We start from the raw sequence: 56,304 nt of genomic DNA, 5'->3' as shown, positions 1-56,304 counted from the left end.
GTGACAAGACCCGGATGGCGCAGCTCTCCGCCGACCCGAACGCGTTCATCCGGCCGTCGCCGTCGGCAGGAACGCTGGGGGGCGTCGCGGCCGCGACCTCGCAGGCGATCAGCGTGCTGGAGGGCGCCGGCTACGACGTGGTGCTGGTGGAGACGGTGGGCGTCGGTCAGTCCGAGATCACGGTGGCCGGCATGGTCGACACCTTCCTCTTTCTCACCTTGGCGCGGACCGGGGATCAGTTGCAGGGGATCAAGAAGGGGATCTTGGAGATCGCCGACGTGATCGCCGTCAACAAGGCGGACTCCGAGTCCGGCGCCGGCGTCGACCGTGCCGTCGAGGCGCGGGCCGCGGCACGTGAACTGGCTGGTGCGATGCGGATGGTGCGCGGTCCGAAGGAGTGGGCGCCGCCGGTGATCACCTGTTCCGGCCTGACCGGGGTCGGCGTCGACGACGTCTGGGCCCGGATCACCGCGCACCGCGAGCACCTCGGCGAGCAAGGCCTGCTGGCCAAGCGCGCTCAGCAGCAGTTGGACTTCACCTGGTCGTTGGTCCGCGACGAACTGCTCGACCGGCTGCGCCGCTCGGAGTCGGTCGCCGCCGTCCGCGAGGAGATGAGTGCCCAGGTGCTGAGCGGCAAGCTCAGTGCTCCGGCGGCCGCCGACCTGATCCTGGCTGCGTACGACGAGTCCACCGACTGACCTCGATTCCCGGGTTCGCGGGCGCCCGCACGTGCCCTCCGGAAACGCCCAACAGGTGCGGTTGAGCGGTGTTAATGTCGCGGCCATGAAGCGAACAACCACTGGATTTGCAGCCCTATTCTCGGTACTGGCCACATCTTTGGTGGTGCTCTTCGCACCCCCGATGGCGAGCGCCGCACCCAACAAGATCGACTGTGGACAGACCCGGAGTAGCTCCTGGTGCAGCTACGTCACGCAGAACATCGAGGACTCGAAGACCATCGGCTACCGAGACAGCATCAGCAACGGTCGTCGGTATGCGATCTCGGGGCACTGCGAGGCGAGCACGCAGAAGACGTCGTCCTACTCGATCGGGTCGACGCTCGGGACCGAGATCAAGGCCGGCATCTTCGGCGGGGTCAAGGCCGAGATCAACTCCAACATCGAGAAGAGCATGACCTCCGGCTACGTCACCTCGGCGACCTTCAAGATCCCGGCCAACTCCACGGTCTACTGCGATCGGGGCATCGTGAACGAGCGCCTCAAGGGCTACACCAAGCTGCACGCCTGCGGCGGCGGTTGCAGCACCACCACGAAGAACTGGACCTTCCAGGCGCCGGCCCGCCTGCGGTGGTGGATCTACTGATCGCAGCGCGGCGCGCAGGCGTCGTCGTCGCGGTGCTTCTCGCGCTGGGCGGTTGTGGTGAGGTGTCCACCACCTCAAGCGCCGACCGCCCAGCGTTGGAGCCGGTGACACCGACCCCGTTGCGTCCCGATGAGTCTCCGATCGGCGAGGCCAGCGGCACCGGAACCAGTCCGGCCGCGATCACCGGGCGATCGCTCGACCTCGTGATCGTCTACGGCACCTGTGTCAGCGAGACGGAGGCGGAGCTCGCCCTTCGGACCACCCTCCCGCGCAGCGAGCCGCTCCCGGTTCCCTGCGACGGGATCGTCACCAGGACTCAGATCTTCACCGTCCCGGGCAAGCAGTTCCAGATCGATGTCGACGCTCCGGCCGGGGTGCGCTGGAACCTTGTCGTGACCGGACGCGACGAAGCGGCGGAGGCGCCAGATTAGAGTGGGCGGCGATGTCATCCTCAACGCCTAGCGCAGCGCTCGACCTGTTGCGCGCCACGATCCTGGACGCCGAGCCGGAGCTGTTGGAGTTCCGTCGCGACCTGCACGCGCACCCCGAGCTCTCCTGGCAGGAGGCCCGCACCACCGAGCGGGTCGCCGCTCGGTTGGAGAAGGCTGGGTTGCGGGTGCGCCGGTTGCCGCGCAGCGGCTTGATCGCCGAGGTGGGGGAGAGCGGTCCACTGGTCGCTCTGCGTGGCGACCTCGACGCGCTCCCGGTCGACGATCTGACCACCGACGCGTGGGCCAGCACGGTGCCGGGCGTCGCGCACGCCTGCGGGCACGACGTGCACACCACCGCGTTGATGGGCGCCGGCTACGCACTGGCTGCGCTGCACGAGGCGGGGAGGTTGCCGGGCCGCGTCCGGTTGCTCTTCCAGCCCGCCGAAGAGGTGATGCCGGGCGGTGCGCTCGATCTGATCGGTGTCGGCGCGCTGGACGACGTGGAGCGGATCTTCTGTCTGCACTGCGATCCGAGTCTCGACGTCGGCGAGGTGGGGCTGCGGGAAGGCCCGTTGACCGGTGCTGCCGACGCCCTGGGCGTGCAACTGCGCGGCAAGGGCGGTCACACCTCGCGGCCACACCTGACCGAGGACCTCACCTTCGCGCTGGGCAAGGTGATCACCGAACTGCCGGCGATCCTGTCCCGGCGTCTCGACCCGCGGGCCGGCGTCAGCGTGGTCTGGGGGATGGTCCAGGCCGGCTCCACCCACAACGTGATCCCCGCTCGGGGCAGCGTCGCCGGCACCGTACGGATGCTGGACGCCGTCGCCTGGGCCGACGCCGAGACTCTGGTCCGGGAGTTGGTCGCTCAGATCGTCGAGCCCTATGGCGTCGTCGCCGAGGTCGGCTACCAGCGCGGTGTGCCGCCGGTGGTCAACGACCACGTCTCGACGGGACTGTTGACCGGCTCCGTGCAGGCCGCTCTCGGCCCGACCGGACCCGTGCCGACCCAGCAGAGCCTGGGTGGGGAGGACTTCGGCTGGTACCTCGCCCGGGTTCCCGGCGCGATGGGTCGCCTCGGCACGCGGACCCCGGGCGGGCCCACCTACGACCTGCACCAGGGTGACCTCCGCGTCGACGAACGCAGCGTGGCGATCGGGGCCCGGGTCCTGGCCGGAGCGGCGCTGCACTCGCTGCAAGCGGTTGGCTGAGCAGGGATTTCCCGACTGATCCGTGGTTTTGATATGAAACTGCAACAGGTTGGCAACAGTCGTAGATGATTTGTTGTCATATGGTGCTCGGGGACCAGTTCCGGTTCTGAAAATCCCAAGAGGAGGCCGTCTTGCGTCGCTTGACCAAGATTGTTGCCGTCGCCGCCTGCGCTTCCGTTGTGCTGGTCGGCTGCGGAAAGAACGACGACAATTCCAATGACTCGAAGGGCAGCGGCAGCGACAACTCCGCCTCGGCGGGCACCGAAGACGTCTGCAAGACGGCTGATGGCGATGGCCCCAAGGTGGCCCTCGCCTACGACGTCGGTGGCCGTGGCGACCAGTCCTTCAACGACGCCGCCTACGCCGGTGTCGCCAAGGCTGTCGGCGAGTTCGACATCACCTGCTTCGAGGGCGAAGCGGCAACGGGCGAGGCCGAGTCGGTCCGCGAGGAGCGTCTGCGCGGCATGGCCGAGCAGGGCTACAGCCCGATCATCGGTGTGGGCTTCGCCTACTCGGAGTCGGTCAACGCCGTTGCGCCTGACTACCCCGAGACCGCGTTCGCCGTGGTCGACGGTTTCGACCCCGACGACAAGGTCAACGACAACGTCGCCTACCTCGGCTTCGCCGAGAACGAGGGCTCGTTCCTGGTCGGTGCCGCTGCGGCGATGAAGACCAAGAAGGACCACATCGGTTTCGTCGGTGGCGTCCACAACGACCTGATCAAGAAGTTCGAGGCCGGCTACGTGGCTGGTGCCAAGGCCGTGAACCCGAAGATCAAGATCGACGTGACCTACATCGAGGAGTCCGACGTCAAGGGCTTCGCCGACCCGGCCGGCGGTAAGGCTGCCGCGACCGCGATGTACGACAAGGGCGCGGACATCGTCTTCCACGCTGCCGGTGGCTCCGGTACCGGTGTCTTCGAGGCCGCGACCGCTGCCGGTGCCGGTAACTGGGCGATCGGTGTCGACTCGGACCAGTACCTGACGGCTCCGGCTGCTCAGCAGAAGCAGATCCTCACCTCGATGCTCAAGCGCGTCGACGTGGCCACGCTCGACATGATCCGCTCGGTCGCTGACGGCAAGCCGCTGGTCAGCTACCAGACCTACGACCTCAAGGTCGACGGCGTCGGTTACTCCACCTCCGGTGGCTTCATCGACGACATCACCGGCGACCTCGACGGATGGGCTCAGAAGATCAAGGGCGGCGAGATCACCGTCCCGACCGCTCCCTGATCCCAGGGCAGAACGGTTGAACCCGGGCCTGTGGCTGCCGCTGAGGTAGCCACAGGCCCGCACCCGTCCCGGCGGTACTGCCGGGCACCGTGCGTTTCTAGGAGGAGGGCCCTTGAGCAGCATGGCCGCAACCCCGGCGGGAGAGACGACCTCGAGTCGTCCCCTGGCGATCAAGGTGCGTGGCGTGACCAAACGCTTCCCCGGCGTGGTCGCCAATCACGACGTCGATCTCGATATCGCCGAGGGCACGGTGCATGCGCTCATCGGTGAGAACGGTGCCGGCAAGTCAACGCTGATGAAGATCCTCTACGGGGTCCAGAAGGCTGACGAGGGCACGATCGAGGTCAATGGGCAGGAGGTCTCCTTCTCCTCACCGACCGAGGCGATCAAGGCCGGGATCGGCATGGTCTTCCAGCACTTCATGCTCGCCGACAACCTCACCGTGCTGGAGAACGTGGTTCTCGGTGCCGAGAAGTTGCATGGCATCGGTAGCGCGGCGCGGGCCGAGATCCAGCGGATCTCGGATGCCTATGGCTTCGCTCTGGACCCTGACGAGTTGGTCGAGCGACTCGGTGTCGGCCAGCGGCAACGGGTCGAGATCCTCAAGGTGCTCTACCGCGGCGCCAAGATCGTGATCCTCGACGAACCGACCGCCGTCCTGGTGCCCCAGGAGGTCGACGCGCTCTTCGCCAACCTGCGGGAGCTGCGGGCCTCCGGCCACACCATGCTCTTCATCTCGCACAAGCTCGACGAGGTGCGGGCGATCGCCGACGACATCACCGTGCTGCGTCGCGGCACCACTGTCGGCACCGCCGACCCCAAGACGGCGACGAAGCGTGAGCTCGCCGAGCTGATGGTCGGCGCCCAGCTGCCGTCGCCGGAGACCGAAGAGTCCACCGTGACCACCGACGTCCAGCTGCAGATGGTCGACGTCAACCTCGTCGACGAGTTCGGCAGGCGCCTGCTCTCCGAGATCAACCTGACCATCCACCGCGGTGAGGTGGTGGGCCTCGCGGGCGTCGAGGGCAACGGTCAGGACGAGCTGTTGGAGACCCTGATCGGCATCCGCCGGGGGAGCGGCTCGATCACCGTCGGCTCGCGGGAGGTCTCCGGCCTCAGCACGCGCCGCCGTCGGGAGGCCGGGATCGGCTTCATCCCCGCCGACCGTCACCGGCACGGCCTGCTGCTGGACGCTCCACTGTGGGAGAACCGGATCCTCGGCCACCAGACGTCGTCACCGAGCGTCACCGGCCCGATGATCAACCGCCGCGGCGCGAAGGCCGACACCCAGCGGATCGTGGACCTCTACGACGTGCGGACGCCGTCGATCAACACGCCGGCCAAGGCGCTCTCCGGCGGTAATCAGCAGAAGCTGATCATCGGCCGGGAGATGTCCGGCGACCCGGTCCTGCTGATCGCCGCGCACCCGACCCGTGGTGTCGACGTCGGCGCTCAGGCAGCGATCTGGGGCCACATCAAGCGGGCCCGTCGCGAAGGTCTCGCGGTGCTCCTGGTCTCCGCCGACCTCGACGAACTGATCGGACTCTCCGACCGGATCAAGGTGATCCTGCGCGGCGAGATCGTCGGCGACTTCGACCCGCGCAACGTCACTCCGCAGGACCTCGGTCAAGCGATGACCGGTGGAAAGGGCGACTGAACATGCCTTTTGTGAAACGACTCCTGGCCGGGCTCCTCGCGCCGGTGATGGCGTTGGTGGCCGCGGTCCTGATCACCTCGGTGGTGATCTCGGTCTCGGGAACCTCGCCGGTGGACTTCTGGCAGGCGATGCTGGAGAAGCCCTCCAACCGCAGCCTGGTGAACATCGTCAACCAGTCCTCGATGATCTTCATGTCGGCGGTCGCAGCTGCGATCGGCTTCCGGATGAACCTGTTCAACATCGGTGTCGAGGGCCAGTACCGCGTGGCCTCCTACGTCGCCGCCGTCTTCGCCGGGGCGGCTTTCGTCAGCGGCTGGTTGAACGTCGTGCTCTCGCTGCTGCTGGCGATGCTCGCCGGCGCGGCCTGGGCGGCGCTGCCGGCCATCCTGCGGGTCACCCGTGGGGTGAGCGAGGTGATCTCGACGATCATGCTCAACTCGATCGCCGTCTTCGGAGTCGGTTGGCTGCTCTCCAACTACGGCGAGAAGGCAGGCGACGGGCGCCGGACCACCCCGATCTCCGAGGACTCCCTGCTGGCCGGCTGGCAGCCGTTCGAGCGGACCGACGGCAAGATCTGGAGCTTGACGGTGCTGGCCCTGCTGGTAGGTGTCACCTACTGGTTCGTGGTCAACCGGACCCGCTTCGGCTTCGACCTGCGGGCGACCGGCCAGAGCGAGACCGCGGCCGTCGCCTCCGGGATCAGCGTGAAGAAGATGATCGTCGTCTCGATGATGCTCTCGGGTGCGACGGCCGGCCTGATCTGGCTGCCGAGTCTCTTCGCCGAGACCGCCTCGGGACACTACTTCTCCAGCAGCACCTTCCAGGTGCAGTTGGGCTTCACCGGCATCGCGGTCGCCCTGTTGGGCCGCAACAAGGCGGTCGGCATGGTCTTCGGTGCCCTGCTCTTCGCCTTCCTCAGCGTGCAGGCCTCCGCGTTGGAGTTCGCCGGCCTGGACGTCTCCAAGAACGTGGTCATGGTGATCCAGGGTGTGGTCGTGCTGACGATCGTCATCTCCTACGAGGTGGTCGGCAGATGGCGCGCCGCCGCTGAACAACGCGCGGTCACCGCAGCACTTCAGAGCCCCAGCAAGCAGGAGGTCACCGCATGAGTGTCGCGACGACCGCTCAGGCCCCGGCGGCCCCGGTCCGTAAGAAGCGCCGTTCCCCAGCAGTCTGGTTGCTGATCGTGGCAGCGGTGATCGCCGTGATCTCGCTGGTCCGGATCGTCACCGGGACCCACGAACTCGACTCACCCGGCTCGCTGACCGCGGCTATCACCGCGACCTGCCCGATCCTGCTCGCCGCACTCGGCGGTCTGTGGGCCGAACGGGCCGGCGTGGTCAACATCGGTCTGGAAGGCCAGATGATCCTCGGTACCTGGGGTGCTGCGTACTTCACCTACTGGTACGACCCGTACACCGGGATCATCGGTGCGATCGCGCTCGGCGCAGTGGGTGGCCTGATCCATGCGATCGCCACCGTCAGCTTCGGCGTCAACCACATCGTCTCCGGTGTCGCGATCAACCTGATCGGACTCGGCCTGGCCAGCTTCCTGGCCGAGGCGTTCTTCGCCGACCTGAACTCCGAGCACGGGCGCGGCGGGCCGCGTCAGCTGACCGGTCTGGCCAAACCCGACACGATCACCATCCCCGGGTTCTCCGAGTGGATGGCGGACCTCGCCGCCAAGCACTGGTTCTTCATCTCCGACGTCGCCTCGTTGCTCGCGGCGCTGTCGACGAACCTCTCGGTGGTCACCATCCTGGTCTTCGTGTTGCTGATCGCGACGACCTGGATCCTGTGGCACACCTCGTTCGGTCTGCGGCTGCGCTCGTGTGGTGAGAACCCGCACGCTGCCGAGAGCCTGGGCATCAACGTCTACCGTTACAAGTACGCCGCCGTGATCGTCTCGGGTGCCTTCGCCGGTCTCGGCGGTGGCTTCCTGGCTCTCGTCTCCAGCTCCGGCTACAGCGAGGGCCAGACGAACGGACGCGGTTACATCGGCCTCGCGGCGATGATCTTCGGCAACTGGCGCCCCGGCGGCATCCTGCTGGGCTCGGGCATGTTCGGTTACACCGACAGCCTGCGCCTGCGGGACGCGACGACGGTGCACGCGTTGCTGCTCCTGGTCGCGATCGCGCTCGCGGTCTATGCCGTGGTGCAGTGGCGACAGGGCGCCCGGACCACCGCCGCAGTGGTGGCCGGTGGCGCGGCGTTCTTCCTGCTCTGGTTCGCGCTGACCGATGAGGTCCCGCGTGACTTCACCTCGATGACGCCCTACGTGCTGACCCTGCTCGTGCTGGCCTTCGCCTCGCAACGTCTACGGATGCCCAAGGCCGACGGGTTGATCTATCGCAAGGGGTCCGTGGGATGAGTGCTGAGCCGACGGTCGACTGGGCTGCGTTGCAGGCCCGGGCGACCGAGGCGATGCGCCATGCCTACGCCCCCTATTCGAACTACCCGGTGGGCGCTGCGGCGCTGGTCGACGACGGTCGCGTGGTGACCGGATGTAACGTCGAGAACGCCGGCTACGGCGTCGCCCTGTGCGCCGAGTGCGGCGTGGTTTCGCAGCTTCACATCACCGGTGGCGGCCGGCTCACCCACTTCGTCTGCGTCGATGGCGCAGGCGAGGTGCTGATGCCGTGCGGTCGCTGCCGACAGCTTCTGTACGAGAACGGCGGACCGGACCTGCTGCTGCTTACGGTCTCGGGAATCCGCACGATGAAGGAGGTCCTCCCCGATGCGTTCGGTCCCCACAACCTCGATCGATCTCTCTGACCCGGGATTCGTCGCCGACCCCTACCCGGTCTTCGCGCGCGAGCGTGCGTTGCACCCGGTCGCCTGGCACGAGGAGAGCCAACGCTGGTTGGTCTTCGGTCATGCCGAGGTGAGCGCGGCGCAGCGTGATCGGCGACTGGGCCGGATCTGGACCGACCACGAGCCGGCCGACTACCTCGAGCCGTTCAACCTGCTGCACCGTAACCAGATGATGGAGAACGAGCCGCCGGTCCACACCCGGCTCCGCCGTCCGGTGGCCAAGGCGTTCAGCCGCGGTCACGTGGAGCGGCTCCGTCCCCGTGTCCAGGAGCTCGCCAACGAGCTGTTGGACCGGGCCGGGGAGAAGTTCGACGTCGTCGGAGACTTCGCGGAACCGCTGCCGGTGCTGGTGATCTCCGAACTGCTCGGGGTCCCGGCCAGCCATGCCGACGACCTGCGTGACTGGTCGCAGGCGATCGTGAAGATGTACGAACCCGACCGCACCCCCGAGCGCGTCGACGCCGCGGTCCGGGCCGCTACCGACTTCGCCGACCTGGTGCGCGACTTCATCCGGGCCCGTCGGGCGAAGCCGGCCGACGACCTGATCAGCGACCTGGTCGCCACCGAGCTCAGCGAGGACGAGATGGTGGCCGCAGCGGTGCTGCTGCTCAACGCCGGCCACGAGGCCAGCGTCAACGTCTTCGGCAACGGGCTGGTCTCGATGTTCCGGGCCGGTGCGCGCCCGGGCGCCGACAAGGCGGCGTGTGTCGAGGAGATGCTCCGGTTCGACTCGGCTCTGCAGCTCTTCGAACGGACGGCCACCGAGCCGGTCACCGTCGGTGACATCGAGGTCGCCGAGGGCGAGAAGATCGCCGTCCTGCTCGGCTCCGCCAACCGGGACGCCGCAGCGTTCGAGGCTCCTGACGAGTTCCGCCCGGACCGCGCCGAGAACCCGCACGTCGCGTTCGGCGTCGGCGTCCACTTCTGCCTGGGCGCGCCGTTGGCGCGGATGGAGCTGACCGAGTCGTTGACCACCCTCTTCGAGCGGCACCCGGAGTTGGTGCTCGACGGCGAGCCCACCAGCCGCGGGACCTTCGTCCTGCGCGGCTACCACTCGGTGCCGGTCAGGAGCGCATGATGAGCCAGCACGACGCGATCGAAGTGATCACCGCCAAGCGGGACGGAGGCGTGCTCACCGATTCGCAGATCGACTGGGTGATCGACGCCTACACCCGCGGTGAGGTCGCCGACGAACAGATGTCGGCGTTGGCGATGGCGATCCTGCTCAACGGCATGGAGCGGCCGGAGATCGCACGGTGGACCGCCGCGATGATCGCCTCCGGCGAACGGATGGAGTTCTCCGCCCTGTCGCGCCCGACCGCCGACAAGCATTCGACCGGCGGTGTCGGCGACAAGATCACGCTGCCGTTGGCGCCTCTGGTCGCGGCCTGCGGTGTCGCGGTGCCGCAACTGTCTGGCCGCGGCCTCGGCCACACCGGAGGCACGCTGGACAAGCTGGAAGCGATCCCGGGCTGGCGCGCGGCGCTCAGCAACGAGGAGATGTTCGCGCAGCTCGAGTCGCTCGGTGCCGTGATCTGCGCGGCCGGCTCCGGTCTCGCGCCCGCCGACAAGAAGCTCTATGCGCTGCGTGACGTCACCGGCACCGTCGAGGCGATCCCACTGATCGCCTCGTCGATCATGAGCAAGAAGATCGCCGAGGGCACCGGTGCGCTGGTGCTCGACGTCAAGGTCGGCACCGGCGCCTTCATGAAGAGCCTGCCGAAGGCCCGCGAGCTGGCCGAGACCATGGTGGCGCTCGGTGTCGACGCCGGGGTCCGCACCGTTGCGCTGCTCACCGACATGTCCACCCCGCTCGGCTACACCGCCGGCAACGCGATCGAGGTCGCCGAGTCGGTCGAGGTACTGGCCGGTGGCGGCCCCGCCGACGTTGTGGAGCTGACCGTGGCACTGGCCCGGGAGATGCTGGCCGGCGCAGGTCGCGACGACGTCGACCCGGCGGAGGTGCTCGCCTCCGGCAAGGCGATGGACGTCTGGAAGGCGATGATCCGGGCTCAGGACGGCGACCCGGACGCGGCTCTGCCGACCGCGCGTGAATCCCACGTGGTGACGGCGCCGTGCAGCGGTGTCCTGACTCGGCTGGACGCGATGGACGTCGGGCTCGCGGCCTGGCGTCTCGGCGCCGGCCGGGCTCGCCAGGGTGAGCCCGTGCAGGCTGGAGCCGGTGTCATCTGGCATGCCCGTCCCGGTGACTCCGTGACCGCAGGTCAGCCCCTCTTCACCCTGCTCACCGACACCCCCGAGCGGTTCGAGCGCGCGCTCGCCTCGCTCGAGGGTGGCTACGACATCGCAGCCGAGGGCACCGGGTTCACGCCGTCCCCGTTGATCATCGACCGGATCGGCTGAGCGGCTCAGGGCAGGAGAAGTACCACCGACTCCGCGACACAGGCGGGCTTCTCCTGGCCGTCGATCTCCACCACGTGCTGGAAGGTCAACTGCTGGCCGGTGGGGAGTTCGGCGACCTCGCCCATGCTGACCGTCAGCCGGATCTTCGCGCCGACCAGGACCGGGGCGGGGAACCGGACCTTGTTGAGGCCGTAGTTGAGCTTGGCGCCCGGGGTGCGCAGGGTGAAGATCTGCGAGCCCAGCCACGGGATCAGCGCCAGGGTCAGATAGCCGTGGGCGATGGTGCCTCCGAACGGACCGGTCTTGGCGCGCTCCACATCGACGTGGATCCACTGGTGGTCGCCGGTGGCGTCGGCGAACTGGTCGACGCGGCGCTGGTCGATCGTGATCCAGTCCGAACTGCCCAACTCGGTGTTGGCTGCGGCGACGACTTCCTCGACGGTGGTGAAGACCTTCATGGGTGTCCTCCTTGACTGCCTTGCGGCTCAGGCGATCACCCCGCCCCGCCGCGTGGATTCACTGGAGACGAACCTACTCACGCAGAGGTGGTGTTGACTACCACCCATCGTCGATGATGGGGCCATGACGCTCGGAATCGACGTGGTGCGGGCTGCACCCAAGGTCCTGTTGCACGACCACCTGGACGGTGGACTCCGTCCTGAGACGGTCGCTGAACTCGCTGCCGAGATCGGCCATCCGCTGCCGGTCAGTGACCCCGGCAAGCTCGGCGTCTGGTTCGCCGAGGCGGCGGACTCCGGCTCCCTGGAGCGATACCTGGAGACCTTCCAACATACGGTTGCGGTGATGCAGACGCCGGAGGCGTTGACCCGGGTCGCCCGCGAGTGCGTCGAAGATCTGGCCGCGGACGGCGTCGTCTACGCCGAGGTGCGTTACGCGCCGGAACAGCACGTGTCACAAGGGCTCAGCCTCGATGACGTGGTCGGTGCCGTCCAGCGTGGCTTCGATGAAGGTGCCGCGGCGTCGGGACGGATCGTGGTGCGCCAGCTGTTGACCGCCATGCGCCATCAAGCGCGTTCGCGGGAGATCGCCGAGCTCGCCGTCGCCTGGCGTGACCGTGGCGTGGCGGGGTTCGACATCGCCGGTGCCGAAGCCGGGAACCCGCCGACCCGGCACCTGGACGCGTTCGAGTACCTGCAGCGGGAGAACGCGCACTTCACCATCCACGCCGGCGAGGCGTTCGGGTTGCCGTCGATCTGGCAGGCGTTGCAGTGGTGCGGCGCCGACCGGCTCGGGCACGGCGTCCGGATCGTCGACGACATCACCGTCCACCCGGACGGTTCCGTCGAGCTGGGCCGGCTGGCGGCCTACGTCCGGGACAAGCGCATCCCGTTGGAGCTGTGCCCGGCCTCCAACGTGCAGACCGGGGCCGCGAGCTCGATCGCGGAGCACCCGATCGGCCTGTTGACCCGGCTGGGGTTCCGGGTCACCGTCAACACCGACAACCGGCTGATGAGCAACACGTCGATGAGTTCGGAGATGGTTGCGCTGTGCGAGGCGTTCGACTACGGGCTGCCCGAATTGCGCTGGTTCACGATCAACGCGATGAAGTCGGCCTTCCTCCCGTTCGACCAGCGGCTCGCGTTGATCAACGACGTGATCAAGCCCGGATATGACAAGTTCTGACCTTTTCTCCCGATTGCGACCAGGCTCACCCGTGCCACGCATCCCTGTGGAGCGGGTTCATCGCTAGGCTGCGATCCAGATGAAGTTCATTGCCGTCAGGTCAGTTGGGGCCAGGGCGGAAATCGACAGGAGTGGAACATGACCAAGCTCATCGTGACTGGTGTCGACGACAGCGAGACCGCCGCTGCTGCAGCAGCCAAGGCTGCCGAGATCGCCGCTGCCTTCGGCGGACGACTCCACATCCTCTCCGCCTACGGCGACCTCGATGCCGAGACGATCAACATCGGCACCGACGAGATCCTGGTCAGCAACGAGCAGGAGGCCGAGCAGACCGTGCACCAGGTGCTGGCCACTCTGCGCGCCGCCCACCCCGACCTGGAGATCACCTCCGCCGCCGCCGAGGGCCGCCCCGGCGACGCACTGGTCAAGGCCGCTGAGGCGCTCAACGCCGACCTCATCGTGCTGGGCAACAAGCGGGTCCAGGGCATCGCCCGCGTGCTGGGCAGCATCGCCCGCGACGTCGCTGCGCACGCGCCGTGTGACGTCTACATCGCGCACACCCACCAGCGCTGAGCCGAGGCTTCAGGTCTGGCGCTGGCTGACGTCGTCGGGGCGAACCACGAACCACCCACGACGCCAGCCCGCCAGCCCGAGCCGGTGCCAACGCCACGGGCCGCGATGGACGGTGCGGAGCCGGCCGGCGCTCGGTTCATAGACCACCAGCGCATCGTCGGCCCGGCCGACGACCAGCACCACATGGCGCGGCAGCCAACGCGAGCCCACATAGAGCGCCACCGGGCTGTCGGGACCGACGGCCCGTAACGCCTCCTCGAACCCGCCGATGCCGCGGCGTAGGGCCAGTCGGGTCCGGTAACGCCGCCCGGTGAGGTGACGCAGATACCGGGCCAGGGCCCACGGCGGTGTGCCCAGGGCCCGCGGCCACGGCACCTGCGGACGTCCGTCCGGGCCGAGCATCGACGTCAGCTGTGCGTGTAGGCCCAGAGCCGCCCGGGCGAAAGCGTCCGCGGTCTCCACCTGGGCCGCGTAGTCGGCGTCCAGGAGTCGCCGGGCGGTGACCATCGCTGCGGCACCGCAGCTACGCGCGTCCGGCTGGGGGAACAACCGGAGCCCACTCACTGCGCGATCAGGCTCTCGATCGCCCGGTAGGCCTGGTCGGGGCGCGCCGGCAGGCAGCCCTTGGCGACGGCGTCGGAGACCACCCGGCGTTGAGCCCGCATCAGTGCCACGCCACGCCGGATCAGCACCAGCGGTGGCTTGCGGTGTTCCCGCAGGTCGCGCACCAGGCGGCGCCAGAAGGTGATCAGAGCCGGTTGCCGGACGCAGTAGGCGGCGGCGAGCAGTCCACGCTCACGGCAGGCAGCGACGATCTCCTGGGCGAAGATGCCCTCGGCCACGAAATAACGCGAGCCCGCCAAGGAGAGCTCCTGCCACCCGGTCCGCCCGTCGTTGCTGATCTCGTAGACGGGGACCTTCGCGACGCCGTCGCGGCACAGCTGCTCGAGGACGCTCAGGGCGTCGTCGGGCAGCCAGGAACGCGGGTCGTCCCAGTCCACGATCCCGGCGTTCGCTCCGCTGACGAGCCGGGGGAGGGTCGGGTCGGAGCCGTCCTTGTAGAAATCGTCGAGACGGAGCACCGGGAGGCCGGTCCGCTCGGCGAGCTGGGATTTCCCGGCCCCCGACGGACCGGCCAGAACGATCACCTGCGCCTGAGCCACTACAGGCCGATCGGGTGCCAGACCGTCTTGGTCTCCAGCAGCCAGGTCATCGGCGCGGTCCCCGGGTCGAGCGCCCAGTCGGGCTCGGCGGCGGGGGCCCGGCGGACCCGCTTGAGGTTGTCGGCGGCGGCGATCTCGAGGTTCCGAGCCAGGTCGTCCTGGCCCGCGATCCCGGTCAGATCGATCGCGTTGACATCCATGTGCGACGCGAGCCAGGGGCCGATCGTCTCAGCGGAGCCGGTCAACACGTTGACCACGCCGGCGGGGACGTCCGAGGTGGCCAGTACCTCGGCGAAGGTGACCGCAGGCAGCGGGCGCTCATACGAGCTGACCACCACGACGGTGTTGCCCAGGGTGATCGCCGGTGCCACCACGCTGATCAGACCGAGCAGGCTGGAATCCTGGGGTGCCAGCACGGCGACCACTCCGGTCGGCTCGGGCGTGGAGAGGTTGAAGAACGGTCCGGCCACCGGGTTCGCGCCGCCGACCACCTGGGTGATCTTGTCGGCCCAACCGGCGTACCAGACCAATCGGTCGATGGTCTCGTCGACGACCTTGTTGGCGCGGGCGGCCGAGCCACCCTCGGAGCGGAGCACGGCGTCCACGAACTGGGGACGGCGGTCCTCCATCACCTCGGCGATCCGGTAAAGGATCTGGGCGCGGTTGTACGCGGTCCGCGCGGACCAGCCGTCGAAGGCCTTGCGGGCGGCGACGACGGCGTCGCGGCCGTCCTTGCGGGAAGCCAGGGAGGCGTTCGCCATGAACTGTCCCTTCGCGTCGTTGACTACATACGAGTACCCGGACTCCGATCGCGGGAACGCGCCCCCGATGAAGAGCTTGTAGGTCTTGCGGACGTCGATCCGGCCAGCCATCACTCGGCTCCCTTCAGGTAACCCTCGAGGCCGTGGCGGCCTCCCTCCCGGCCGTAGCCGGACTCCTTGTAGCCACCGAACGGGCTGGTCGGGTCGAACTTGTTGAATGTGTTGGCCCAGACCACTCCGGCGCGCAGCTGGTTCGCCATCCAAAGGATCCGCGAACCCTTTTCGGTCCAGACCCCGGCGGAGAGGCCGTAGGGGGTGTTGTTGGCCTTCTCGACCGCCTCGGTGGGGGTGCGGAAGGTCAGTACCGAGAGCACCGGGCCGAAGATCTCCTCGCGGGCGATCCGGTGGGCCTGGGTGACGCCGGTGAAGACGGTGGGCGGGAACCAGAAGCCCTGGCTGGGCAGCTCGCAGGCGGGCGACCAGCGGCCGCCGCCGGTCTCGGCCTCGCCGACCTCGGAGAGTTCCCGGATCCGGGCCAACTGTTCGGCGGAGTTGATCGCACCGATGTCGGTGTTCTTGTCCAGCGGGTCGCCGACCCGCAGCGTGGACATCCGAGCCTTGAGTCGGTCGAGCACCTCGTCGGCGACCGACTCCTGGACCAGCAACCGGCTGCCGGCGCAGCAGACGTGGCCCTGGTTGAAGAAGATGCCGTTGACGATGCCTTCGATGGCCTGGTCGAGCGGGGCGTCGTCGAAGACGATGTTGGCGGCCTTGCCACCGAGCTCGAGGGTGACCTTCTTGTCGGTGCCGGCCACCACGCGGGCGATCGCCTTGCCCACCTCGGTGGATCCGGTGAACGCGACCTTGTCGACGTCGTCGTGGGCGACCAGGGCCTGGCCGGTCGCACCGGCGCCGGTGACGATGTTGACGACACCCGCAGGAAGATCGGCCTGCTGGCAGATCTCGGCGAAGAGCAGGGCGGTCAGCGGCGTCGTCTCGGCCGGCTTGAGGACCACGGTGTTGCCGGCGGCCAACGCCGGCGCGACCTTCCAGGCCAGCATCAGCAGTGGGAAGTTCCACGGGATCACCTGGGCGGCGACACCGAGCGAACGGGTGCCGTAGCCGGAGTACTCCAGCTTGTCGGCCCAGCCGGCGTAGTAGAAGAAGTGCGCGGCCACGATCGGAACGTCGACGTCGCGGGCCTCGCGGATCGGCTTGCCGTTGTCGAGGGTCTCCAGGACGGCGAGTTCACGGCCCCGCTCCTGGATGATCCGGGCGATCCGGTACAGGTACTTGGCCCGCTCGCGTCCAGGCATCTTGCCCCAGACCCGGGTGTGCGTGCGCCGAGCGGCCTTGACCGCCTTGTCGACGTCGGCGGCGTCCGCCTCGGCGACCTCGGCCAGCACCTCTTCGGTGGCCGGGTTGATGGTCTTGAAACTGCTGCCCGCGCCATCGACGAACTCGCCGTTGATGAAGAGTCCGTAGCTGGGCTGCAGGTTGACGATGGCGCGCGACTCGGGCGCCGGTGCGTACTCGAACACGTTGCTCATGGCGGGCCTCAGTCCAAGGTGAAGTAGTCGGGGCCGAAGTAGCGGCCGGTCTGCATCTTCGTGCGCTGCATCAACAGGTCGTTGAGCAGCGAGGAGGCGCCGAACCGGAACCAGTCGGGGTCGAGCCAGTCCGGGCCGGCGACCTCGTTGACCATCACCAGGTACTTGATGGCCTCCTTGGTGTTGCGGATGCCGCCGGCCGGCTTGACGCCGACCATCTGGCCGGTGGCGGCGCGGAAGTCGCGGACCGCCTCCAGCATGATCAGGGTGACCGGCAGGGTGGCTGCGGGCTGCACCTTGCCTGTGGAGGTCTTGATGAAGTGCGCGCCGGCCAACATCGAGAGCCAGGAGATCCGGCGTACGTTGTCGTAGGTCTGCAGCTCGCCGGTCTCGAAGATCACCTTGAGGTGCGCCGGCCCGCAGGCCTCCTTGACGGCCTTGATCTCCTCGAAGACCTGGAGGTAGCGGCCGGAGAGGAAGGCGCCGCGGTCGATCACCATGTCGATCTCGTCGGCACCGGCCGCGACGGCGTCACGGGTGTCGGCGAGCTTGATGTCCATGGCGGCGCGGCCGCTCGGGAAGGCGGTGGCGACGGCGGCGACGTTGACGCCGCTGTCGCCGAGGGTCTGTTTGGCGATGCCGACCATGTCCGGGTAGACGCAGACGGCGGCGGTCGCCGGGCAACTCGGATCGGCCGGATCCGGCCGCATCGCCTTGTTGGCCAACGCGGTCACCTTGCCCGCGGTGTCCGCGCCCTCCAGGGTGGTCAGGTCGACCATCCGGATGGCGAGGTCGATCGCGAACTCCTTGGCGGAGGTCTTGATCGAGCGGGTGCCGAGGGAGGCGGCCCGGGCTTCGGCGCCGACCTGGTCGACGCCGGGTAGGCCGTGCAGGAAACGGCGCAGCGTGGAGTCCGAGGCGGTGACGTCGTCGTACGCCGCAGAAGCAGTCGTCGTGGAAGTGTCAGTCACCTCCCCAGCATAGGGTTGGCCACATGAGTGGTGGCAATCCCAGGAACCGGCGATGAGCAAGAACGCACCCGAGAGCTTCCCGGCCACGAACGGCACCGCCATCGGTTGGCTGGGTGAGGCGCTGATCGGGGTGGGGATCATCGCCACCATCGCCGACGGCCAGCACGACTCGGACCTGTTCGTGATCTGCCTGCTGCTGACGGCGGCGGCGGGGCTCTACGCCTTCCTGCTGCAGCCGCACCTGGAGATCAACGGGGACAACCTGGAGCTGCACAACCCGTTCCGGGTGGTGGTGATCCCGCTCGCCGCGATCACCGAGATGCAGCTCCGGATGACCTTGCAGGTCGCGGCTCACGAGCACCGCTACACCTGCGCAGCGATCTCCCGCTCCCGACGGACGCTGCGCAAGAACGCGGAGCCAGACCCGGTCAACGTCACCCAGGATCTGATCGAGCTCCGGGTCCGCACCCGGATCACCGAGGCCCAGGACCAGGGCCTGCCGGCCGGACCGGTCACCCAGCGCATCGTCTGGTGGCTGGTCGCCCTCGTCGCCGTCCCCGGCTCGGCCGCGCTCCTCGTCGGCCTGCTCCGCTGAGTCGAGCCGCCTTGGGTTTCAGCCGCCGCGGCTCAGGACTTCGACAGGGGGAGAAGTTGCACCCCGGGTAGGGCGGTCTACGGCGACTGAGAAGATCGCTTCACCCTGGTCACGGATGCGCGACTCAATCAGCGGAAGCGTACTGACGAGCGTGGCGAGGAGTTCGTTGCGTGAACCGGAGAAACCTCGCACGATCACCAGGCTGGGCGCAGATCCACCTGACTCAGCGAGGTACTTGGTCAGTTTCTTGTCGCCGGTGATCAGGAGGCGCCCCTCCGCCTCGCAGCACTTGAAGACCTCCGGATCGGACGCCATGCCGAGGCCGACCTCTGAGGTGTGCAGGCAGTCATGCCCGAACTCTGCCAACTGTGTCTGCAATGACCGGGGCAGATTCTGGTCGACGAGGATCCTCACGCGGTTGCGCGGCCCGGAAGGTAGTGGTCGCGTTCGGCCAACATGACGGCGTACCTGAGCACCTCGGTGACGTCGGCCGGTTCGATGAAGGGATAGTCGATCTGGATCTGCGCCACCGAGTACCCCTCGGCGAGGAGACCCAGCAACTGCTCGGCGCTGAACCGGTATCCGCGGATGCACGGCTGGCCGCCGAGCTTGTCAGCCTCGACCGTGAGCCGTTCGAATCCGGGAACCGTTTGGGTCATGCTGCCAGCGTAATCGAACGCAGAGGTCGTGGCATCTGCCCATTTCGGGGCCCGCTACAGCCCGGCAGCCTGCTTGATCCCGTCCCGCAGTGCGTCGAGGCGACCGGCGGCGGAGATCCGCGCGGCGTCGACGTCGCCGTCGGGCTCGACGGCGACCGCGACCTCCAGGTAGCACTTGATCTTGGGCTCGGTGCCGCTCGGACGGACGATCACCCGAGCGCCTCCGTCGAGTTGGTAGCGGAGGCCGTCGGTGGGCGGAAGGTCGGCGGTACCGAGGGAGAGGTCCTCGGCGGTGACGACGGCCAGGTCGGCGAGCTCGGTCGGTGGGTTCTCCCGGAGCCGGGCCATCGCCCGGGAGATCTGGGTGAGGTCGGTGACCCGGACCGAGAGCTGATCGGTGGCGTGCAGGCCGTGCTCGCGGGCGATCTCGTCCAACAGATCGATCAGCGTCTTGCCATCGGCCTTGGCCTCGGCGGCCAGCAGGCTCAACAACAGCAGCGCGGAGACGCCGTCCTTGTCCTTCACGTGGTTCGGATCGACGCAGTAGCCGAGCGCCTCCTCGTAACCGAAGGCGAGCCCGGGAAGGCGGCCGATCCACTTGAAGCCGGTGAGGGTCTCCACATACTCCTGGCCGTGCGCCGTGGCCAGTTTGCCGAGCAGTGATGAGGAGACGATGGAGGCGGCATAGGTGCCGCTGCGTCCCTTGCGCAGCAGGTAGGAACCCAGGAGGGCGCCGACCTCGTCGCCGCGCAGCATCTGCCATCCGTGCGGGCCGCGGACGGCGGCCGCGCAACGGTCGGCGTCGGGGTCGTTGGCCAGCACCAGGTCGGCGTCGACCTCGGCGGCGAGGGCGAGCGCGGCGTCCATCGCACCCGGCTCCTCAGGGTTCGGGAAGGCGACGGTGGGGAAGTCGGGGTCGGGGTCGCGCTGTGTGGTGACCACGTGCGGCGCGGCGAAACCGGCCCGGCGCAACACCTCCAACGCGACGTCGTTGCCGACGCCGTGCAGCGGTGTGTAGACCAGACGCAGATCGCGCGGGCCTTCGCCGGCGAGACCTGCGACGGCGTCCAGGTAGTGCTCGACGACGTCGTCGCCGAGCACGGTCACCTCGTTGAGCCGAGGGACCGACTCGAGAGCACCGATGGCGGCGATCCGGGTGGCGATCTCGACGTCGGCCGGTGGCACGATCTGACTGCCGTCGCCGAGGTAGACCTTGTAACCGTTGTCCTGTGGGGGATTGTGGCTCGCGGTCACCATCACGCCGGCCACTGCACCGAGGTCGCGGATCGCGAAGGCGAGGACCGGGGTCGGCAGATGCCGCGGCAGGAGGAGCGCGCGGAGCCCAGCCCCGGCGACGACCTCGGCGGTGTCACGGGCGAAGACCTCGGAGTTGTGCCGGGCGTCGTAGCCGATCACGACGGCGTCCTCGGCGGTGGCGCCCTGGCTCTTCAGATAGGCGACCAGACCGGCAGCCGCCCGGATCACCACGACCCGGTTCATCCGGTTCGGACCCGCTCCCAACGCGCCGCGGAGCCCGGCGGTACCGAACTCCAAGGTGCCGCGGAAGGCGTCGGCGAGAGCGGTGCCGTCGCCGCCCGCTTCGACGGCGGCGATGGCGGCGACGAGCTCGTCGCGGGTCTGCTGGTCCGGGTCCTGAGCCGCCCAGTCGCGGGCCTGGGCGAGGAGGGCGGTGATCTGCTCGGAGCTCATGGCCTCACGTTAGCCCGCGACCCGGCTCTTCAGCGACGACGCTGGGAGAAGGTGGCGGGCACCTTCTTGAAGGCGGCCTCGCGGGCGGCCTTGGTGTTGGCGGAGGCGAGCAGGAAGTACTGCTCCCACCGTTCCCGGGAGAAGGTGCGTCGGGCACTGGCCCGCCAGGTGGTGTTGAAGAGCCGTTTGGCGGCGGCCAACTGGTCGGGGGAGCGGGTGGCCAACTCGCGGGCGAAGGCGACGGCGGCAGCCTCGGGGTCGGCGGCGACCTCGGTGACGAGGCCGATCGTGGAGGCTTCGCTGCCGGAGATCACGGCGGCGGTCATGGTCAGCCGCTTGGCGACGTCGATGCCGACGAGCTCGGAGAGCGACTGAACCCCGCTCATGTCGGGGATCAGCCCCCACTTGGCCTCCATCACCGACCATTGGGCGTCTGCGGTGGAGAACCGGAAGTCGGCGGCGAGGGCGATCTGCAGGCCGCCGCCGTAGCAGTGGCCGTGGACGGCGGCGATCACCGGTACCGGTAGCCGACGCCAGGCCCAGCAGGCCTCCTGGAACTTGTTGGTGCCGCGCCAGGGGAGCGGGACCAGAGCGCTGGCCACGCGGCGCGGGTCCTTCAGCACGGTGGCGAAGTCCAGCCCGGCGCAGAAGGAGTCACCCTCGCCCGAGATCACCACGGCGCGCAGGGTGCGGTCCTTGCGCAGCGTGTTGGCGGTCTCGACGAGCTGGTCCAGCGTGTCGAGGGTGAGGGCGTTGAGCTTCTCGGGGCGGGTCAGTCGCACGTGGGCGATGCCGTCGGTCACGGTGTTACTCACCAGTAGCGTCATGGAGACAGCTTAGCCAATGGCGCCGTCAGAGATCGAGCCTGTCGAGATCGAATCAGCGGGTCTCGAGTCCGGCGATCGAGTCCGGAGATCGAGCTTGTCGAGATCGCTCTGGTTCTGGTCTCGACAAGCTCGATCAGCGGTTCAGCGCTGGTAGGCGGCGAGGTTCTCGCCGAGCTCGTTGAAGAGCGCCTGGTTCTGGCCGAAGGCCACCTTGACCTCGTTGACGACGGTGGTGCGCTGCTCGGCGTCGAGCGGAAGGGCGTCGAGAGCGGCGCGGTAGCCGTCCTTGTAGACCTTGGGCTTCTCGATCTCGGCGAACTCGTAGAACGCGAGGCCGGCGGAGCCGGGCGCCACCTCGTAGGTGCGACCCAGGACGCGACCGATCGCCAGGCCGCCCGACAGGTCGCCGAGGTAGCGGGTGTAGTGGTGGGCCACGTAGAGCAGCGGGTTGGCGGCGGCGGCTTCGACGCGCTCGGCGTAGCCGGTCGCCGCGGCGGAGACGTTGCCGAGCTCGACGCCGGCGCGCTCGGACCAGTACTGCAGGTCGGCGTCGATCGCGGCGCCGCGCTCCAGGCGGAGGTCGTGCAGGGTGCCCACCCAGGCGTCGTCGAGCAGGGTGCGCCCGACCTTCTCCAGGGCGCCGTAGACGGTGCGCAGCGCCTCGAGGTAGTGCAGGTAGCCCAGCTCGTTGATCTTCCCTTCGAGCAGGAGGCTGGTGAAGCCGGCGTTCTCGGCCTCGGTGTGCTCGGCCATCGAGCCCTGGCGCATGGCGACGGAGAGGGCCTCGGTGGGGGTGGTCTCGAGGAGGGTCATGGTTGCTCCTGGCAGGGATGGCGTATGCGGATGCGATGCGTGTGAGGGGTTCTCGGCGACGGGTGTGCGTCCCTGAAAACGTCCTGACACATTGTCAGAATCAAGAGGACGGTTTGTCAACTCCGATTCGACAATGTGTCAATCTGCCGTGGTGAGGTTAGCCTAACAGAAGGTTTGTTAGGGTTGCCTTCTTCGGGGAAGGGCTGAGTCGGATCCACGGATCCCACAGAAGAGGGGAAATCCGCGTGCGTCGCACCGCTGTTGCTGCGCTCTCCATCGTCGTCCTGGCGTTCGCCGGCTGCGGTATCGAGGTAGGGGACAAGAACGAGGGCCATAGTGCCGCCACCGGCCCCGCGGCCCCCGACCTGGACAGCGTCACCCCGCTGGCTGACGCGAAGGACTGGAAGGGCGCGGTCACCGCGGTCGCCCAGGACACCGCTGTCAACGCCGTCGCGGAGAACCCGAAGCCCGCCCTGCCGGTCACCGTCACCGACAACCAGGGCACCAAGGTGACCATCAAGGACACCAGTCGGATCCTCGCCCTCGACATCTACGGCACGCTGTCGCGCACCGTCTACGAACTCGGTCTGGGCGACTCGTTGGTCGGACGCGACGTGTCGACGTCGTTCCCCGAAGCTGCGAAGCTGCCGCTGGTCACCCAGGGTGGACACGACCTCAACGCCGAGTCGATCCTCGACCTCGACCCGACCCTGATCATCACCGACACCTCGCTCGGCCCGTGGGACGTGATCCTGCAGATGCGCGAGTCCGGGATCCCGGTCGTGGTCGTCGACTCCAAGCGCAGCGTCGATAACGTCGGCTCGCTGATCACCTCGGTCGCCACGGCGGTCGGCCTTCCGGAGCAGGGCAAGACCCTCGTCGAGCGGACCCAGAAGGAGATCGACGTCGTCAAGGCGAAGATCGCCGCCGTCGCGCCGGGCGACGACTCGCAGAAGCTGCGCACCATCTTCCTCTACGTCCGTGGCCAGGCGAACGTCTACCAGCTCTTCGGCGAAGGCACCGGTGCCGACACCCTGATCGACGCGCTCGGGCTCTACGACGTCGCTGAGGAGATCGACTGGAAGGGCTCGCGCAACGTCACCGCCGAAGCCCTGATCGAGGCGCAGCCCGACCTGGTCTTCTTGATGTCAGGCGGGCTGGAGAGCGTCGGCGACGTCAAGGGTCTGCTGGAGAAGGTACCCGCGCTGGCGAACACGCCGGCCGGTGAGAACGAGCGTTTCGTGGCGATGGAGGACTCCCAGATCCTGGGCTACGGCCCGCTGACGGCCTCGGTCCTCAACGCGCTCGGTGTCGCCGTCTACGCCCCGGAGGCGATCTCCTGATGGCAGTCGCCACCAGCCCTCGGCCCGGAAGTCTGCGCGAACGGATTGCCGGCAGCATGGCGACCCGGTTCGGACTCTTCGGTGTGCTGACGGCGCTGCTGGTGACGGTCGTTGTGATCGGCGCCGGACAGGGCGCGGTCAACATCCCTGCCAACGAGGTCTTCGGTTCGCTGATGCACAAGATCGGCCTCGACATCGGCACCTTGCCGACCCACCCGCGTGGCGAGGACGCCTTGTGGAATGTGCGATTCCCGCGCGTCGTCCTGGCCGCACTCGCCGGTGCCGCACTCGCCACCGCGGGCGCGGTGATGCAGGGCGTCTTCGGCAACCCGCTCGCTGAACCCGGCGTGATCGGTGTTGCCAACGGCGCCGCGGTCTGCGCCGCCTTCGTGATCGTCTTCGACCTCGCCTTCCTCGGCAACTGGACGATCGCCGCGGCCGCCTTCATCGGCGGCCTGGTCACCACGTTCCTGGTCTACCTGATGGCCCGGGAGAACGGACGGACCGAGGTCGTCACCCTGGTCCTGACCGGCATCGCGATCAACGCGATGACCAGCGCCGGACTCTCCTTCATGCTCTTCCTCGCCGACACCACCGCGCGCGAGGAGATCGTCTTCTGGACCCTGGGCAGCCTCAACGGCGCCCGCTGGGAGCAGATCTGGGTGGTCCTCCCGCTGACCGTGATCGGGATCGCGGCCGCCGTCTTCATGGCGCGTCAACTCGATCTGCTGGCACTCGGCGACCGTGCCGCCCGCCATGTCGGTGTGGACGTCGAACGGTTGCGGGTCACCGCGATCGTTGTCGTCGCGGTGCTGACCGCGGGTGCCGTCGCGTTCTGCGGTGTGATCGCCTTCGTCGGTCTCGTGGTGCCCCACCTGATCCGGTTGATCGCCGGCCCCGGTCACCGGCTGCTGATCCCCGCCAGCGCTCTGGGCGGTGCGGTCCTCCTGGTCGCGGCCGACCTCTGGGCGCGGACCGCGATCGTCAACGCCGACCTGCCGATCGGCATGCTGACCTCGTTGGTCGGTGGGCCCTTCTTCTTCTGGCTGATTCGCCGTGCCCGCAAGACCGCGGGAGGTTGGGCATGAGCACCTCCGACGTGAACGCGACCGCCGCACTCAGCGCGCGGGGCATCTCGCTCGCCTTCGGCACCGCGGAGATCCTGCGCAACGTGGACGTCGACGTCCGGGCCGGCGAGGTGCTGAGCCTGGTCGGTCCCAACGGTGCCGGGAAGTCCACGTTGCTCAGCGTGCTGGCCGGCGACCAGGCCCCGGACAGTGGAGCGGTTCTCCTCGGCGAGCGGGGGCTGACCACGCTGAGCGCCAAAGAGCTGGCCCGCGAACGCGGGATGCTGCTGCAGAAGCAGTTGCTCAGCTTCGGGTTCCGGGTACGGGAGGTGGTCGAGATGGGCCGCGCACCCTGGCACCGCACTGACCGCGAAGACTTCGACGACGCCGTCATCGCCGACTCGATGAAGCGCGCCGACGTCACCCACCTCGGAGACCGGTTCTTCCCGACGCTCTCCGGCGGCGAACAGGCCCGCACCGCGTTCGCTCGGCTGCTGGCCCAGGAGACGCCGATCCTGATGCTCGACGAACCCACCGCGGCGTTGGACATCCACCACCAGGAGCAGGTGCTCGAAGTGGCCCGTGATGCCGCGGACGCCGGTGCTGCCGTCGTCGTGGTGCTGCACGACCTCTCGCTCGCAGCCGCCTACTCCGATCGGATCTGCGTGCTCGCGAACGGCGAGGTCCGCGCGCTCGGCGCGCCCGCGGAGGTTCTGGTGCCGGAGATGTTGAGCGACGTCTACCAGCACCCGGTACAGGTCATCCAGCACCAGGATCAGCTGATCGTGGTGCCGGTGCGACGCGCTTCTCAAGGAGGCAAGTGATGGTGCGCATGGTCCGAGTGATGAGCGCGATCGCGTTGTTCTGCGCCACCTTCGCGTTCCTCGGCACGGTGCCCGCACAGGCCGCCGGCCGGGTCAGCGTCGTCAACGAGTTCGGCAGCGCGAAGATCGACGGCACCTATTCGACCACGTTGACCGTCAGCGGTTCGGGCTTCCAGTCGATCAAGGGCGGCCACGGCGGTGTCTACGTCTGGTTCGGCACGGTGAGTGCGGGGTGGCAGCCCAGTAAGGGAGGCGTCTCGGGCCAGGACTACCGCTACGTGCCGGACTCGGAGGAGGCCAACAACCAGGGCTTCCAGCGTTACGTCGCCTTCCCCGGTTCTGACACCGCCTCGTCGGCGGCTGCCACGATGGACGCCAACGGCAGTTGGCGGGTCAAGCTCGCTGTTCCGGGCCCGACCTTCCAGGCCGTGGGCCGCAACGGTGCGGCCGTGACGGTCGACTGCCGCAAGGTGCAGTGCGGTGTGATCACCGTCGGCGCCCATGGTGTGAAGAACGCGAACAACGAGACCTTCTCGCCGGTCTCGGTGGATGACCTCTACAAGGCGCAGCCCGCCGCGACCGACCCCGATGAGCTCGCGGGCGCCGTTCCGCCGGAGCCCGGGACGCCGGCGGAGAAGGCCAAGCGCAAGGCAGGCAACCCGAAGCTCGAGGTCGACCGCACCTCCGCAGTCGCTGGTCGAGTGCTGCCGTTCACCGTGACCGGCCTGGTCAGTGGCCAGCAGATCACCGTGGTCTTCGCCGACGGCCGCGCCGCTGCTGGACCGTTCCTGGTGGGGGAGACCGGCCAACTGGCCGGAGTGATCACCCTGCCCGCAGAGCTCCCGGCCGGGACCTATGAACTCCGGGTCTTCGGTGTCGACAAGGCACCGTCGGTGAAGTTCGCGGTGCGCGCCGCCGACGACGCAACGGATGCTCGACCGGCCGCCGCACATACCGACGAGAAGGACGACACCGTCGAGACCTGGGGCAAGATCTTCACCGGCTTCGCCGCCGCGCTGTTGCTGCTCGCGCTCGCCCGGTTGCTGCTGATCGCGAGGTCGCGCCGTGCGAAGTGAACTGACCCGCGGCCTGCGCCCGATGGCCGCCGTTCTCCTGCTGGTGCTGGCGATCGCGGCCGGAGCTGTGGGACTGACCCAGGCGCCTGATGCCTTCGCTGCCACGGAGACAGAGTGCGAGACGACCCCGCCCAGTGACGGCGGCGAGGACGGCGACGGCGACGGCGAATCCGACGGCGACGAAAGTGACTCCGACGGCGCTGGCGGATCCGACGGATCCGGCGAGGGCGAGGAGGCGCCACCGGCTGCCGGCGCGCAGGCCCAGGCCCGGTCCGCAGCTGACGGCGAGGCGGAGTGCGACGAGGATCCCACCGACCCGGAGACCAGCCCCACACCGATTCCGACGGCACCCACCACTGAGCCTGTCGTCGACGGCCTAGAGGTCACCGATGCCGTCTTCCGATGGGGCATCAACAACCAGTCCAACGCCCGCTCACATAACCCGTCGTCGATCAACCTGTTGGCGGCAGGACTCGCCAACCCCGGCAAGGCAGGGCGTGAGCTGCTGGCCGAGGATTGGCGCGCCAAGTCCGGCAATGTGCAGATCCAGAAGTGGCGGGGCGCCAAGAAGCGTTGGCAGTCGGCCACCTGGGCTGGGCTGTCCACGAACGCCACGGGGACGAAGGCGATCGGCGCAAAGGGCCCCTACAGCAACCACAACGTGGTGATCCGCAAGGGCCGAGGCACGGTGAACGTGGCGAAGCGCTGGGCGACGATCGCCTGGACCGGAACCTTCAGCGTCGTCTACTACGGCGGCAATGCGATCTTCGCTGTCAAGGACCCGGTCCTCGAGGTGCGCAATGGGCGAGGCATCGTCCGCGCTGATCTGCTTGGGTTTGCGACCGACAGCCTGAACCCGTCGACCGGGGGAGCGCCCACGAGTCAGTGGGAGTTGAAGCGGTCCTCGGGCGTGAAGATCCTCGACCTAGGACGCGTGAAGCTCACCAACACCGGGTTCACCGCCACTCCGCGTTACCTCGGAGTCTCTGTCAGGAACGGTTCGGCAACCCAGTTCCGCGCCGGCAAGGTCTGGGGTTCGTACCCGCAGGAGTTCATCGACTTCCTTGCGACGCTCGGCATTCACGATCAGTTCTGGTACTCCACGGGTCTGGCGACAGACAAGACGAAGCTGCCGCTGCCTGTGTCGGTGAGCCTCACCGCGCGTGAAGTGGCGCCGGAACCGGAGCCGGAACCGGAGCAGCCGAAGGTGAACAACTCACTGAAGACCCCGCCGCCGTTGGTCGGCCCACCGGCGAACCCGGTTCAGTCGGCTCCCTCGGCGCCGAGTGCCGCGGTGGCTCCCGGGAACGCACCGTCATTGCTCACAGCCGACGACCTGGTGGGTGCGCGTCCCGTCGCTGCCACCACTTCAGCGGAGCAGGCCACCGACGGATGGATCTGGTGGCTAGCGGGCTCACTGACGTTGATCGCTGCTCTCGCTCTGCTGATCCCGTCCCAACAGCGCACCAAGGCTTGACCCGGACTGCCGAGTAGTTCTCGGCAGCCGTTGTACCAGCTCATCTGCACCAGTAGGAAACCCAACCGAGAAAGGCAACCTGATGTCGTTGCTCACCCGAAGCGGATCGGCGTGGCGTAAGAGCGCTACGGCGATTACCGCGACCGCAGTCACCGCCAGCGCCTTGGCGTTCGTCGGCTCCGCACCTGCGCAGGCAGCCCCAGGGGCAGATCTGTCGTGGAATGTCTCTGTGCAGTTCGTCGAGCACTTCACCTCCGCTCACGTTCCCGGTACCTCGTTGACCGGCAGCGCCGGCGCCAGCTTCGAGAACGGCCAGATCACTTGGAGCGCCGACGGCATCAGCACGTCGGGCGGCGTCACGACCCGTTCCTTCGAGGGCACGATCGACGGCAAGTTCGGCACGATGTACGGCGTCACCATTACCGACCCCGAGGTGAGCTACGACGCCGCAGGCGTCGGCGAGATCACGGCTGTGGTCTCGGGCTTCCAGGGCGCGCCTGTTCCGCCGGCTACCACCTCCGCAGCGCGTGTGACGGTCGCAGAGATCTCGGATGCAGGTTTCGACAACGGCGTCTTCACCGCTACTCCTGCCTGGGAGGGCGTGCTTGCCACAGGTAGCCAGCAGGCGCTTGACCTCGGGATGACCGCTACCCAGCCGGTGGACGGCAAGTCGTTCCACCCGGAGTTCCTCGGTCAGATCACCGCCAACGTGCGGGGCCACTTCTACGACAGTGGAACGGGGAGCACCAACCCGAAGAAGCCGGTACTCGCTCCGGTCACGGCGGCTTCGTCCATCACGGCAGCCAGCGCCGTCATCTCGGGTGGCTACATCGAGGTCAAGGCCAGCGGAACCGGCTTCGACACGAGCTGGCGCCCGGGGGCGACCGGCATCTACGTCGGTCTCGCCAACGAGCAGGACATCACCAAGGTCAGCTCGACGGGCCAGAGCAGTGGCATGGAGAAGTTCATCGCCAGCACCTACATCCCGAACATCGCCCTGGTGGACGGCAACTTCACCGACGTTGAGTTCTCGGGCGCGAAGTCGAAGCTCGTCAAGGGCGCCAAGTACCGCGTCTACACCTGGACCGCGCACGGCAACCCGACTGCTGGTGACCCGCTGCTGAAGTCTTTCCCGGTGAGCATCGCCGGGATCGCGAAGAACACCTCGAAGACCACCGTCAAGGTCACCACGAAGCCTCGCACCAAGAAGGCCGGCAAGGCCACGGTGACGGTGACCGGTAGCCCGTTGGTAAAGGTTTCCGGCAAGGTGACGTTCAAGCTGAAGAAGGGCAAGGCGACCAAGAAGGTCAAGGCTGCCAAGCTCAACAAGAACGGCAAGGTCGTCGTCAAGCTGCCCAAGCTCAAGAAGGGCAAGTGGAAGCTGACCGTCAAGTACAGCGGCGACAGCAACTACAAGGGCTCCTCGAAGACCGTGACCATCAAGGTCAAGAAGTGACGCTCAGCATGCGCTGAGAGAGCTCACGACGGCCCCATCCCGCTCCGCGGGGTGGGGCCGTTTTCTGTCCTCGTCGCCATTGTGTCGGAGGTCGGTTCTAGCGTGCGAAGCATGAACTTTCCGTTGCCTGACTCCGACGCCGCCGCGGTGCTAGCTGCCGCGAGCCAGCGCGTCGCGCAGCGCCGGTTGGTCGAGATCTCCGAGCTCGAACTGCTCGCCCAATGGGCGGCGATCCACTCCGCCGATACCGCGCCCGGGTCGCGCAACAAGCTGGTCCAGCTCGGGGGAGAGGGCACCCCGAAGGTGCAGGATCACTGCCTCGGCGAGATCGCGCTCGCCCGCGGCACCCATGTCACGGCGACGACGAACGCCCTGGCCGACGTGCTGGACCTGATCCACCGGCTGCCCAAGATCTGGGCGGTCGCAGTGCTGGGCGGCGTCGAGGTCTGGCTCGTGCGCAAGGTCGCGAAGATGTCGCGCGACGTACCGTTCGCCACTGTCGGGATCGTGGACGCCGCCGTCGCGCGGATGCTCGGTCACGAAGGCGGCGGACGGATCCTGGACGTTGCCGAGGCGAAGGTCATCGAAGCAGACCTCGACGCGCACAACGCGCGTGTCGAGGCCGAGAAGCGCCGCCGCTACGTCGGTTTCGGTCGCACCAACGAGTACGGCCTCCGCGCAATGATCGCCCAGGTCGAGGCCGGTGACGCCGCCTGGTTGGATGCGACGATCAGCCGAGTCGCCGACTTCTTGGCCCAACACGACCCGATCGATCGCACCCGCGACGAGTGGCGCTCGATGGCGCTCGGCTACCTCGCGCGGCCCGCGGAACTCCTCGCTCTTCTGGCCCAGGACGCACACGCGGCAGCCACCGACGAACCTGGCGAATCCTCCTGCCCCTGTGGCCAGAGCCGCGCGATCGCCTTCCCCCAGGAGCTCCTTACCGCCCTCAGCAGCGTCGACTGGCGTCAGTTGCGGCCCAAGGCCACGCTCTACCTCCACCTGGCGGAGACAGCGCTCGTTGGCGTCGGCGCGCAGCAGAAACAGCCCGGCGTGGTCCGGATCGAGACCGCAGGTGGATTCGGTCTCCGCGCCCAGACCCTCGATCAGATCCACGGGCTGCTGGCAGGTGCGTCCGTCACCGTCAAACCGGTGATCGACCTCAACGATCGGGTCCGGACCACCGCCTACGAGCATCCCGAGGCGCTCAAGGAGCGGGTCTACCTCCGGACCGGTGGCGACTACTGGCCCTACAGTTCCTCGACCAGCCGCAACGTCGACTACGACCACGTCACTCCGTTCGACCACACCGGTGGCGACACCGGGCCACCCGGCTCTGACGCCCAGACCGGCACCCACAACTCCGGCCCCCTCAGCCGACGACACCACCGGTGGAAGACCCACGCCGGTTATCGGGTGCGCCAGATCGGCGAGCACCGCTACTTGTGGACGACGCCGCACGGGCTCGCCTACGTCGTCGACCACCGGGGCACCCGCCGGATCACCGCCGCCGAGGCCGAGCTGTTGGCCCGTTCAGCAGACGGGATCGAAATCTATGCCGACCCCTTCGCTGCCTAGCTCGCGCGCAGTGCGCGCAGGACGAACGCCTCGATCGCCTCGACCGGGAGGTGCCGCGGGTTCAGGCAGGCGTGGATCAGCGACATCGTCACGCTCGGGTCCTCGACGACGAAGTCACCACTGGCAACCCCGTCGGCCAGGATCGCGCGGAGGACGTTCTCGACGTCCATCACGTGTTCCCGGATCGCGAGCCGCGACTCCGGCGACAGCACGCCGTAGAGCTGGGTGCCCATCCCCATGTGGAACTGCTCGCCCGCCACCAGGTGGTGGTGGACGTAGAGGCGCATCCGCTCGACGGGGGAGTCCGCCGTGTCCAGCACCTCGTTCAGTGCCTCGACGTACTGCTCGGTCTCGTGACTGGCGAAGGCGACCACGACCGCTTCCTTGTCCGGGAAGTGGTGGTAGATCGCGGTCCGGCCGATCCCGGCGCGGGCCGCCAGTTGCGCCATCGAGATGGCGTCGAAGCTGCGCTCGGCGAGTAGCGAGGCAAGCGCCTCGAACACGCTCTGCCGCAGCTGTTCGCGGTGAGCATCCAGCGACCCGCCGGTGATCTTCGGCAACTCAGATCTCCCCAACGATGCTGCTCAGCAGCCCGCCCATCCGCGACGCCGCAGCCTTGCCGGCCTCCAGCACCTCTTCGTGGTTCAGCGGCTGGCCGCTCATGCCGGCGGCCAGGTTGGTGACCAGGCTGATGCCCAGGATCTCCATGCCGGCCTCGCGGGCGGCGATCGCCTCCAAGGTGGTGCTCATCCCGGCCAGGTCGCCACCGATCGCCCGGACCATCCGGATCTCGGCCGGGGTCTCGTAGTGCGGCCCGGGGAACTGGACGTAGACACCCTCGTCCAGGGTCGGGTCGAGCTGCTTGCACAGCGCACGCAGCCGCGGGCTGTAGAGGTCGGTCAGGTCGACGAAGTTGGCACCGACGATCGGCGAGGTCGCCGTGAGGTTGATGTGGTCGCTGATCAGCACCGGCTGCCCGGGGCGCCAACCTTCGCGCAGGCCACCGCAGCCGTTGGTCAGCACGATCGCGCGGCAACCCGCAGCGGCCGCGGTGCGGACCGGGTGGACGACCGCTGCGACGCCCTTGCCCTCGTAGAAATGGGTGCGGGACAAGAAGGCCAGCACGTTGGTCTCGCCGACCCGGATCGAGCGGATCTTGCCCGAGTGCCCGGCCACCGCGGCGGCCGAGAAGCCCGGCAGGTCCGTGGTGTCGATCTCCACCGTCGCCTCGCCGAGGGCGTCGACAGCAGGCAGCCAGCCGGATCCGAGAACGAGTGCGATGTCATGGTGCTCAACGCCGGTCAGCTCGCGGAGAGTCGCCGCGGCCTCGGTAGCGAGGGCGTAAGGGTCGGTCGCAGTCACCCAGCGATAGTAGGCCGCGCCAGCGCCGCATGCACCTCGGCCATCCGCTGACGTCTTGCTGTGACGGCGTCGGGAGGGTTGGATCGTGAGCTGTGGCTGCCGATCGCCGGATTCTCAACCTGCTCCCGACCACGGCTGAGATGACCCTCAAGGACCGCGTCACGGCGGTCACGGTCCGCTGGCGCACCCTGGTCCGCCTGGCTGCCGCGACCAGCGCCGCCTACGCGATCTCGACCCACCTGCTCGGCCACGAGCAGGCGTTCTTCGCGCCGATCGCCGCGGTGATCGTGCTGTTGGCCGGTGCCGGGCTGCGGCAGCGGCTCCTGGTCGAGCTGATCGTCGGGGTGGCGCTCGGGGTGCTGATCGGTGAGTTGCTGATCCTGGCGATCGGCCGGGGCGCCTGGCAGCTCGGACTTGTGGTGGTGCTCACCGCGGCGATCGTCCACTTCAGTGGTCTCCAGGGATTGGCCCGAACCCAAGCGGTGAACTCCGCGGTGCTGCTGGCCACCGTGATCCCGGCTGCCGGAGCCGACAATCCGGCAGTGACGCGCTTCCTTGACGCGCTGGTCGGCGGACTCTGCGGGGTGGCGATGATCCTGCTCCTACCGCGCAACGCCACCCGGGACCTGGCGGTGGAGGTTCGGCCGTTGCTGGTCCAACTGCAACGGGTGCTGCACGGCGTCGCGGAGGCGTTGAAACAGGGCGATCCCGCCCATGCGGACGAAGCGCTGGAGCTTGCCCGCGGACTGCAGGGCCAGGTGAACACCGCCCTCAACACAGCGGCCAACGTCGCCGAGGTCGCCAGCATGTCCCCCGTGCGGTGGCGGCAGCGACGCGAGGTCGCCGAGTACGCCGCGGTACTCGGTGACATCGACAATGCGATCCGCGACGCCCGAGTCCTGGCGCGACGGGTCGGCACGCTACTGCGGTTGGGGGAGTCGTGCGCCGAGCAGACCCAGCGCTCGATCGAACTGCTCGCCGACGGCGTCCACCTCTTCGAAGTGGGCCTCGGCAACAGCGCTGCCCAAGCGGACGCACAAGCTGAGTTGGTGGAGGCGGTCCGGCTCGCGATGACGGCGCTCGCCGGGGAGATGACGGTCAACACCGCAGCGGTGGCGGCCCAGATCCGTTCCCTGGCCGCCGATGTGCTCTTCGCCAGCGGGATGAGCCGCGACGAGCTCGACGTCCAGCTGGACTTCTAGGCCGTCACCGCGGCGTCAGGTCACAGCCCCGTGGAGCGGCACGGCCGGTGCCGTAGCGCCCGGACGTAGTCGGCCGGAGCGTCGGCGGCCTCGGCGGCGTCCGCGAGCACGCCGAGGTACGAGGCCGAGGGCAATCCGCCCTCGAACGCGTCCAGCGCCAGCGCCCAGGCGACCAGATCGCCGGTCAGCGACTTCACCCGGACCTTGGTCCGCAGGTAGAGCCCGGGGGTCGTCGACTCCCACTGCTCCATCGCCGCGGCGTCGTCGTCGGTGACGTCGTAGAGCGCCACGAAGACCTGTTCGAACGGGTCCGGAACGATGGTGGCCAGGGCGCCGTCCCAGCCGTGTTCCTCGCCGCCGAAGGTCAACCGCCAGCCCTCCAGCCAGCCCGTGGTGCGCAACGGCGAATGCGGGCAGCGCTGACTCATGCGGGCCGGGTCCAGGTTGGTCCCGTAGGCGGCGTAGAGCGTCACGAGGAGCAGGATAGTCTGGCGGTCGTGACCCACTACAACGTCCTTGTCCTTGGTGCCGGTCCTGGTGGCTACGTCGCGGCGATCCGCGCAGCCCAGCTCGGCCAAACCGTTGCAGTCGTCGAGGAGAAGTACTGGGGAGGTGTCTGCCTCAATGTGGGCTGCATCCCTTCCAAGGCACTTCTGAAGAATGCTGAGCTCGCTCACGTGTTGACCCACGAGAAGGCGAAGTTCGGCATCGAAGGCGACGCCAGCATGTCCTTCGGTCCCACCCACAAGCGGTCCCGGCAGGTCTCGGCCGGCATCGTCAAGGGTGTCCACTTCTTGATGAAGAAGAACAAGATCGACGAGATCGACGGTTGGGGCACCCTGACCGGCGCTCGCGACGGCAAGCAGGGCCTCGACGTCAAGGGCGCCGACGGCTCCGTGACCTCGTACACCGCTGACAACATCATCGTCGCCGCCGGTGCCCAGGTGCGGATGCTGCCCGGGATGAGCAAGAGCGCCAACGTGGTGACCTACGAGGAGCAGATCCTCGACGAGAACCTGCCGAACTCCGTGATCATCGGTGGCTCGGGTGCCATCGGCGTCGAGTTCGCCTACGTGATGAAGAACTTCGGCGTCGACGTGACCATCGTCGAGTTCGCCGACCGGATGGTGCCGGCCGAAGACGCCGACGTCTCCAAGGAACTCGCCAAGCACTACAAGAAGCTCGGCGTGAAGGTGCTCACCTCCACCGCTGTGAAGTCCGTCGAGGACACCGGCTCCGGCGTCAAGGTTACCGTGGCTCCGGCGGCCGGTGGCGAGGAGCAGATCCTCGAGGCCGACAAGATGCTCGCCGCCTTCGGTTTCGCGCCGCGGGTCGAGGGCTACGGCCTCGACGTCGCCGGCGTTGCGCTCACCGACCGTGGCGCGATCGACGTCGACGCCCGCGGCCGCACCAACGTGCCCGGCATCTACGCGATCGGTGACGTCACCGGCAAGATGATGTTGGCCCACGTCGCCGAGGCGATGGGCATCGTCGCGGTGGAGACGATCGCCGACGTCGAGACCATCGAGATCGACTTCGACATGATTCCGCGCGCCACCTACTGCCAGCCGCAGATCGGCTCGTTCGGTTACTCCGAGGCGCAGGCCAAGGAGAAGGGTTACGACGTCAAGACGGCGACCTTCCCGTTCAGCGCGAACGGCAAGGCCCAGGGTCTCGGTGAGGCCGTCGGTTTCGTCAAGGTCGTCGCGGACGCCGAGCACAACGAGATCCTCGGTGCCCACATGATCGGCCCCGACGTCACCGAGCAGCTGCCGGTGCTGACCCTGGCCCAGAAGTGGGACCTGACGGCCGACGAGGTGGCACGGAACGTCTTCGCCCACCCGACGCTGTCGGAGGCGGTCAAGGAAGCCGTGCACGGCATCTCCGGCCACATGATCAACTTCTGAGCCGATGCCTGAATCACAACGGGTTGTGATCCTGGGCGGTGGCCCGGGCGGATACGAGTCCGCCCTGGTCGCCGCCCAGCTCGGCGCCGACGTCACCGTCGTCGACTCGGACGGCATCGGCGGCTCGGCGGTGCTCACCGACTGCGTGCCGTCCAAGACGCTGATCGCCACCGCCGAACTGATGACCGACATCCGTGGTGCGCGCGAGCTCGGTCTGCGCCTGCCCGGCTTCACCGGCCTGGTCGCCGACCTCACCGTCGATCTGGCGGAGGTCAACGCACGGGTCAAGTCGCTCGCCGCGGAGCAGTCCGGCGACATCGCTCGTCGCCTGGAACGCGACGGCGTGAAGGTGATCGTCGGCCGAGGCCGTCTCGACGGCAACGAGCGAGTGATCGCGACCTCGCCCGACGGCACCGAGCAGGTACTGGAGGCCGACACCATCCTGATCGCCACCGGTGCCGCGCCGCGGACCTTGGCCAGCGCCCAGCCGGACGGCGAGCGGATCCTGACCTGGGAACAGGTCTACGACCTCGACGAGCTGCCGGAGAAGCTGATCGTCGTCGGCTCCGGGGTGACCGGTGCCGAGTTCGCCAGCGCCTACCTGGCGCTCGGTGTCGACGTCACCCTGGTCTCGTCGCGGGACCGGGTGCTGCCCGGGGAGGACGCCGACGCTTCGGCCGTCCTCGAAGAGGTGTCGATCCGCAAGGGCATGCACGTGCTGGGCCAGTCCCGGATGGAGTCGGTGGTCCGCGACGGCGACTCCGTCACGGTCACCCTGACCGACGGTCGTCAGGTCACCGGAAGTCACTGCATCCTGGCGCTCGGTTCGATCCCGAACACGGCTGACCTCGGCCTGGAGAGCGCCGGTGTGATCACCGACGACGGCGGCTTCATCAAGGTCGACCGGGTCTCGCGGACGTCGGCCCGTGGCGTCTATGCGGCCGGTGACTGCACCGGTGTGCTGATGCTGGCCTCGGTCGCCGCGATGCAGGGCCGGATCGCGATGTGGCACTTCCTCGGCGACGCGGTGGCGCCGCTGGACCTCAAGAAGGTGGCCTCCAACGTCTTCACCGCCCCCGAGATCGCGACCGTCGGCTGTTCGCAGAAGGCGGTCGAGGCAGGCGAGATCGTGGCGGAGACGGTGATGCTGCCGTTGGCCGGGAACCCGCGCGCCAAGATGCAGGGGATCCACGACGGCTTCGTGAAGCTCTTCTGTCGTCCCGGTATGGGCATCGTGGTGGGCGGAGTGGTGGTGGGGCCCCGCGCCTCCGAACTGATCCACCCGCTCTCGATCGCGGTCTCCGAATCGTTGACCGCGGACCAGTTCGCCCAGGCGTTCACGGTCTACCCGTCGTTGAGTGGTTCGCTGGCCGAAGCCGCGCGTCGGTTGCACCACGTGTGAGACACCCGCCCACGAGTTGCCGCCGACAGCGAGAATGAGGCCATGAGCCCGCGTTTGGACACCCTGGTCAATCTTCGCGACGTCGGTGGATTGCCGATCGTCGGCGGTGGCGCCACCCGTGACGGCGTGTTGTACCGCGGCGACGCCTTGTGGCCCGACGACGCTCTTCCGGGCGGCGTCGGGTCCTGGCCGCCGGCGTTGGTGATCGACCTGCGCTCCGACATCGAGGTCGAGCGGGTCACGTACCCATGGGAGCCGGGCTCGCGCTACCAGCACCACCCGGTGCATGAGCGGGCGATCCCGACCGACCTTGCTGAGCAGGGCAACCTCAGCGACATGTACGCCTTCCTGATCGACCACGCCGGCGATCGCCTGGCTGCTGTGGTGAGCCTGGTCGCCGACGACCTGGGCGGCCCTGCCCTGGTGCACTGTTCGGCGGGCAAGGACCGCACCGGTCTGGTGGTGGCGGCTCTGCTGCTGGCTGCCGACGTCGAGCCGGAGGCTGTGGTCGACGACTATCTCGCCACGGGCACGAACATGGACGACCTGGTGGCGCGTTGGCAGAAGCGGGCCGAACTGCACGGCAAGACCTTCCAGTCCGGTACCAACGATCAAGGCACGATGACCAAGTGGCTGCTCACTCCGCGCGAAGCGATCGAGCTCGCCGTCGACCGGTTCACCAGCGCCGCCGGGGGAGCGCGCGGTTGGCTGACCGCACACGGGGCTGAGCCGGCCAAGATCGACGCCTGGCGCAACCGCATCCAGGCCTGACCCGGCGGATCCCTGTTACGTTGGGGAATCCGCGATCCGAGAGGAATCCCCTCATGTCTACAACGAGCGCGCGCCTCGGGGCGCGACTCGCGATGCCCGTCGCCTTGGCGCTGTCGAGCATCGTGGTGGTCGCTCAGAGTCATGCCGTCGATGTCTCCCAGAACTTCACGGTGCCCAACAACAACCGCCTGGTGGTCCACGGCCACGGCTACGGTCACGGCCACGGGATGTCCCAGTACGGGGCTGAAGGAGCGGCCCGCAAGGGCCTGAACTGGAAGCAGATTCTCGCCTTCTACTACCCGGGCACCAAGCGCTCGGTGCAGCGCGGCAAGGTCAAGGTGCAGGTCAGCGCGAACGGCGGTGGCGCTGTCCAGGTCAGCCCGCGCGCGGGTCTGAGGGTCCGCGACCACGGTGCCGCGAAGACGTGGACGCTTCCGAGTGGCAAGGCGAACCGTTGGCGGCTCAAGCTGGACGGCAAGTTGCGCACCGTGGTCCAACTCCGCGACGCCAACGGTTGGCGGACCTGGCGGACCTTGAAGGGCCAGGCGTCGTTCCGGGCCGCCGGTAAGCCGATCACCCTGTGGATCTCCGGCAAGGCGACGCCGTACCGCGGTCAACTGCACTACGTCGGCCCGGCGAACAGTAAGACCCGCCACACCGTCAACGTGATCGGCATCAACAACTACATCCGGGGCGTCGTCCCGCGGGAGATGCCCGCCACTTGGAGCCCGAACGCGGTCCGGGCACAGGCTGTCGCCGCCCGCACCTACGCCTCCTACGAGATGCAGCACCCGCGGTCGGCCTACTACCAGCTCTGCGACACCGTCTCCTGCCAGGTCTATGGCGGCGTCAACTCCGAGCATCCGGCTTCCAACGCCGCAGTCGAGGCGACGCACGGCGTGATCCTGACCCACGGGGGCAAGCCGGCCTTCACCCAGTTCAGCTCCAGCAGTGGCGGCTGGACGGCGGCCAACCAGTTCAGCTACCTGCGCGCCCAGGAGGACCCGTACGACGACTGGGCCGGGAACCCGGTGCACGACTGGAAGGTTCCGCTGACCAGCGCGAAGATCGAGGCGGCCTGGCCGAGCATCGGTGCGTTGAAGCAGATCAAGGTGACCTCGCGCGACGGCAACGGCGAATGGAACGGACGGGTCCGGTCCCTGGTGCTGATCGGCGCCAACGCGCGGGTGACGGTCTCGGGCGACGACTTCCGTTACCTGATGGGCCTGCGCTCGAACTGGTTCACCTTCAAGGCGAAGTAACGGCGTTCAGCGGCGGCGCAGCGTGATGATCACATCGCCGCCGCTGACCACCGCGTCGTCGCCGCTGACGGCGTCCTGCACGGTGCCGGTCACGGTGCCGGCGACGGGGGCAGTCAGCATGCTCTCGAGCTTCAACGCCTCCAGGACCGCAACCGGGGCGCCGGCTTCCAACTCGTCACCGCAGGCGACCAGCAGGGTGACCGTGCCATGGAACGGGGCACTCACCTCGAGGTCGGTAGCGGGGGCAGAGAGCACGGCACGACGATAGGCCATCCCAGTCTGGCGCGGGTAGTCGGCTCGGCCCTCGGCGCACCCCTACCATGGTGCCATGTTGGACGCCTTCACTCTCCGAGTCGCCTTCGGGGTGATCTCGGTCTCCGTGCTGGCGTTGACCTACTTCGTGACCTACCGCTCCACCCGGTCCGCCTATAGCGGCTGGTGGTGCTTGGCCCTGATCTGCCTCGGGCCGGGCGGACTGCTCTATCTCTTCAACGACACCGGCTTCCAGGCGGTGGCGAACCCGCTCGGGAACGCCGTCACGGCGCTCGGCGCGGTCTGTATCTGGGCGGCGGTCCGGGCCCTCGACGGCCGGGAGTTGCCGTGGCAGGTGTTCGCCGCGACGACGGCGCTGGTCCTGGTCCCGGCGTTCTTCGACGACCCGGCCCACGACGTCTGGCCCGCCGGTTCTGTCTATCTGGCCTCGATCGCGGTCGTCACGCTGATGGCGATGCGGGAGCTGGTTCGGTTGGCGGTGGCGCTACGGCGCGACCCCGAGGCACGGCTGGAGTACAGCCGTTCGGTCGAGTCGGTCGCCGCGGTGTGTGGCCTCTTCGCCACCTACTACCTGTTGCGGACCGTCGTCTTCGTGACCGTCGGGCCCGACGACCAGACGTTCCGGATCTTCTTCGGTGCTCAAGCCACCTGCATGCTGCTGATCCTGTTGGTGATGGTGGTCAGCTTCAACGTCTCCATCCTGAGCTTCGAGCACGAGTCCCACGCGCTGCGGGAACGAGCGCGCCGCGATCCGTTGACCGGGTTGCTCAATCGCAAGGCGTTCGAGGAGGCGGTGGCCCTGCTGCGACGTCGCCACAACCTCGGCGAGCAGGCGGCCATCGTGGTGGCGGACCTCGACGAGTTCAAGGAGGTCAACGACGGTCTCGGCCATCAGGCCGGGGACCGGGCGCTGGTCACCTTCGCGGAGATCGCTCGGACCGTGGTGGGCGACCACGGCGTGGTGGCCCGGCTCGGCGGCGACGAGTTCCTGCTGTTCACCTATGGTGCCTCCGCCGAGGAGTTGGTCGGGGAGATCGATGAGCGTTATGCCGGTCTGCCCGGGCCGGGGCCGTTGCCCAGTGTCAGCTTCGGGATCAGCCGACTCGAGGACGACGACGAGCTCGCCGAGGCAACCCGGCGCGCCGACGTCGCGCTCTACCGGGCCAAGGGGAGCGGCGGGGACCAGATCGTCCGCGCCGAGAGCGTCGGCGACGAGTCCTGAGCGACGATCAGCGGCGCTGACGCCGACGCATCGCGCTCAACAGATCCGGTTCCAAGGAGCCGAACCCGGTCGAGGCCCACGGCTCGGCGTCGGTGTCGAAGTAGTGCGTGGGCTCGCCGTGGTCGAGGACGTCGAGGATCTCCGGAGGGCGGCCCCGGTCGAGGTCGCGGCGGCAGCGGTCGCAGAGTGGGACCGCGACGCTGCGCCCGGCCAGCAGCACCGGCCGACCGGTGTTCCCGTGCGGGTGCAGGGGATGGAGGAAGCAGCCGGGTGTGGGGCTCCAGCTCTTGCCGGCCAGGGCGCGGTTCAACGCGGCGGTGCCGCGCTCGGCCAAGACGATGGCGCCGACCACGTCGAGCAGGGGTGCGTTGTCGTCCTCGGTGAGCCGGCTGGCCGCCTGATAGTGGTCGAGAGCCTGCTGCCAGGAGTCCCGGTTGTCGACGGCCCGGATCTCGTAGGCGTCGAGTGCCTCACCCAGTGCCAGGGTCTCGCTCTGCGCGCGTGCCCGTAGCGTCCGTTCGTTGGCGGCCCGGACCCGCGCCATCGCCGACGGCGGCAGCGAGAGGGCCGCCTTCGCCTTCCGCCGGGTGCGCAGCGCGCGTGCCGTCACCGCGGCGAGCACCAGACCGGCCACGATCAGGCTGCCGATCAGGACCGGAGAGGTACCGGAATCCTCGTCGTCGAGCTCGTCCATCCGGGCTTCGTTCGCGGCGTTCTGCGCCGTGCTGTAGGCCTGGTACTTGGCGTTCAACTCCTCGACCGGCAACGCCATCAGGTCGACGGTCTCGGTGAGTGCCTGCTCGACGGTCTGCGGCTTCGCCTCGCGCACCAGCGAGGTGATCTCGTAGGGGATCTCCCCGCTGCGCTCGCCGTCGACGTCCCACTGGCGGCCTTCGATCCGTACCGCGGTGTAGGAGTCCGGGACCACAGTGGTGGTGTTGCTCAGGTAGACGCCGGGCTCCGGGTGGGTCTGGTGCAGCAGGGTGAGCAGATCGCCGGGCTTGCCACCGAACTGGTCGTCGTTGGCGAACGGATAGAGCACCACGTAGGTGGGATCGGGGAGTTCGGTGAGGGCTGCCGACAGCGCCTGCTCGGCGTCCGGTGAGAGGTGCTTGCGCATGCTCGGGTGGACGTAGACGTGATCCTCGCTGAGCTCCGCGTTGATCTGGTCGACGAGCTCAGGCTTCGCCATCACGGGTTCCCTTCTTCGTGGTGCCTCCGGGGGTGTTGCTCAAGCCCCAACTACCCGGTAGGCGCGGCACGCCGGCGAGGCGGAGCAGGCCCCAGAGCAGGGCCAGCACGATCAGGACACCGCTGCCATAGAGCAGGCCGGCGGCGAACCCGCCCCAGGCGCCGCCGTAGTAGTCGGAGCCGTTGCCGTACGGGTCGCGCGGGCGCCACTCGATCTCGGCGTCGGCTGCGGCGATCATCTCCGGAAGGGTGATCTCCGGCTTGCCGAGGAACTCGGTGTCGTTGATCCAATAGCCCTCGCCGATCAGCGTGTCGCTCCCGGTGCCGGTCCGGCCTTCCCAGACCAGGAGCAGGCCCTGGTCCAGGGTGGTGGCGACGGCGCGTTCGAGTTGCTCGCCGAGCTCGAACGAGTCGGTACCGGCGAACCGGGTCCGTGACCAGACCACCACCCGTACGTCTGTCTCGGCAGCGGCGACGGCCTCGATCAGGAGCTTCTCTCCGGCCTCGTCGATCAGGTCGTAGGCGTCGGGCGCGACATAGACGCCGTCGTCGGCGAGCCCCTCGACGGCGTGGGTGACCCGGTCGCTGGTGCGGCCCAGGTCGGGGTTCCCGATCGCCTCCGCGCGGGCTGCGGAGTTGTCCCGTTCCCAGCTGCTGACGCCGAAGGTGACGCCGGCGCCGAGCAGCGCGGCCAGCAACAGGCTGGTGAGGCCGGTCCTCATCGGCCGACCTTCCGCCAGAACTCCGGATCCAAGGCTCCGTAGCCGTTGTTCGCCCAGACGGAGGTGCCGTCGTAGTAGGGACGCTGGCGGCCCAGGCTGCGCTGTTCGCGGAGTGCGTCGGCCGGGTGGGAGGCCTGATGACGGCGTTCGCATCGCTTGCAGACCGGCACGGTGAGGCCGCCGCCCAGGGTCAGCTCGAGCGCTGCCTCGCCGTGCAGTGGGTTCAGATAGCAGGCCTGGTACTGCTCGCGGCCCTTGCTGGCGATGGTCCGCTCGGCCATCCGGGTCAGCACGATCGCGCCGACCTGGTCGAGTCGGTCCTTGCTCTGCTGGAGGGCGCGGGCCCGCTCCATCTGCTCGAGGGCCTGAGACTCCACAGCTGGGTCGAGGCCGCGGCTACGAGCTCGATCAAGGGCGCGTTCGGCGTTGTCGAGAACCTGTTTGCTGCGTTGTAGTTGCTGGGTGAGCGTGGTGTCGTCCACCGGCGTGCGCGGGCTACGTACGGCCTGGATCAGCCGATAGGCGACGACCGTGGTGACCAGCGCGGTCAGGGTGGCGACCAGCGCGGAGAGGCCGACGCTCGGCTCGAAGTCGGAGGGGGTGTCGTCCCACTTCATCTGGACGGCCCGGTGGACCCAGGGATCTGCGGTGTAGGCGGAGATCTGGCTCGCGGTGAGCGGCTCCTCCGGGTCCCAGCGGGGTTCGGTGGTGGCACCGGCGACGACGTCGAGGACGAGGCCGGCCTTGGCGCCGGGGTGGCTGGAGCAGTCGGCGCAGACGTTGAGCGCCTTCGTGTTGACGACCTGGTCGACGCGCTGGAACGCGTGCAGCAGCGTGGTCTCGTCGTTGCCGTCCTGGGGGAGGACGTCACCGTAGACCCGGGGAGAGGCATACCCGTCGTTGTGGGTGAGCACGTAGTAGACGCCGTCGCCGAGCTTCTGGTGGAGCAGCACGACGAGTTCCTCGTTCGGCTCGGAGGTGCTGATCCCGACGGGGGCCTTGGCCATGACTACGTAGACCGGGACGTCGAGTGCGGCGGCCTTCTGCTCCAGCGCGCTGCGCAGTTCGGCGGTCTGCCCGTTGCCCACGATCTCCTGGACCAGGACCGGGTTCTCCCGTAGCGCGGCGGCGATCTCGTCGACCGTGCGGGGGAAGGCCGGAGCCCCGTCGGCGTTGCCGACGGGGCTCCGGTGAAGTGCCAGGGGCACGAAGGTCAGTCCTTGATCTCGCAGATGACCTCGCCGTTACCGACGGTGGCGCCGACCTCGGCGTTCAGGCCGGTGATGGTGCCCGCCTTGTGAGCCTTCAGCGGCTGCTCCATCTTCATCGCTTCGAGCACGACCACGACGTCGCCCTCGGCGACCTCCTGGCCTTCTTCGACGGCGATCTTGACGATGGTGCCCTGCATCGGGGAGGCGACGGAGTCGCCGGAGACGGCAGCGCCGGCCTTCTTGGCGGAACGCTTCGGCTTCTTGGCAGCACCCGCGCCGCCACCGACGGAGAGGCCACCGAGACCGGCCGGGAGGACGACCTCGAGGCGCTTGCCGCCGACCTCGACGGTCACCTTCTGGCGCTCGCCCTGCTCCTCGGCTTCGCCGGCCTCGCCCTTGTAGGGCTCGATGTTGTTGACGAAGTCGGTCTCGATCCAGGTGGTGTAGACGTCGAACGAGCCTTCACCGGTCGGGTTCGAGGAGGCGACGTAGGCGGGGTCGTTGAGCACGACCTCGTCGAAGGTCAGCGCGGTCGGCATGCCGTCGATCCGGAACTCGGCGATCGCGCGACGCGAGCGCTCGATGGCCTGGGTGCGGTCGCGACCGGTGACGATCAGCTTGGCGACCAGCGAGTCGAACGAGCCCGGGATGGTCTCGCCCTTCTCGTAGCCGGAGTCCAGGCGGATGCCGGGGCCCGACGGGGGAGCCCACTCGGTCAGGGTGCCGGGAGCCGGCATGAAGTTGTTGCCCGGGTCCTCGGCGTTGACGCGGAACTCGATCGAGTGACCGATGACGGCCGGGTCGCCGTAGCCGAGCTCCTCGCCCGCGGCGATGCGGAACATCTCGCGGACCAGGTCGATGCCGGTGACCTCTTCGGAGACACAGTGCTCGACCTGGAGGCGGGTGTTGACCTCGAGGAAGGAGATGGTGCCGTCGCGGGCGACCAGGAACTCACAGGTTCCGGCGCCGACGTAGCCGGCCTCCTTCAGGATCGCCTTCGAGGACTCGTAGAGACGCTCGTTCTGCTCGTCGGTGAGGAACGGCGCGGGGGCCTCCTCGACCAGCTTCTGGTGACGACGCTGCAGCGAGCAGTCGCGGGTGGAGACGACCACCACGTTGCCGTGCTGGTCGGCCAGGCACTGGGTCTCGACGTGGCGGGGGCGGTCGAGGAACTTCTCGACCAGGCACTCGCCGCGACCGAACGCCGAGATCGCCTCGCGGACGGCGGACTCGTACAGCTCCGGGATCTCCTCGAGGGTGCGGGCGACCTTGAGGCCGCGACCGCCACCGCCGAAGACGGCCTTGATCGCGACGGGGAGACCGTGCTCCTTGGCGAAGGCGACGATCTCGTCGGCGTCCTTCACCGGCTCCTTGAGGCCCGGAGCCAGCGGGGCGCCGGCCTTCAGCGCGATGTTCTTGGCCTTCGCCTTGTCGCCGAGGTTGTCGATGGCGTCGGGGGACGGGCCGATCCAGATCAGCCCGGCGTCGATGACGGCCTGGGCGAAGAGGGCGTTCTCAGCGAGGAAGCCGTAGCCGGGGTGCACGGAGTCGGCACCGGACTTCTTGGCGACGTCGATGATCTTCTCGATGGAGAGGTACGAATCGGCCGGGGTGGCGCCGTTCAGGGAGTGTGCCTCATCGGCGAGACGCACGAAGAGCGCCTCGCGGTCCGGCTCGGCGTACACGGCGACCGAGGCGATGCCGGCGTCCTTGCAGGCGCGAATGACGCGGACGGCGATCTCGCCACGGTTGGCGATGAGGACCTTCTGCAGGGGCTTGATCTCAGGCACTCGTTCTCCTCGACTGCGGGTGGTGGAGGCGCACGTGATGCAGCGCCACTCACGGATTCTAGAACGGGGCGACTTCGAACAGTTCGCGGGACCCAGATCGCGGAATTGGCACTCGATACCTACTGCGGAGTAGGAGAGTCTGCTGGCGGGCGGAGTGCGAACCGGTCGTGACTCCGTGGGCGTTGGCGCGTTGAACCGGCGAACGTGGCATGAGGGTGCCGCGGCGGGAGGCAGGGAGAAGTCCGTTGGCGTTGGATCAGCAGTTGGATGAATGGGTTTCGGTCTTCGTCGAGGAACAGTCGCGCAGCGATGCCATGGTGTCGTGGGTGGCGCTGGTGCTGGGCCGGATCGTCGAGCAGTTGCCGGAGGTCGCCGAGGACGCGACGCTGCAGGCCGCCGTCGAGGACGCGTGCCGGGAACACTGGCGGGCCTTCCTGGCCAACCTGCGCCAGCCCGAGCAGACCTTCCATCTGGTCCAGGAGGCCCGCGACGTCGCGCAGGTGATCGCGCAGCGCGGCTACCCGCTGACCCTGGTCTTCTCGATCTACACCGCGGGCGAGCAGGCCGTCTGGGAGTTCATCACCTCGGTGGTCGGCCAGATGGATGCACCGCACAAGGTGATCACCGACGCGTTGATCCACTACTGGACCCGGTGCTCGATGTGGTTCGACGCCTCGGTCGCGGTCTCGGTGGAGCTCTTCCAGGCCGAGACCGACCGGCTCCGCCAGGGGGATGAGGCGCGGCGCCTCGAAGTGGTCCGCGAGGTGCTCGACGGCAAGGCCACCGAAGCCCGTGAGATCGCGGCCCGTCTGGGCGGACACCCGGTCTCCGCGGTGCAGACGGCGATCCTGCTGCACACCGCCGACGACACGATGATCGCGGACCTGCCGAAGGCGGCCCAGCGGTTGGCCGGGGCGCTCGGCGTGCGCCAGCCGTTGCTGGTCCACCCCGGTGGCCGTGAGCTGTGGTGCTGGTTGCCCTCCTCGATCGACCCCGAGGTGGAACGGTTGCGCAGTTGCGAGGAGTGGCTGCTCGAGCATCGGGTGATCGTCGCCGTCGGCGCTCCGGCCAGCGGCGTGGAGGGCTTCCGTTCCTCGCACCGTGGCGCGTTGGCCGCACAGAAGGTGGCGCTCGAAGCGGTGGAGAGCGCGCCGCTGACCTTCTTCGGTGAGGTGGAACTGCTCAGCCTGATCGGCAACAACGCCGGGATGGAGCGCTTCGTGCGCCGGGTGCTCGGGCCGTTGGGCGCCGACGACGACCAGAGCGCTCGGCTCCGGGCGACCCTCCACGTGCTGCTGACGGCGGGCACCCTGGAAGCTGCCGCCAAGCAACTGCGCGTGCACAAGAACACCGTCCGCTACCGACTGGAACGGGCCCAGGAGCTACTCGGTCGCGACATCAATACGCAGAGCACCGAGATCGAGTTGGCGTTGCGTTGCCACGCCACCTTCATCGGATCGCGGCGGGTACCGGCCAGCTGAGCGGTCGGGCGCGAAGTCGGGCGTGAAAGTCAGCCGCGAACGGCTTTGTACCTTCGTGACAACTCTGCTCCTTAGTTTGGGTGCTGCATACGAGCGCCGGGGGTGGCTCCTCCGATGAGATGGGAGTCACAGCGCACCGCCTGACGTCGTGGCATCGACGCGCGGTCGCAACTTGCCGTCGTTCTCAGGAGTGCGCCCATGTCTCAGGCCCGAGGCCCGAGCTCCCCAGTCGACCCCGGGCCAGACCCCACCCTGCTGGCCGGGATGACGCCGACGTCGCGGGAGACCGCGCGGCAGGCGTTGGCCAGCAACGGGCTGGTGAAGACGGCTGCCAACTTCGGCGACTTCTACACCTTCGTCTGCAAGGTCTTCGCGCAGATGTTCACCCGACGCTTCCAGTTCCGGGAGTTCATCTCCCAGGCCTGGTTCATCATCACCGTCTCGTTCTGGCCGGCGATCCTGGTCTCGATCCCGTTCTGCGTGGTGATCATCTTCCAGGTCAACCAGTTGCTGATCCAGATCGGCGCGATCGACCTGGCGGGCGCTGGCGCCGCGGTGGCGGTGGTCCGCGAGATCGGACCGATCGTCAGCGTGCTCGTCGTCGCCGGTGCCGGCGCGACCGCGATCTGCGCGGACCTCGGCTCGCGCAAGATCCGCGACGAGATCGACGCGATGGTGACCCTGGGCATCGACCCGGTGGAGCGCCTCGTGGTGCCGCGGGTCGTCGCCTCCACCCTGGTCGGTGTCGCGCTGAACGGCATCGTCACCGTGGTCGGCCTGCTCGGCGGGTACTTCTTCTCCGTCGTCCTGCAGGGCGCCACTCCGGGCCTCTACCTCTCCGACCTGACGCTGCTGGTCGGACTCTCCGACTTCATCGCCTCCGAGCTGAAGGCCGCCGTCTTCGGACTGCTGGCCGGCCTCACCGCCTGCTACCTGGGGCTCAACGCCAAGGGTGGCCCCAAGGGCGTCGGCGACGCGGTGAACCAGACGGTGATCTTCGCCTTCATGCTGCTCTTCGCGGCGAACAGCGTGATCAGCACCGTCTTCCTCCAGATCAAGCTGGGAGCCTGACGTGTCGACGATGGACGAACGGACCGGCGCCGGTGCGGTGCTCGGCAAGGTGGTCTCGGGCCCGGCCAAGGCGTTGCGTGAGCTGGGCGACCAACTCGGCTTCCACGCCCGTGCCTATGCGCACGCACCGAGCGTGGTGCGCAACTACCGCCGCGAGATCATGCGGTTGCTCGCCGAGGTATCCCTGGGCTCCGGAGCGCTCGCGCTGATCGGCGGCACGGTACTGGTGATCGGGTTCCTCACCGCCGCGGCCGGGATCGAGGTCGGGCTCCAGGCCCACACCTCGTTCGACAACATCGGTGTCTCGGCCTTCTCCGGTTTCTTCTCCGCCTACTTCAACACGCGTGAGGTGGCGCCGATCATCGCCGGCATCGCGCTGACGGCGACCGTCGGCGCGGGCTTCACCGCTCAGATCGGCGCGATGCGGGTCAGCGAGGAGATCGACGCACTCGAGGTGATGGCGGTCCCGCCGGTGCCGTACCTGGTCACCACCCGGATCATCGCCGGCCTGATCGCCGCAGTGCCGCTCTTCGCGATCGCGCTGTTGATGTGCTGGCTCGCCACGAAGCTGGTGGTCACCGTCGGCTACGACCAGGCGCCCGGTACCTACGAGCACTACTTCGACACGTTCCTGATCTCCTCCGACCTCTTCCTGGCCGGGATCAAGGTGCTGGTGATGGCGCTCGTCGTCGTCTCGGTCTGCTGCTTCCACGGCTTCCGGGCCTCCGGCGGTCCGGCCGGTGTGGGACGCGCAGTGGGTACCGCCGTCCGCACCTCGCTGATCGCGACCATGTTCGTCGACCTGGTCTTCGCCATCGCCATCTGGGGTGGCCCGTCGGTTCACATCTCGGGCTGAGGAGGCCACCCATGTCACAGCGATCATCCTTTCCGCTGCCGGACCGCCGACTGCTCTCCGGGATCGCCTTCGTCGCCCTGATCGGGTTGGTGATGGCTGGCACCGTCGCCTCCTACCGAGGCACCTTCGACGACACCGTCACGGTCAGCCTCCGCGCCGACCGGGCTGGTCAGACCCTGGCCCCGGGCGCCGTCGTCAAGCTGCGCGGCGTCGAGGTCGGCACCGTCTCGTCGGTGGAGCCATCCGATGACGGCGTCTCGATCGAGCTCGCTTTGGACAGCGACGCCGTCGCGCGGATCCCCGCCGACGTCACCGCGCAGATCGTGCCGCCCACGGCGTTCGGTGCCAAATACGTCCAACTCAGCGACCCCGAAGGTGGCTCCGGTCCGATCCAGGCGGGCGCCGTTCTGGAAGGCGACCGGGTCACCGTCGAGGTCGACCAGGCGTTCAGCTCGTTGACAGGTGTCTTGGAGGCCGCCCGCCCGGCGGAGGTCAGCGGCGCACTGACGGCGTTGGCCGACACCGTCGACACCCGCGGTCGCCGGATCGGCGAGCTCGTCGAGGCCGGCAACGCCTACCTGAACGATCTCAACCCGGCGCTCGATGCGCTGGCCACCGACCTCAAGCTCGGCGACGACGTCGCCGACACCTACGCCGCTGTGCGGCCGGACCTGGTCACCACCCTCGATGCCCTTGCGGTCAGCGGACACACGTTGAGCGAGAACCAGCGCGACCTGCGTGACCTCTCGGTCGGTCTCCAAAAGTTCAGTGCTCGCGCCGACGGCCTGGTCCGGTCGATCGAGACGCCGCTCGCGGGGATGCTCCAGCAGGCCGCACCGGTGACCAAGGTGCTCGCCCGGTACGCGCCCGAACTGCCCTGCACGATCGAGGGACTGGGCCGCGCCAACAAGCTGGCCGAAGCCGCTGTCGGTGGCACTCACCCGGGTGTCACCACGGTGACCCGCGTCGTCCCGGCCCGTGACCCCTACGCCTACCCGCAGGAGTTGCCGCAGGTGGGCGACGACACCGGACCGCACTGCCGCGGACTGCCGTGGATCACGCCGCAGGAGGCCGCGGGTCCGGCCGCCAGCTTCCGGAGCGGTGCCAACCCGTACTCCGGGCCTCAGCCCGATCCGGCCGACCGGGTCACCACCACGTTGGTCAACCTGCTGCTCGGGGGAGGAAACCTGCTATGACCACGAGTCCTGTACTCCAAGGACAACGCCGCGACCTGATCAAGTTCGTCCTGTTCATGGTCGTCGCGGTGCTCTTCACCGTCTGGGTCGCGGCCGTCACCGGCGAGGTCCGGATGCGCGACACGCACAGCTATCGGGCCTCCTTCGCCGACGTTTCGGGTCTGCAGACGGGCGACCAGGTACGGGTCGCCGGCGTCAACGTGGGCACGGTCCGCAAGATCGACGTGCAGTCGGACTCCTCGGTGCTGGTCACCTTCGACGTCGACGACGCGGTGCGGCTGAACGAGGCGACCAACGCCACCATCCAGTACCGCAACCTGATCGGCGACCGGATCGTCTCCTTGAGTCGGAGCACCGCAGCGTCGCCGGAGTTGCCCCGCGGTGCCACGATCCCGCGTTCCAAGACCGCCTCCGCACTCGACCTCGACACCCTGCTGAACGGCTTCAAGCCGCTCTTCGCCGGGCTCAATCCGGCCCAGGTCAACGAGGTATCCGAGCAGCTGATCCGGGTGCTGCAGGGCCAGGAGAGTGCCCTGTCCACGTTGGTCCAGCACGTCGGCTCGTTCACCTCGACGATCGCCGACCGTGAGGAGCTGGTCGGTTCGGTGATCGCCAACCTGAACACGGTGTTGGGCACTGTCGACGCGAACCGCGAGACGGTCGGTGAGCTGATCACCAACCTGTCCACCCTGACCGAAGGCGTGGAGAGTCAGGACACCCAGCTCCTGGACGCCGCGGCCCGGGTCAACACGTTGGCAGACGAGGCGGCGTCGCTGGTCGGTGACGCGCGCACGGATCTGCACGCCGATCTGGTCGGTCTGCGCGACACCGCGCAGGGGCTCAACACCGAGGCCGTGACGCTGCGGGCGGTGATCGCAGGACTGCCCAAGCACTACGAGAAGATCCAGAACACCGCCTCGTACGGCAACTTCTTCAACTTCTTCCTCTGTGGCGTCCGGCTGCAGGCCGGCAGTTCGCAGGCCCCGCTGGTGACGCCGTGGATCTACTCCGATGTGGCGAGGTGTAAGCGATGAGGCCCGCAGAGGTCACCCGGCTCGCGCTGCGAGGACTGATCGGCACGTTGCTGCTCGTCCTGGTGGTCGCGGCCTGTCTCAACATCAACCGGCTGCCGTTGGTCGGCAACAACGACGTGATCCACATCGAGTTCGCCGAAGCGGGCGCGCTCAAGTCCGGTGACGCGGTGCTGGTCTCCGGAGCCCAGGTCGGGCGGGTCCGTGAGGTCCGCCTCGAACGCGGCACGGTGATCGCCGACATCGTGCTCAGCGACAGCGACCTCAAGCTCGGCACCCGAACCGAGGCCGCGATCGTCACCATGACGCTGCTCGGCCGCGCCGCCGTCCAGCTCCGGCCCGAAGGCTCCGGGACGCTGAGCGCCGGCGACACGATCCCGGTGGTACGCACGTCGGCTCCGTACAGCCTGACCAGCACCCTCAACCAGCTCACCGACACCACGGCAGCGATCAACAAGGATCAGCTGGCCGCGGCGTTGGCCCAGACTTCGGCGTCGTTCGACGCGACGGCAGACGACGTGGGCCCGGCCCTCAACGGGATCCGACGTCTTGCCGAAACGCTCAACGCGAACGACGCCGAACTGACCTCCCTGCTCGACCGCGCCGATCGGGTCAGCGCGGTGCTCGCCTCGCGGGACAAGGAGATCACCACGTTGGTGACCACCGGGCAGTCGCTGCTTGCCGAGTTGGACGACCGCCAGGACCTGGTCGTCGACCTGCTCCGCAACGCCCGCTCGCTCTCACGGGAGCTCCGTTCGGTGGTCAAGGAGAACGACACCGTGACGGGGCAGGCGCTGACCGAGCTGGACCGGGTGATCGAACTGCTCAACGAGAACCGGGTCGACCTGGTCCGCAGCATCAAGGGAGTGCGGGGCTACGCCACCGCCTTCGGCGAGGCGATCTCCAGCGGTCCGTGGTTCGACGCCTACATCCAGAACCTCACCTCGCCGGGCACCCTGGCCCCGATCCTTTCAGGAGTGATCCCGTGAACTGGCTCCGAACCTGGTCCCGCCGACGCCTGGTGATCGTTGCCGTCGTGGTGGCGCTGGTCGGTGTGGGGGCGACCCGCTTCGCCGACGACACCGGCAACGTCTCGGTGACCGTTTACTTCCCGACCACCGAAGGCCTCCACGAAGGCGACGACGTCAAGGTGCTGGGGGTCGCCGTCGGCAAGGTCAGCAAGGTGCAGGCCGAGGACGACCGGGTCAAGGTCATTCTCGAGGTCGACGCCGACCAGCCGGTCCCGGTCGACGCCAGCGCGGTGATCGTGGCGCCGAGCCTGGTCTCCGGCCGATTCGTTCAGCTCGAACCTGCGTGGACCGGCGGCAAGAAGATGGCCGACGGCGCGGTGATCGCCCAGAAGAACACCGCGGTACCGGTCTCCTTCGACGACGTGAAGCGCCAGTTGACCGACCTCGCCGAGGTGCTCGGACCTCAGGCCACACAGGGAGATGCCGTAGGCAAGGCGCCGCTGGCCGAGGCGGTCCGCTCGATCGAGCGGTCACTGAAGCAGGGCAACTCCACCCAGTTGCGCGCCTCGTTGGACGCGCTGCATGAAGCGGCCAACGATCTCTCCGACGATCGGTCCGACCTGTTCCGGACGATCTCCAACCTGAACAGCTTCACGCGCAACCTCGCCGTCAACGACGCGGCTGTGCAGGGATTCGCCACCGAACTGGGTGACGTGGCCCGGGTGCTCTCCACCAACCGCAGCCAACTGAGCGGTGCCCTGGTGGACCTGAGCAGTGCCCTGACGGTGACCGACGGCTACCTCTCCAAGCACCGCAAGGGGATCCGGTCCGTCACTCGTAACGCGGACCAGTTGGCCGCGCTGCTCGCCGACCAGTCGAACGAGATCGCCGGCATCCTGCACATCGCGCCGACCGCGCTGATCGATCTGCACCACATCATCGAGGACTCGGCGATCACCGGACGCGCCACGTTGAGCAACCTGGACAGTGTCGCCCAGCTGATCTGTGGCGCGGTGCTCGGCGCAGGTGGCACGACGGCGACCTGCGTGGCCGCATTGCAGCCTCTGCTCTCGGTGGCCGATCAGGCCCTGAAGCCCGGCAAGAACGACGGCGGCACGGCACAGCCTGGCGCCAAGCCGGGGAGCTCGCCGGCGCCGCAAGAGCCCGTCGACCTGATCCAGCAGCTTCTCGGCGGCGTGCTCGGACCGCTGCTCCCTCTGAACAAGGCGGCCCAGTGAAGACGTTCAGCGCGCGGTTGGCCCTGCTCCCGGCAGTGGCCGTGCTCGGCCTGGTGGCCAGCGGCTGCCAGATCCAGCCGAACGACAACACATTGCCCGGGCAGGTGGCGGTCGGCGACGACGGCTACACCGTCACCGTCCAGTTCGACCAGGTGGAGAACCTGGTTCCGAACTCCACGGTCCAACAGGACAACGTGGTGATCGGCACGGTCGCCAAGATCGCCGTCCGCGACTGGCATGCCGAGGTCGAGCTGCGGCTGCTCGACTCGGTCGAGTTGCCCCGCGACGCGGTCTTCGCGATCGGGCAGAAGACGCTGCTCGGCGCGCAGTACGTCGAGGTCGCGGCGCCGGTTCGCAGTGCTGGGGCGAAGGTGCCCGGACGGCTGACGGACGGCACCGTGGTGCCGACCGCGCAGACCGGCGCCTACCCGTCCACCGAGCAGGTCCTCGGGGGAGTGGCGCTGCTGCTCAACAACGGTGGCCTCAGCCAGATCAGCACGATCACCGGTGAGCTCTCGGCAGCACTCCGGGATCGGGTGCCGGACACCCGGTCGCTGGTCCGGCGGACCAACGAACTGCTCACGGTTCTCGACGACAACCGTGCCGAGGTGGTCAACACCCTGGCTGCGTTGGACAAGCTTGCCGAAGGGTTGGCCGAGGACTCCACCGAGATCATCGCGGCCGTCAAGCGGATCTCGCCCGGTCTGCGGGCGTTGGAGAAGGAGCGCACCCACCTTGTCGAGGCGGTCACCGCGACCGGCACGGCCGGGGTCCGGGCGACCCGGCTGATCCGCACCAATCGTCAAGCACTGTTGGCGAACCTCGACCAACTCGCTCCGGTCCTGGACCGGTTGGCGGTGGCGAGCACCGACCTTCCGGAGGCGTTGAAGATCGCTGCCACGATCCCGTTCCCGGCGATGACGACACCGAACGCGATCAAGGGGGACTACGCGAACCTCTTCGCCACCATCGACGTCACCACCGACTCGCTGCTGGGCAGTTGGCTCTCGGCGGCCGGCCCCGGGGGAGTGCCCGTCGACCCGACCATCGCGCCGAACGCTCCGTCCAAGCCGGGGAAGAAGGCACCCGCGAAGGAGCCCGGCGCCACGGCGCCCAGCACCGCTCCGAGCGCCACGCCCTCGACGTCGTCATGTCTGCTTGCCTTCCTGGGGATCTGCTGATGCTGCTCACTGCCACTATCAAGCGCCAACTCGTGATCTTCGCGGTGCTCTCCCTGGTCGCCCTCGGGCTGACCTTCTTCCGCTACGCGCAGGTCCCGAAGATGGCCGGCGTCGGGGTCTACGACGTCACCGTCGAGTACCAGGACGCCAGCGGGCTCTACCCCAAGGCGCTGGTCACCCAGCGTGGGGTCAAGGTGGGCAAGGTCGAGGAGATGACCCTCGGCGACGGCCGTACCGTGGTCCGGCTCCGCCTCGACGACGACGCCAAGATCCCGGCCGACTCGGTCGCCATGCTGCGTAGCACCTCGGCGATCGGCGAGCAGTACGTGGACCTCGTCTCGGAGAGCCGCGGCGGCCCGTACCTGAAGCCCGGCGCGGTGATCGGTGTCGAGCAGACCGTGGAGATGCCGCAGATCAGTCCGGTCCTGGACTCCGTCAACGCGTTGCTGGAGTCGGTGCCCAAGCAGGCGACCCGACGGGTGCTGAGCCAGGTCCAGGACGGTCTCGGCGGCGCGGAGAGCGATGTCGACGGCATCGTCGACGCCGCGCAGACGCTGCTCGCCGAGGCGCACCAGCAGGTCGACGCGACGACCGGGCTGGTGCGCGCGCTCACCCCGGTGCTGCGGACCCAGACCGAGTTGGACGCCGTCACCCGCCAGGAGTGGGCCGATCTGGCCCGGGTCACCCGTGAGGTGGCCGGCGCCGACAAGGCGTTGAACCAGTTGCTGGACCAGGGCCCGGACACGTTGGCCACCGCGCGTGGGGTGATCGACGACGTCGCCGTGGAGCTGCCGTTGCTGGTGACGAACCTGCGCACCGTCTCGCTGGTCGCGGGCACCTATCTGCCGAACCTGACCCAGGTGCTGGCGGTCTACCCGGCCACGGTGGCGCGGCTGCAGAGCACGGTCAACCCGCGGGCCGAGTTCGGCGACGTGAAGCTGGACCTGCGGGCCGGCGTCAACAACCCGGTGTCGTGCACCGACGGCTACCTCGCGGTCCGGGACCGGCGTAGCCCGGCGGTCTCCTCGGTCAGGGTCACCGATGAGCTCTCGCACTGTGAGGGGGCGCCGTCGCGGCCCTCCTCGGTCCGTGGCGCCCGCAACCTGCCGTGCCCGAACTCGTCGGCACGCGGCCCGTTGCCGACCGCCTGTGGCCTGGAGTTCCCGCGCGCTCAGCGCGTCGACGGCGAGTCGGCGCCCACCACGGATCAGTCGAAGCCGACGCTGCCGGCCACCGAGCTGCGTGGCGACGACTGGACCGCGCTGCTCACCGGTCCGCTCGGGGTCGGCCGGTGAAGCAGGCCTTGAGGTCGACACTGGCGCGGCTCTCCTGGCCGCACGTCGTGGTGACCCTTCTGGTGATCGCGCTGCTCGCCGTGGCTGCGGAGCGCACCCTCGCCTGGCGCGATGCCGAGCGTCGCGACGAAGCCTCGGCAGCGGCACTTGCCGCGGCCCGTGAGCACGCGCTCGAACTGACCGGCGGCACCGTCGACTCGGCCGGTCTCGCGGAGCTCGACGACGACCGGGCGGTGGTGATCGTGGCGGCCAGCGGGAAAGCCGGGCCGAAGGCCAAGAAGAAGGCCGGCGCTGAGCGCTACCGGTTCCGGGTCACCCTGCAGGAGAAGGGCGACCGCTGGTCGGTCGCCGGAGTGGAGACGGTCCCGTGAAGCTCACGATAACGGCGCGGACGGCCCTGGCTGCGGTGCTCCTGGTGGGGGCCGGTGCCGGTGTCGCCGGCTGGCAGGCCGAACACGCGTCCCGCAACGCCGACGCCGGAACGGAGGCGTTGGCGGCCGCGCAGCAGCGGGTGCCGTTGCTGCTGAGCTACGACGCCGCCACGTTGGGC

57 protein-coding genes (2 of these 57 running past the window's edge) are annotated in these 56,304 nt (G+C 68.4%); 38 read left to right on the top strand and 19 right to left on the bottom strand.

Going from position 1 to position 56,304, the window contains the following annotated elements; all coding sequences use genetic code 11:
* From meaB to ACLM5J_RS07630, 11 genes are all read left to right on the top strand, one after another.
* Window positions 1-698, top strand: partial view of a methylmalonyl Co-A mutase-associated GTPase MeaB gene (gene meaB, locus ACLM5J_RS07680; protein ID WP_413655594.1) — the 3' portion only. Its footprint begins 313 nt before the window's first position; 698 of the gene's 1,011 nt are visible here — the last part of the coding sequence; its start codon lies beyond the left edge, outside the window; it ends in the stop codon at window positions 696-698.
* Window positions 699-783: 85 nt separating this feature from the next.
* Window positions 784-1,323 (top strand): hypothetical protein, encoded by a 540-nt coding sequence (locus ACLM5J_RS07675; RefSeq protein WP_413655593.1) that lies wholly within the window; start codon window positions 784-786, stop codon window positions 1,321-1,323.
* Window positions 1,311-1,754: a hypothetical protein gene (locus ACLM5J_RS07670; RefSeq protein ID WP_413655591.1), complete on the top strand. Its 444-nt coding sequence runs from the start codon at window positions 1,311-1,313 to the stop codon at window positions 1,752-1,754. Before ACLM5J_RS07675 ends, ACLM5J_RS07670 begins: the two co-directional genes overlap by 13 nt.
* Window positions 1,755-1,765: 11 nt before the next feature.
* Window positions 1,766-2,965: an amidohydrolase gene (locus ACLM5J_RS07665; protein ID WP_413655590.1), complete on the top strand. Its 1,200-nt coding sequence runs from the start codon at window positions 1,766-1,768 to the stop codon at window positions 2,963-2,965.
* A gap of 131 nt (window positions 2,966-3,096) precedes the next feature.
* Complete coding sequence (locus ACLM5J_RS07660; protein ID WP_413655588.1) at window positions 3,097-4,197, top strand: BMP family lipoprotein; 1,101 nt, start codon at window positions 3,097-3,099, stop codon at window positions 4,195-4,197.
* A 184-nt stretch (window positions 4,198-4,381) separates the two neighbouring features.
* Entirely contained in the window at window positions 4,382-5,854 is a 1,473-nt protein-coding gene (locus ACLM5J_RS07655; protein ID WP_413655586.1) for an ABC transporter ATP-binding protein, read from the top strand.
* A gap of 11 nt (window positions 5,855-5,865) precedes the next feature.
* Window positions 5,866-6,963, top strand: a complete 1,098-nt coding sequence (locus ACLM5J_RS07650) for an ABC transporter permease (protein ID WP_413655584.1) — start codon at window positions 5,866-5,868, stop codon at window positions 6,961-6,963.
* Entirely contained in the window at window positions 6,960-8,225 is a 1,266-nt protein-coding gene (locus tag ACLM5J_RS07645) for an ABC transporter permease (RefSeq protein WP_413655583.1), read from the top strand. The genes ACLM5J_RS07650 and ACLM5J_RS07645 overlap by 4 nt, the downstream gene beginning before the upstream one ends.
* Window positions 8,222-8,629, top strand: a complete 408-nt coding sequence (locus ACLM5J_RS07640; protein ID WP_413655582.1) for a cytidine deaminase — start codon at window positions 8,222-8,224, stop codon at window positions 8,627-8,629. The genes ACLM5J_RS07645 and ACLM5J_RS07640 overlap by 4 nt, the downstream gene beginning before the upstream one ends.
* Window positions 8,592-9,746: a cytochrome P450 gene (locus ACLM5J_RS07635; protein ID WP_413655580.1), complete on the top strand. Its 1,155-nt coding sequence runs from the start codon at window positions 8,592-8,594 to the stop codon at window positions 9,744-9,746. Before ACLM5J_RS07640 ends, ACLM5J_RS07635 begins: the two co-directional genes overlap by 38 nt.
* Window positions 9,746-11,032: a thymidine phosphorylase gene (locus ACLM5J_RS07630; RefSeq protein ID WP_413655578.1), complete on the top strand. Its 1,287-nt coding sequence runs from the start codon at window positions 9,746-9,748 to the stop codon at window positions 11,030-11,032. The genes ACLM5J_RS07635 and ACLM5J_RS07630 overlap by 1 nt, the downstream gene beginning before the upstream one ends.
* A 5-nt stretch (window positions 11,033-11,037) precedes the next feature.
* On the opposite strand, the gene ACLM5J_RS07625 is transcribed toward ACLM5J_RS07630, so the two are convergent.
* A complete protein-coding gene (locus ACLM5J_RS07625; protein WP_413655576.1) occupies window positions 11,038-11,490 on the bottom strand; it encodes a MaoC family dehydratase in 453 nt (150 codons plus the stop codon).
* 124 nt (window positions 11,491-11,614) lie between these two features.
* Between ACLM5J_RS07625 and ACLM5J_RS07620 the strand changes: the two genes are divergently transcribed.
* Together ACLM5J_RS07620 and ACLM5J_RS07615 are read left to right on the top strand one after the other, a co-directional pair.
* Entirely contained in the window at window positions 11,615-12,676 is a 1,062-nt protein-coding gene (locus ACLM5J_RS07620; RefSeq protein WP_413655575.1) for an adenosine deaminase, read from the top strand.
* Between the two features lie 138 nt (window positions 12,677-12,814).
* Window positions 12,815-13,249, top strand: a complete 435-nt coding sequence (locus ACLM5J_RS07615) for a universal stress protein (RefSeq protein WP_413655574.1) — start codon at window positions 12,815-12,817, stop codon at window positions 13,247-13,249.
* Window positions 13,250-13,258: 9 nt separating this feature from the next.
* Here ACLM5J_RS07615 and ACLM5J_RS07610 read toward each other — a convergent pair whose 3' ends face one another.
* The 5 genes from ACLM5J_RS07610 to deoC are packed head-to-tail and all read right to left on the bottom strand — an operon-like array spanning window position 13,259 to window position 17,694.
* Window positions 13,259-13,813, bottom strand: coding sequence for a hypothetical protein (locus ACLM5J_RS07610; protein WP_413655572.1), 555 nt, complete (start codon window positions 13,811-13,813; stop codon window positions 13,259-13,261).
* Window positions 13,810-14,412 (bottom strand): ATP-binding protein, encoded by a 603-nt coding sequence (locus tag ACLM5J_RS07605; RefSeq protein WP_413655570.1) that lies wholly within the window; start codon window positions 14,410-14,412, stop codon window positions 13,810-13,812. The genes ACLM5J_RS07610 and ACLM5J_RS07605 overlap by 4 nt, the downstream gene beginning before the upstream one ends.
* A complete protein-coding gene (locus ACLM5J_RS07600; protein WP_413655568.1) occupies window positions 14,412-15,284 on the bottom strand; it encodes an aldehyde dehydrogenase family protein in 873 nt (290 codons plus the stop codon). Before ACLM5J_RS07600 ends, ACLM5J_RS07605 begins: the two co-directional genes overlap by 1 nt.
* Window positions 15,284-16,723, bottom strand: a complete 1,440-nt coding sequence (locus tag ACLM5J_RS07595; RefSeq protein ID WP_413655567.1) for an aldehyde dehydrogenase family protein — start codon at window positions 16,721-16,723, stop codon at window positions 15,284-15,286. Before ACLM5J_RS07595 ends, ACLM5J_RS07600 begins: the two co-directional genes overlap by 1 nt.
* A gap of 8 nt (window positions 16,724-16,731) precedes the next feature.
* Window positions 16,732-17,694, bottom strand: a complete 963-nt coding sequence (deoC, locus tag ACLM5J_RS07590) for a deoxyribose-phosphate aldolase (protein ID WP_413655565.1) — start codon at window positions 17,692-17,694, stop codon at window positions 16,732-16,734.
* Window positions 17,695-17,746: 52 nt separating this feature from the next.
* Here deoC and ACLM5J_RS07585 point away from each other — a divergent pair, with 52 nt between their 5' ends.
* Window positions 17,747-18,289 (top strand): hypothetical protein, encoded by a 543-nt coding sequence (locus tag ACLM5J_RS07585; protein WP_413655564.1) that lies wholly within the window; start codon window positions 17,747-17,749, stop codon window positions 18,287-18,289.
* Between the two features lie 18 nt (window positions 18,290-18,307).
* Here ACLM5J_RS07585 and ACLM5J_RS07580 read toward each other — a convergent pair whose 3' ends face one another.
* From ACLM5J_RS07580 to ACLM5J_RS07560, 5 genes are all read right to left on the bottom strand, one after another.
* Entirely contained in the window at window positions 18,308-18,703 is a 396-nt protein-coding gene (locus tag ACLM5J_RS07580; RefSeq protein ID WP_413655562.1) for a DUF5615 family PIN-like protein, read from the bottom strand.
* The gene (locus ACLM5J_RS07575; protein ID WP_413655561.1) at window positions 18,700-18,948 is read right to left on the bottom strand and encodes a DUF433 domain-containing protein; all 249 of its coding nucleotides are present in this window, start codon (window positions 18,946-18,948) and stop codon (window positions 18,700-18,702) included. Before ACLM5J_RS07575 ends, ACLM5J_RS07580 begins: the two co-directional genes overlap by 4 nt.
* Window positions 18,949-19,002: 54 nt before the next feature.
* Window positions 19,003-20,658, bottom strand: a complete 1,656-nt coding sequence (locus ACLM5J_RS07570) for a phospho-sugar mutase (protein WP_413655559.1) — start codon at window positions 20,656-20,658, stop codon at window positions 19,003-19,005.
* A 29-nt stretch (window positions 20,659-20,687) separates the two neighbouring features.
* On the bottom strand, window positions 20,688-21,485 hold the full coding sequence (locus tag ACLM5J_RS07565; RefSeq protein ID WP_413655557.1) for a crotonase/enoyl-CoA hydratase family protein: 798 nt from the start codon (window positions 21,483-21,485) through the stop codon (window positions 20,688-20,690).
* Between the two features lie 141 nt (window positions 21,486-21,626).
* Window positions 21,627-22,298, bottom strand: a complete 672-nt coding sequence (locus tag ACLM5J_RS07560) for a heme oxygenase (biliverdin-producing) (RefSeq protein ID WP_413655556.1) — start codon at window positions 22,296-22,298, stop codon at window positions 21,627-21,629.
* Window positions 22,299-22,543: 245 nt separating this feature from the next.
* Here ACLM5J_RS07560 and ACLM5J_RS07555 point away from each other — a divergent pair, with 245 nt between their 5' ends.
* The 7 genes from ACLM5J_RS07555 (at window position 22,544) to ACLM5J_RS07525 (ending at window position 31,119) form a co-directional block, all read left to right on the top strand.
* Entirely contained in the window at window positions 22,544-23,641 is a 1,098-nt protein-coding gene (locus tag ACLM5J_RS07555) for a heme/hemin ABC transporter substrate-binding protein (protein ID WP_413655554.1), read from the top strand.
* Complete coding sequence (locus tag ACLM5J_RS07550; protein ID WP_413655553.1) at window positions 23,641-24,729, top strand: FecCD family ABC transporter permease; 1,089 nt, start codon at window positions 23,641-23,643, stop codon at window positions 24,727-24,729. The genes ACLM5J_RS07555 and ACLM5J_RS07550 overlap by 1 nt, the downstream gene beginning before the upstream one ends.
* Complete coding sequence (locus ACLM5J_RS07545; protein ID WP_413655551.1) at window positions 24,726-25,532, top strand: heme ABC transporter ATP-binding protein; 807 nt, start codon at window positions 24,726-24,728, stop codon at window positions 25,530-25,532. Before ACLM5J_RS07550 ends, ACLM5J_RS07545 begins: the two co-directional genes overlap by 4 nt.
* Window positions 25,532-26,608, top strand: coding sequence for a hypothetical protein (locus ACLM5J_RS07540; RefSeq protein ID WP_413655550.1), 1,077 nt, complete (start codon window positions 25,532-25,534; stop codon window positions 26,606-26,608). Before ACLM5J_RS07545 ends, ACLM5J_RS07540 begins: the two co-directional genes overlap by 1 nt.
* Complete coding sequence (locus ACLM5J_RS07535; protein ID WP_413655548.1) at window positions 26,598-28,085, top strand: hypothetical protein; 1,488 nt, start codon at window positions 26,598-26,600, stop codon at window positions 28,083-28,085. Before ACLM5J_RS07540 ends, ACLM5J_RS07535 begins: the two co-directional genes overlap by 11 nt.
* Before the next feature lie 229 nt (window positions 28,086-28,314).
* A complete protein-coding gene (locus ACLM5J_RS07530; RefSeq protein WP_413655547.1) occupies window positions 28,315-29,541 on the top strand; it encodes an Ig-like domain repeat protein in 1,227 nt (408 codons plus the stop codon).
* Window positions 29,542-29,652: 111 nt separating this feature from the next.
* A complete protein-coding gene (locus ACLM5J_RS07525) occupies window positions 29,653-31,119 on the top strand; it encodes a hypothetical protein (RefSeq protein ID WP_413655546.1) in 1,467 nt (488 codons plus the stop codon).
* Here ACLM5J_RS07525 and ACLM5J_RS07520 read toward each other — a convergent pair.
* The gene (locus ACLM5J_RS07520; protein ID WP_413655544.1) at window positions 31,116-31,679 is read right to left on the bottom strand and encodes a TetR/AcrR family transcriptional regulator; all 564 of its coding nucleotides are present in this window, start codon (window positions 31,677-31,679) and stop codon (window positions 31,116-31,118) included. The genes ACLM5J_RS07525 and ACLM5J_RS07520 overlap by 4 nt on opposite strands.
* Before the next feature lies 1 nt (window position 31,680).
* Window positions 31,681-32,481 carry a purine-nucleoside phosphorylase gene (locus ACLM5J_RS07515; protein ID WP_413655542.1) on the bottom strand — a complete coding sequence of 267 codons (801 nt, stop codon included), beginning with the start codon at window positions 32,479-32,481 and terminating at the stop codon, window positions 31,681-31,683.
* A gap of 92 nt (window positions 32,482-32,573) precedes the next feature.
* On the opposite strand from ACLM5J_RS07515, the gene ACLM5J_RS07510 reads away from it, so the two are divergent.
* The gene (locus ACLM5J_RS07510) at window positions 32,574-33,683 is read left to right on the top strand and encodes an FUSC family protein (RefSeq protein ID WP_413655540.1); all 1,110 of its coding nucleotides are present in this window, start codon (window positions 32,574-32,576) and stop codon (window positions 33,681-33,683) included.
* A 20-nt stretch (window positions 33,684-33,703) separates the two neighbouring features.
* Here ACLM5J_RS07510 and ACLM5J_RS07505 read toward each other — a convergent pair whose 3' ends face one another.
* Window positions 33,704-34,156, bottom strand: a complete 453-nt coding sequence (locus ACLM5J_RS07505; protein ID WP_413655538.1) for a gamma-glutamylcyclotransferase family protein — start codon at window positions 34,154-34,156, stop codon at window positions 33,704-33,706.
* 24 nt (window positions 34,157-34,180) lie between these two features.
* Here ACLM5J_RS07505 and lpdA point away from each other — a divergent pair, with 24 nt between their 5' ends.
* From lpdA to ACLM5J_RS07485, 4 genes are read left to right on the top strand one after another with little or no spacing between them, the layout of a single operon-like run.
* The gene (gene lpdA, locus ACLM5J_RS07500; protein WP_413655537.1) at window positions 34,181-35,590 is read left to right on the top strand and encodes a dihydrolipoyl dehydrogenase; all 1,410 of its coding nucleotides are present in this window, start codon (window positions 34,181-34,183) and stop codon (window positions 35,588-35,590) included.
* A 4-nt stretch (window positions 35,591-35,594) separates the two neighbouring features.
* Entirely contained in the window at window positions 35,595-36,992 is a 1,398-nt protein-coding gene (locus tag ACLM5J_RS07495) for an NAD(P)H-quinone dehydrogenase (RefSeq protein ID WP_413655536.1), read from the top strand.
* 42 nt (window positions 36,993-37,034) lie between these two features.
* Window positions 37,035-37,763: a tyrosine-protein phosphatase gene (locus tag ACLM5J_RS07490; protein WP_413655535.1), complete on the top strand. Its 729-nt coding sequence runs from the start codon at window positions 37,035-37,037 to the stop codon at window positions 37,761-37,763.
* Between the two features lie 53 nt (window positions 37,764-37,816).
* On the top strand, window positions 37,817-39,025 hold the full coding sequence (locus tag ACLM5J_RS07485; RefSeq protein ID WP_413655534.1) for a SpoIID/LytB domain-containing protein: 1,209 nt from the start codon (window positions 37,817-37,819) through the stop codon (window positions 39,023-39,025).
* A gap of 6 nt (window positions 39,026-39,031) precedes the next feature.
* Here ACLM5J_RS07485 and ACLM5J_RS07480 read toward each other — a convergent pair whose 3' ends face one another.
* Window positions 39,032-39,280: a biotin/lipoyl-containing protein gene (locus ACLM5J_RS07480; RefSeq protein WP_413655533.1), complete on the bottom strand. Its 249-nt coding sequence runs from the start codon at window positions 39,278-39,280 to the stop codon at window positions 39,032-39,034.
* 73 nt (window positions 39,281-39,353) lie between these two features.
* Between ACLM5J_RS07480 and ACLM5J_RS07475 the strand changes: the two genes are divergently transcribed.
* Window positions 39,354-40,520: a GGDEF domain-containing protein gene (locus ACLM5J_RS07475; RefSeq protein WP_413655531.1), complete on the top strand. Its 1,167-nt coding sequence runs from the start codon at window positions 39,354-39,356 to the stop codon at window positions 40,518-40,520.
* 7 nt (window positions 40,521-40,527) lie between these two features.
* Here the strand turns inward: ACLM5J_RS07475 and ACLM5J_RS07470 are convergent, their stop codons facing one another.
* The 4 genes from ACLM5J_RS07470 to ACLM5J_RS07455 are packed head-to-tail and all read right to left on the bottom strand — an operon-like array spanning window position 40,528 to window position 45,416.
* Window positions 40,528-41,712: a hypothetical protein gene (locus ACLM5J_RS07470; RefSeq protein WP_413655530.1), complete on the bottom strand. Its 1,185-nt coding sequence runs from the start codon at window positions 41,710-41,712 to the stop codon at window positions 40,528-40,530.
* Window positions 41,699-42,433, bottom strand: a complete 735-nt coding sequence (locus ACLM5J_RS07465) for a hypothetical protein (RefSeq protein WP_413655528.1) — start codon at window positions 42,431-42,433, stop codon at window positions 41,699-41,701. The genes ACLM5J_RS07470 and ACLM5J_RS07465 overlap by 14 nt, the downstream gene beginning before the upstream one ends.
* Window positions 42,430-43,641: a hypothetical protein gene (locus ACLM5J_RS07460; protein WP_413655526.1), complete on the bottom strand. Its 1,212-nt coding sequence runs from the start codon at window positions 43,639-43,641 to the stop codon at window positions 42,430-42,432. Before ACLM5J_RS07460 ends, ACLM5J_RS07465 begins: the two co-directional genes overlap by 4 nt.
* A 5-nt stretch (window positions 43,642-43,646) precedes the next feature.
* Window positions 43,647-45,416: an acetyl/propionyl/methylcrotonyl-CoA carboxylase subunit alpha gene (locus ACLM5J_RS07455; RefSeq protein WP_413655612.1), complete on the bottom strand. Its 1,770-nt coding sequence runs from the start codon at window positions 45,414-45,416 to the stop codon at window positions 43,647-43,649.
* 281 nt (window positions 45,417-45,697) lie between these two features.
* Between ACLM5J_RS07455 and ACLM5J_RS07450 the strand changes: the two genes are divergently transcribed.
* The 11 genes from ACLM5J_RS07450 to ACLM5J_RS07400 form a co-directional block, all read left to right on the top strand.
* Window positions 45,698-46,915, top strand: coding sequence for a PucR family transcriptional regulator (locus tag ACLM5J_RS07450; protein WP_413655524.1), 1,218 nt, complete (start codon window positions 45,698-45,700; stop codon window positions 46,913-46,915).
* Between the two features lie 198 nt (window positions 46,916-47,113).
* Window positions 47,114-47,986, top strand: coding sequence for an MlaE family ABC transporter permease (locus ACLM5J_RS07445; RefSeq protein WP_413655522.1), 873 nt, complete (start codon window positions 47,114-47,116; stop codon window positions 47,984-47,986).
* A gap of 10 nt (window positions 47,987-47,996) precedes the next feature.
* On the top strand, window positions 47,997-48,842 hold the full coding sequence (locus tag ACLM5J_RS07440; RefSeq protein ID WP_413655610.1) for an MlaE family ABC transporter permease: 846 nt from the start codon (window positions 47,997-47,999) through the stop codon (window positions 48,840-48,842).
* An 11-nt stretch (window positions 48,843-48,853) separates the two neighbouring features.
* On the top strand, window positions 48,854-50,038 hold the full coding sequence (locus ACLM5J_RS07435; protein ID WP_413655520.1) for an MCE family protein: 1,185 nt from the start codon (window positions 48,854-48,856) through the stop codon (window positions 50,036-50,038).
* Window positions 50,035-51,072, top strand: coding sequence for an MCE family protein (locus ACLM5J_RS07430; protein ID WP_413655518.1), 1,038 nt, complete (start codon window positions 50,035-50,037; stop codon window positions 51,070-51,072). Before ACLM5J_RS07435 ends, ACLM5J_RS07430 begins: the two co-directional genes overlap by 4 nt.
* Complete coding sequence (locus ACLM5J_RS07425) at window positions 51,069-52,058, top strand: MCE family protein (protein WP_413655516.1); 990 nt, start codon at window positions 51,069-51,071, stop codon at window positions 52,056-52,058. Before ACLM5J_RS07430 ends, ACLM5J_RS07425 begins: the two co-directional genes overlap by 4 nt.
* Window positions 52,055-53,278, top strand: coding sequence for an MCE family protein (locus ACLM5J_RS07420; protein ID WP_413655515.1), 1,224 nt, complete (start codon window positions 52,055-52,057; stop codon window positions 53,276-53,278). Before ACLM5J_RS07425 ends, ACLM5J_RS07420 begins: the two co-directional genes overlap by 4 nt.
* Window positions 53,275-54,459: an MCE family protein gene (locus tag ACLM5J_RS07415; protein ID WP_413655513.1), complete on the top strand. Its 1,185-nt coding sequence runs from the start codon at window positions 53,275-53,277 to the stop codon at window positions 54,457-54,459. The genes ACLM5J_RS07420 and ACLM5J_RS07415 overlap by 4 nt, the downstream gene beginning before the upstream one ends.
* Window positions 54,459-55,754, top strand: coding sequence for an MCE family protein (locus ACLM5J_RS07410; protein ID WP_413655511.1), 1,296 nt, complete (start codon window positions 54,459-54,461; stop codon window positions 55,752-55,754). Before ACLM5J_RS07415 ends, ACLM5J_RS07410 begins: the two co-directional genes overlap by 1 nt.
* Before the next feature lie 8 nt (window positions 55,755-55,762).
* Window positions 55,763-56,125: a hypothetical protein gene (locus ACLM5J_RS07405; RefSeq protein WP_413655510.1), complete on the top strand. Its 363-nt coding sequence runs from the start codon at window positions 55,763-55,765 to the stop codon at window positions 56,123-56,125.
* Window positions 56,122-56,304, top strand: the 5' end (the start) of a protein-coding gene (locus ACLM5J_RS07400) for a hypothetical protein (protein WP_413655509.1). Its footprint extends 294 nt past the window's final position; the window shows 183 of its 477 coding nt (coding positions 1-183); the start codon lies at window positions 56,122-56,124; its stop codon lies off the right edge, out of view. Before ACLM5J_RS07405 ends, ACLM5J_RS07400 begins: the two co-directional genes overlap by 4 nt.

Origin of the sequence: Nocardioides sp. Bht2 (genome assembly GCF_047308515.1) — a bacterium.
Classification (GTDB): Bacteria; Actinomycetota; Actinomycetes; order Propionibacteriales; family Nocardioidaceae; genus Nocardioides.
The sequence above is the reverse complement of the archived record's forward strand: the minus strand, read 5'-3'. Positions and strand labels throughout refer to the sequence as shown.

Coding starts and splice junctions, on each gene's coding strand:
- ACLM5J_RS07665 (WP_413655590.1), top strand. CDS start 1,766: ATGTCATCCTCAACGCCTAGCGCAGCGCTCGACCTGTTGCGCGCCACG.
- ACLM5J_RS07640 (WP_413655582.1), top strand. CDS start 8,222: ATGAGTGCTGAGCCGACGGTCGACTGGGCTGCGTTGCAGGCCCGGGCG.
- ACLM5J_RS07565 (WP_413655557.1), bottom strand. CDS start 21,485: ATGACGCTACTGGTGAGTAACACCGTGACCGACGGCATCGCCCACGTG.
- ACLM5J_RS07440 (WP_413655610.1), top strand. CDS start 47,997: ATGGACGAACGGACCGGCGCCGGTGCGGTGCTCGGCAAGGTGGTCTCG.
- ACLM5J_RS07635 (WP_413655580.1), top strand. CDS start 8,592: ATGCGTTCGGTCCCCACAACCTCGATCGATCTCTCTGACCCGGGATTC.
- ACLM5J_RS07570 (WP_413655559.1), bottom strand. CDS start 20,658: ATGAGCTCCGAGCAGATCACCGCCCTCCTCGCCCAGGCCCGCGACTGG.
- ACLM5J_RS07430 (WP_413655518.1), top strand. CDS start 50,035: ATGACCACGAGTCCTGTACTCCAAGGACAACGCCGCGACCTGATCAAG.
- ACLM5J_RS07470 (WP_413655530.1), bottom strand. CDS start 41,712: ATGGCGAAGCCTGAGCTCGTCGACCAGATCAACGCGGAGCTCAGCGAG.
- ACLM5J_RS07675 (WP_413655593.1), top strand. CDS start 784: ATGAAGCGAACAACCACTGGATTTGCAGCCCTATTCTCGGTACTGGCC.
- ACLM5J_RS07595 (WP_413655567.1), bottom strand. CDS start 16,723: ATGAGCAACGTGTTCGAGTACGCACCGGCGCCCGAGTCGCGCGCCATC.
- ACLM5J_RS07630 (WP_413655578.1), top strand. CDS start 9,746: ATGAGCCAGCACGACGCGATCGAAGTGATCACCGCCAAGCGGGACGGA.
- ACLM5J_RS07560 (WP_413655556.1), bottom strand. CDS start 22,298: ATGACCCTCCTCGAGACCACCCCCACCGAGGCCCTCTCCGTCGCCATG.
- ACLM5J_RS07550 (WP_413655553.1), top strand. CDS start 23,641: ATGGCAGTCGCCACCAGCCCTCGGCCCGGAAGTCTGCGCGAACGGATT.
- ACLM5J_RS07485 (WP_413655534.1), top strand. CDS start 37,817: ATGTCTACAACGAGCGCGCGCCTCGGGGCGCGACTCGCGATGCCCGTC.
- ACLM5J_RS07525 (WP_413655546.1), top strand. CDS start 29,653: ATGAACTTTCCGTTGCCTGACTCCGACGCCGCCGCGGTGCTAGCTGCC.
- ACLM5J_RS07575 (WP_413655561.1), bottom strand. CDS start 18,948: ATGACCCAAACGGTTCCCGGATTCGAACGGCTCACGGTCGAGGCTGAC.
- ACLM5J_RS07490 (WP_413655535.1), top strand. CDS start 37,035: ATGAGCCCGCGTTTGGACACCCTGGTCAATCTTCGCGACGTCGGTGGA.
- ACLM5J_RS07465 (WP_413655528.1), bottom strand. CDS start 42,433: ATGAGGACCGGCCTCACCAGCCTGTTGCTGGCCGCGCTGCTCGGCGCC.
- ACLM5J_RS07445 (WP_413655522.1), top strand. CDS start 47,114: ATGTCTCAGGCCCGAGGCCCGAGCTCCCCAGTCGACCCCGGGCCAGAC.
- ACLM5J_RS07615 (WP_413655574.1), top strand. CDS start 12,815: ATGACCAAGCTCATCGTGACTGGTGTCGACGACAGCGAGACCGCCGCT.
- ACLM5J_RS07475 (WP_413655531.1), top strand. CDS start 39,354: ATGTTGGACGCCTTCACTCTCCGAGTCGCCTTCGGGGTGATCTCGGTC.
- ACLM5J_RS07425 (WP_413655516.1), top strand. CDS start 51,069: ATGAGGCCCGCAGAGGTCACCCGGCTCGCGCTGCGAGGACTGATCGGC.
- ACLM5J_RS07410 (WP_413655511.1), top strand. CDS start 54,459: ATGCTGCTCACTGCCACTATCAAGCGCCAACTCGTGATCTTCGCGGTG.
- ACLM5J_RS07585 (WP_413655564.1), top strand. CDS start 17,747: ATGAGCAAGAACGCACCCGAGAGCTTCCCGGCCACGAACGGCACCGCC.
- ACLM5J_RS07600 (WP_413655568.1), bottom strand. CDS start 15,284: ATGGCTGGCCGGATCGACGTCCGCAAGACCTACAAGCTCTTCATCGGG.
- ACLM5J_RS07645 (WP_413655583.1), top strand. CDS start 6,960: ATGAGTGTCGCGACGACCGCTCAGGCCCCGGCGGCCCCGGTCCGTAAG.
- ACLM5J_RS07620 (WP_413655575.1), top strand. CDS start 11,615: ATGACGCTCGGAATCGACGTGGTGCGGGCTGCACCCAAGGTCCTGTTG.
- ACLM5J_RS07545 (WP_413655551.1), top strand. CDS start 24,726: ATGAGCACCTCCGACGTGAACGCGACCGCCGCACTCAGCGCGCGGGGC.
- ACLM5J_RS07625 (WP_413655576.1), bottom strand. CDS start 11,490: ATGAAGGTCTTCACCACCGTCGAGGAAGTCGTCGCCGCAGCCAACACC.
- ACLM5J_RS07495 (WP_413655536.1), top strand. CDS start 35,595: ATGCCTGAATCACAACGGGTTGTGATCCTGGGCGGTGGCCCGGGCGGA.
- ACLM5J_RS07540 (WP_413655550.1), top strand. CDS start 25,532: ATGGTGCGCATGGTCCGAGTGATGAGCGCGATCGCGTTGTTCTGCGCC.
- ACLM5J_RS07435 (WP_413655520.1), top strand. CDS start 48,854: ATGTCACAGCGATCATCCTTTCCGCTGCCGGACCGCCGACTGCTCTCC.